The sequence below is a fragment of the Kineococcus rhizosphaerae genome (genome assembly GCF_003002055.1).
Taxonomy (GTDB): Bacteria; Actinomycetota; Actinomycetes; order Actinomycetales; family Kineococcaceae; genus Kineococcus; species Kineococcus rhizosphaerae.
On record NZ_PVZF01000003.1, the window covers coordinates 339,795 to 395,277 of the forward strand.

Below are 55,483 nucleotides of genomic sequence, written 5' to 3' on the forward strand. Positions count from 1 at the left end.
CGCGGCGGGCAGCAGCGCCGGCCGCAGGTCGGGGACGCCGAGGGCGACGAGCTCGTCGACGTGGGCCTCGGTCGCGCGCTGGGTCTGCGCGTACCCGGCGAGCACGGCCGCCCACGAGGGGCCGGGGGCCTCGCGCAACGTCGGCCCGCCGTCGGGCAGCAGGACGGTGCCGAGGTCCTCGTCGACGGCGAGGGGTTCCAGCACGTGCGGGACGGCCCACCGCGCCATCGCCCCCAGCAGGCGCACCTCGTGGCGGGTGCGCTCGGGGCAGTGCTTCAGCCAGACCGGGCCGGCCGGGGTGGGGATCCTCCAGACCGTGGACCACGGACGGTGCTTGACGAGTTCGGGCGTCCCGGCGTCGGGCACCCGTTCCAGGGCCCACGTCACCGGGTCCACGTCTCAGCGTCCGGGTTTCCAGACGACCAGCGCGGTGGACCGCTGCTGCTCGGGCCGGCGACCCATCGGGGTCGCGACGATGTCCCCGGCCATCCCGGCCGCGAAGATGCGCCGGGCCTGCTGGCGCACGTGCGCGATCTCCGTCTCGAGCTCCTCGACGCGTTGACCGAGGGCGAGGACCTGGTTCTCCAGGTCCATGATGCGTTTGATGCCCGCGAGGTTCACGCCGTCCTCCTGGGACAGCCGCTGCACCTCGCGCAGTTGCGCGATGTCGCGCGCGGAGTACCGCCGGCCGCGACCGCGGGCCCGGCTGGGCGAGACGAGACCGAGGCGGTCGTACTGCCGCAGCGTCTGCGGGTGCATCCCCGCGAGATCGGCCGCGACCGAGATCACGAACAACGCGGCGGTGTCCGCGTCGAAACCCTCGGTGTGCAACTCCCTCTCCTCTCGTCTCGTCCCACCCGGTACCCGTCTCAGCTGCGGGCGCGCTCGGCCAGACCCGCGCGCGGGTCCTGCCCGGCGGTCGCCTTCGCGAACGCCTCGACAGCCTCGCGCACGGCCCCGTCGACCCGTTGCGGGACGACGACCTCGACCGTGACGAACAGGTCCCCCCGGTCGTCGGTGGACCGCGAGCGCTTCACGCCGCGGCCCTTGAGCCGCAACGACCGTCCCGACGGCGTCCCCTCGGCGATCTTCACCTTGACGGTGGAACCGTCCAGGGTGGGGACCTCGACGGTCGCGCCGAGCACGGCCTCGTCGAAGGTCACCGGCAGGGTCATCCGCAGGTCGTCGCCGTCCCGGCGGAACACCGGGTGCGGTTCGACGTGGACGGTGACGAGCAGGTCACCCGTCCCGCCGGGCCCGCCCAGTCCCTTGCCGCGCAGACGGACCTTCTGCCCGTCGCGCACCCCCTGGGGGAGCCGGGCGTTGACCGTGCGGGCCGGGCCGCCGCGCGGGTCGGGGACCCGCAACGACACCGTCTTGCCCTCCAGGGCGTCGCGGAACGAGACCCGCGCCGAGGCGTCGAGGTCCTGCCCGCGCGAGGGCGTCTGAGCCCCCCCGAACCCGCCGGGGAAACCCCCGGACGCCGCTCCGCCCTGGTTGAACAGACCGCCGAGCAGGTCCTCGAACCCGCCACCGGCCCCGCCGGGCGTCCCGAACCGGGTGCCCCCCGGCGCCCGGCCACCCTGCCCGAACAACCCGCCGAGCAGGTCCTCGAACCCGGCCCCACCGCCGGCGGCGCCGGCTCCCCCGGAGGAGAACCGGGCGCCGCCACCGACCATGGCGCGGACGCCGTCGTACTGCTGGCGCTGCTCGGGGTCGGACAGGACCGCGTAGGCCTCGCCGACCTCCTTGAACTGCTGCTCAGCCTTGGCGTCACCCGGGTTGGCGTCCGGGTGCAACGTGCGGGCCTTCTTGCGGTAGGCCTTCTTGATCTCGGCCGCGTCGGCGTCGTGGGAGACGCCGAGGATCGCGTAGAAGTCCTTCTCGGCCCAGTCCTGCATGCTCATCGACGTCCCCCTCCCTCGAAACCGATGGGTGTACCGACGGGTGTCATCCCTGCGGGTCGGCCACCGCGACGCGGGCCGGCCGCAGGACGCGCTCGCCGAACTTGTAACCCGGCTGCAGCACCTTCACGCACGTCGCCACCTCGTACTCGTCGGAGTGGCTGTGCATGAGCGCCTCGTGCACGGCGGGGTCGAACGGCTCGCCGTCCTGGCCGTAGCGCTCGAGACCGAACCGCGCGAGCGTCGCCTCGAGCTTGTCCGCGATCGCCACGAACGGGCCGGTGAGGTCACCGTGCTCGCGGGCGAGGTGGACGTCGTCGAGGACCGGCAGCAGGGCCTCGGCCACGCCCGCGAGCGCCGTGTTCTTGGCGACGTCGCGGTCGCGGTCGACGCGCTTCTTGTAGTTCACGTACTCGGCGTTCAGCCGCTGCAGCTCGTCGAGGCGCTGGGCGGCGAGGGCGTTGGCCTCGTCGACCTCGGTGTTGCCGCTGTAGGAGTCCGCGCCGTCGTCGGGACCGCCGACGGTGGGTTGCGCGGGCGCCTGCTCGCGCACCTCACCGGTCTCGGGGTCGATGCGGCGGTTGTCCCGGACGACGGCGGGCTCGGAGAACTCCTCCGCCATCACTTGTCCTTCTCGTCGTCGACGACCTCGGCGTCCACCACGTCCTCGTCGTTCGAGGCCTTGGTGAAGTCGGGGCCGGCCGAACCGGCGTCACCGGCGGCCGCACCCTCGGACTGCTGGGCGGCGTACAGCGCCGAGCCCAGTTCCTGGGAGGCGGCGGCGACGGCGTCGGACTTGGCCTTGATCTCGGCCGCGTCGGTGCCGTTCAGGGCCGTCTTCAGCTCCGCGACGGCGGACTCCACCTTGGCCTTGCCGTCCTCGGGGAGCTTGTCGGAGTTGTCGGCGACGAACTTCTCGGTCTGGTAGACGAGCGCCTCGGCCTGGTTGCGGGCCTCGGCCTCCTCGCGACGCTGCTTGTCCTCGTTCGCGTGGGTCTCGGCGTCCTTGACCATGCGCTCGATGTCCTCCTTCGACAGCGCGCTGCCGCCGGAGATGGTCATCGACTGCTCCTTGCCCGTGCCGCGGTCCTTCGCGTTCACGTGCACGATGCCGTTGGCGTCGATGTCGAAGGTGACCTCGACCTGCGGCACGCCGCGCGGGGCGGGGGCGATGCCGGTCAGCTCGAACGTGCCGAGCGGCTTGTTGTCGCGGGCCAGTTCGCGTTCACCCTGGAAGACCTGGATGAGCACCGAGGGCTGGTTGTCGTCGGCGGTCGTGAAGACCTCCGAGCGCTTGGTCGGGATGGCCGTGTTGCGCTCGATGAGCTTGGTCATGATCCCGCCCTTGGTCTCGATGCCCAGGGACAGCGGGGTGACGTCGATGAGCAGGACGTCCTTGCGCTCGCCCTTGAGGACACCGGCCTGCAGGGCGGCGCCGATGGCGACGACCTCGTCCGGGTTGACGCCCTTGTTGGGTTCCTTGCCGCCGAGCAGCTCCTTGACGACGTTGGTCACCGCGGGCATGCGGGTGGAGCCGCCGACGAGGACGACGTGGTGGATCTCGGAGAGCTTCACGTCGGCGTCGGAGATGACGTCGTGGAACGGCTTCTTGGTGCGGTCCAGCAGGTCCTGGGTCATCTGCTCGAACTGCGCGCGGGTGAGCTGCTCGTCCAGGTGGACGGGGCCGTTCTCGGTCATCGACAGGTACTGCAGGGAGATGCCGGTGCTGGTGGCCGTCGACAGTTCCTTCTTGGCCTGCTCGGCGGACTCGCGCAGGCGCTGCATCGCGATCTTGTCCTTGGACAGGTCGATCCCGTAGGAACCCTGGACCTTCTTCAGGAGGTGGTCGACGATGCGCTGGTCCCAGTCGTCCCCACCGAGGTGGTTGTCGCCGGAGGTGGCGCGGACCTGGATGGTGGAGAAGCCGTCGTCGTCCTTGCCGACCTCGAGCAGGGAGACGTCGAAGGTGCCGCCGCCGAGGTCGAAGACGAGGATGAGCTCGTCCTCCTTGCCCTTCTCCAGGCCGTAGGCGAGGGCGGCCGCGGTGGGCTCGTTGATGATGCGCAGGACGTTCAGGCCGGCGATCTCACCGGCTTCCTTGGTGGCCTGGCGCTGGGCGTCGGAGAAGTACGCGGGCACGGTGATGACGGCGTCGGTCACGGCCTCGCCGAGGTAGCTCTCGGCGTCGCGCTTGAGCTTCTGCAGGATGCGGGCGCTGATCTCCTGCGGGGTGTACTTCTTGTCGTCGATCGACACGGTCCAGTCGGTGCCGACGTGGCGCTTGACCGACCGGATGGTGCGGTCGACGTTGGTGACGGCCTGGCGCTTGGCGATCTCGCCGACGAGCACCTCGCCGTTCTTGGCGAACGCGACGACGGACGGCGTGGTGCGGCCGCCTTCGGCGTTCGCGATGACCGTCGGTTCCCCACCCTCGAGGACGGAGACGACGGAGTTGGTGGTCCCGAGGTCGATGCCGACCGCACGTGCCATGGTGATGCCCTCCCGAGCTGACTGTTGAGCGTTCCTCACTCAAGTTCCCCGACGCCCGCCTGTGTGTCAAGCGGAAGGGGGTCGTACTTGAGTCTGATGGGCTCAACTCCCGATGGGGGGCTCTTGTTCCCGCCTCTCCGGCCTTCCCGCACCGACCTCCCGCGCAGCGCACACGTCGGACCCCGTCCGGGCGCCCCGACGGGTCCGGAGCACACCTCGGACCGCCCGCTCGGCCCGGGACGGGTCCGACGTGTGCGCTGCGCGGGAGGGCCGGGCGGGGCGTCAGGCCGCGGGGAACGCGAGGCGCAGCAGCAGCGGGACGGCCGCGACGAGGGCGCCGACGACGAGCAGCACCGTGTCGGCCCGCCGCCACGGCGCGGGCAGCGCCCAGCTGCGCCGCGCCGCCGTGGCGCCCGCGAAACCGCGCGCGTCCATCGCCACCGAGACCCGCCCCGCGCGCCGGACGGCGTCGACGAGCAGCCCGAACGACGTCGAGGCCGCCCACCGCAGCCGGCTGACCGGCCCCCGGCCGGGCCCGAACCCGCGCACGCGCCGGGCGGCGGCGACCTGCTCCCAGGAGTCGGCGAGCGAGTCCAGGCGGCCCAGGGCGACGACCGCGGCGACCACCACCCGCGCGGGCAGCCGCAGCCGCTGCGCGAGGTGGTCCCCCGCCTCCGCCGGGTCGATCCAGCCCAGCAGGAGCGAGCCCGGCAGGACGAGGACGACCAGCCGCAGGGCCGCCGCGAGCGCTGTCCACAGGGGTTCGGGGCTGTCCCCGGCCAGGACGGTCGACCACCCGACCGACAGCGCCGCGATCCCCAGCGGCAGCAGGCGGCGGGCGGCCACCCGGACGTCGGCGACCACCAGGGGCAGGCAGAGCGCCTGCACGGCAAGGGCTCCGGCGGCCTGCCACCAGGCGTCGACGGCGAACGCGCCGAGGGTGCAGAGCAGTCCCACGGCCAGCAGGGGCAGCGGGCCGCAGTGCCGCACGAGGGGCCCGGGACCCCGCGAACGCCGGGCGGCGGCGGTCTCGGGGACCGTGTCGTCCACACCTGCGGGGGTGGTACCCACAGGGCTGTCCACAGTGCTGTGCACAGAGCTGTGGACATCGCTGTGGACGGCGCCGGTCGTCGCGTCGCCCCTCACGCGGCCACCCCCTGCGCCGTCCCGGACACCAGGTGGACGCGCTCGGCGGGCTCGAGCGCGTCGAGCAACCGCGCGTCGTGGGTGCTGACGACGACCGCCGCGCCGTCGCGCGCCGCCGCCCGCAGCAACCCCGCCACGGCCGACCACGTGCCCCGGTCCTGCCCGACGCTCGGCTCGTCCGCCAGGACGAGGACGGGACCGGCGGCCAGGGCCCCGGCGAGCGCCAGCCGCCGCTGCTCGCCGCCGGAGAGCCGGAAGGGGTTGGCGTCGGCGCGGTCGGCCAGCCCGAGCAGCTCCAGCAGCGTCCGCGCGCGGGCGGGGTCGCGGCCCAGGACCCGGGCGGTGGCGGCGGCCTCGGCGGCGACGGTGGCGGCCAGGAACGTGTGCTCGGGGAACTGCGGCACCCAGCCGGTGCGCGCGGCCAGCTCGGTCGAGGTCCAGGTGTGCGGGGCCCGCCGGCCGCGGCGTCCCGCGAGCCCGGCGGCGGCGAGGAGGTCGCCGGTGGGCCGGGCCAGGCCCGCCAGGACCGCGAGCAGGCTCGACTTGCCGGCACCGCTGTCGCCCGTCAGGGCCGTGACGGCACCCGCGCGGACCGTGACGTCCACGTCGCGCAGGACCGTGGCCGCCGGCCGGGGCCGCAGCCCCCGGCGCGTGCGGACCAGTCCCAGCCCGCTGCCCCGCAACGCCGTCCCCTCGAGCGGCAGGGCGGGTTCGAGGAGGCCGACGGGGACGTCGAGGAGCTCGGGGGTGCCCGCCCCGGGGACCCACAGGCCCAGCCCGGGGGTCAGGACCCGTCCGGGCGGCCCGTCCGCGGCGACGCGGCCGTCGACGCCGAGCAGCACGACGCGGTCGACGTGCGGCGCCCACGCGGCGAGGTCGTGGTCGACGACGACGAGGCTGCGGCCCGCCGCGGCCTCCAGGACGGCCGCGCGCACGGCGTCGGCGGTGGCGGCGTCGAGCATGGCCGTCGGCTCGTCGAGCAGGAGGACGGCGGGGTCGGCCGCCAGGGTGCCCGCGAGCGCCAGCCGTTGCCGTTCCCCGCCGGACAGGGTCGCGACGAGCCGGTCGCGGCCGGCGGTGAAGCGGGCCGCGGCGTGGGCGCGCGCGACGCGCCGCCAGATCCCGGTGCGGTCCCGTCCCGCGTTCTCGGGCCCGAAGGCGGTGTCGCGCCCGGCGGTCTCGGCGACGACGGCGTCCAGCGGGTCCTGCACGAGCAGGCCGATCTCGCCGGGCACGGGCGCGCGCCCCGCCAGCCGCACGTCCCCGGTGGCCTCCACGTCGTCGTCGAGCAACCCCGCCAGGGCCCGCAGGACGGTCGACTTGCCCGCCCCGCTGGGCCCGGCGAGCAGCACCCGCTCGCCCGCGGCGACGTCGAGGTCGACGTCGCGCACGAGGGCGCGCCCCCCCGGGCCGGTGACCGTCAGACCTCGCAGCGCGAGGTCAGCCACGGTGCTCGCGGCCCGCGGCGAAGGCCGACAGGGCCCCGGTGCGGGCCAGCGCGCGCACCAGCGCCCACCCGCCGAGCCCGGCGACCACGGCGCCCGAGACCACGAAGCAGCCGACGTAGACCGCCTGGAAGGGCAGCGTCCACTCCCCCGCGTAGTAGGCGAACAGCTCGTAGACGCCCTCCAGGACGGCGGCCAGGACCCCGCCCAGGACCGCGACGCCCGGGCCGAACCGGCGCCAGGCGAACAGCGCGACCGCGATCTCCACACCCAGGCCCTGGATGGCGCCGGAGATCAGCACCGACGTGGCCCACTGGTTGCCCAGCAGCGCCTCGACGGACGCGGCCACGAGCTCGGCGAACAGCGCGGCCCCCGGCCGGCGCACCACGAGGGCGCCGACGACGGCCGGCAGCAGCCACACCCCGGCCAGGACGCTCTGCACGAACGGGACCGCGGTGAAGACGGGCGAGACGGCCGCGTACAGCACGTCCCAACCCCAGAAGACGACGCCGAAGGCGACGCCGAGGACGGCGGCGGTCACGAGGTCGACGGTGCGCCAGTGCCGGGTGCCCCGGGTGCGGCTGACGGTGGTGCTCATGGTTCCTCCTGGTCCCAGGAGGGGGACGCACGGCCACCGTGGCCCCGCGTCGAGGACGTCCCGACTCCCTACGCCGGTCTGAACCGGATCAGGTTCGAGGGTCTGCGGAAACCCGCACTCTCAGCGCCCCACGGCGCTCCCCTGTCGTGTGGCCCCGACCCTACCCCTGTCCTGCTCCCACCCCTGCGCGATCGGAGGGGGACGTGGGGGTGCGCGAGGATGGGGGCGTGCTGCGGATGATGCGAGGACCCGACGGCGGACCGTCCCGGGCGGTGAGGCTGATGACGCTGATCGTCGTGATCGCCGTCCTCGCGGGCAGCGCGGCCGCGCTCACCCCGGTCCTGGGCTGGCTCCTGGACCTGCTGTAGGGCAGGGTCGGCGCATGAGCTCGATCGTCTGGAAGTTGGTCGGCCCGGGCGCCGGCATCCTCGCGACCGCGGTCGCGAGCCGTCTCACGAAGAAGATCTGGGTCACCGCGACCGGGTCCCCGCCCCCGGACAACCCGGAGGACCCGGACGTGGCGTGGAAGGAAGCCGTCGTGTGGGCGCTCGCGTCCGGGGCGATCATCGGTCTGACCCGTCTCGTCGTCGAGCGCCAGGCCGCGGTCTGGTACCGCAAGAGCTTCGGGGAGCTGCCGCCCGGCCTCGGCCCGGGCGACGACGGGGCGGTCGAGGCGAACTCCTGATCCCCCCGCGGCCGCTCACCCCGCCGGGGTGGGCGGTCGTCCCGGGACCTTCACCAACCCCCCTCCCCGGGGAGCTGATCTCCGGGTGCGGGTCGACTGCGGCGGTGCTGCAGTGGAGGTCCGCACCGGGAACCACCCGGGGCAGGGGAAGGAGCAGGACGATGAGCGCCGCTGACAAGATCAAGAACGCCGCCGAGGACCTCGCCGGGAAGGCGAAGGAAGCCGTCGGAGGCGCCAAGGGCGACGAGGAACTGCGCCGCGAGGGTCAGAAGGACCAGGCCGCCGCCGACCTCAAGCAGCGCGGCGAGCACGTCAAGGACGCGTTCAAGGGCTGAACGCCGGCGTCAGCCGAACCGCTCCACCAGCCGGTCCTGCCAGGCGTCGACCTCCGGGTCGACGACCTGCAGGGCCGGGTTCGCGTCGTGGTGGGCGACGATCTCCCGGGCACCCTGCGCGAAGCTCGTCGTGGCCGCGAACCCCGGCACGAGGCGCTTGAGCTTGGTGTTGTCGAAGACCACCGAGTGCGCCTTGTCCCCCAGCAGCCCCGGCCCCCGGTCCGGTGCCTCCCGGGCGACGACCTCGCTCGGGACGTGCACGATGCGCGGGTCGTCCACCCCGGCCGCGCTGGCCAGCCGCCGCGCGATGCCGTCCCAGGTGAGGACCTCGTCGCTCGTCAGGTGCACGACGTCACCCGTCACGGCGGGTTCCCCGAGCAGCGGGACGAAACCCTGCGCGAAGTCCGCGTGGTGGGTGAGCACCCACGTCGAGGTGCCGTCGCCGTGCACCACGACGGGTTTGCCGCGCCGCATCCGGTCGATCGCCGTCCAGCCGTCGTCCAGCGGGACGCTCGTGCGGTCGTAGGTGTGGCTGGGCCGCACCACGAACGCCGGGAACCCGTTCTCGCGCCACTCGCGCGTGAGCAGTTCCTCGCAGGCGATCTTGTCGCGGGAGTACGACCAGAACGGGTTGCGCAGGGGCGTCGACTCCGTGATCGGCAGGTGGCCCACGGGCTTGGCGTAGGCGCTCGCGCTGGAGACGAAGACGTACTGGCCGACCGCGCCGCGGAACTGCTCGACGTCCGCGGCGACGTGCTCGGGGGTGAAGGCCACGAAGTCGACGACGACGTCGAACTCGCTGTCCCCCAGCGCCTCCCGCACGGCGGAGGGGTCGCGGACGTCGGCGGTCAGGACCTTCGCGCCGGCGGGCAGCGGACGCTTGCCGGTCCCCCGGTTGAGCACGGTCAGGTCGATCCCGCGGCGGACCGCCAGGTCGGCGCAGGCCGAGCTGATGATCCCGGTACCGCCGATGAACAGGACGCGCAACGCCACTGGTGCTCCTCCGAGTAGGACCTCGTCGTCTCGCCGCGACCCTAGACCGCCCGACGCGCGCCCGCCCGGCCGGCACCCCACAGTGGGCGGGTGAGCGAACAGAGCAGCGACCAGAGCACCGACCAGGTGGACGTGTACGACAACGCCGAGGTCCGCGCCGTGCAGGACGGCGGCAGCCGGGAGAACGCCCGCGCCTCCGACTCCGGCCCCGTGCCCAGCCCCGCCCGCGACCCGCAGGACCCGCTGGGCCTGCAGGACGACGTGGCCGACGGGACGGGTCAGGGCGACCCCACGGCGGGGGTGCGGATCTCCCCCGAGGACGCCGCGCAGGCCGTCCCGGCCGACGACGGGCCCGAGGGCACCCGCTGAGACGACCCCGACGGTGGAGGCCCCGGTCCGCTCGGACCGGGGCCTCGCTGCCGCGAGGGGCGGGCGGGGATCGGGTCGTTGACGCCTTGCGCCAAACCTATTGGCGCGAGGCGTCCACGACCCACTCCCCCCGGGTGCCCTGACCCACCCCGGGGGGGCGTCAGGCGGGCAGCACCCGCGCCCGGCGGTAGCGGTCGACGAGCCCCAGCAGCGCCCGTTCGGTGCTGACGTACCCGGTGAACCCGGCGAGCCGGCTGCGGGTCATGTCGGCGAGGACCTCGACGTCGCGGCCCAGGTCGCTGTCGCTGTGCCACCACGACGCGACCTTGGACAGGTCCGGCTCGACGAGCCCGTGCTCGTCGACCAGCCGGGCCCAGACGGGTTCGGCCTCGCGCATCTGCTCGGCCAGGGTGAGGGGTTCGTCGCCCGGCCCGGCCGGTTCGACGCCGAGGTGCCCGGCGAGGCGGGGCCACAGCCGGCGCCAGCGGACGACGTCGCCGTTGACGACGTTGAAGGCGGTGTCGGCCGCGGCGGGCGTGGTGGCGGCCCAGAGCTGGTGGTCGGCGAGCTGCCCCGCGTCGGTGAGGTCGACGACACCGTCCCACTGGGTGCGCGAGCCGGGGAACGTGAAGGGGCGGCCAGTGGCGCGCACGACGGCGGCGTAGGCCCCGAGGGTGGGCACGAGGTTCATGGCGTTGCCCACCGCGAAGCCGGTGACGGTGTGGGCCCGGTGGACCGACCAGCCGAAGCCGTGGCGGGCCGCGGCGGCGAACAGCTCGTCCTCCTGGGCGTAGTAGAAGTTCTCCACGTCCAGCCGGTCGGCGTCCTCCAGGAACGGGGTGTCGGGCAGGTTCCCCTGCCCGTACGCCTCGAAGGGCCCCAGGTAGTGCTTGAGGCCGGTGACCAGGGCGGCGTGCCGCAGCGACCCCTGCGGGCCCAGGACGGCCAGCAGGTCGCGCACCATGGCGCCGTTGACGCGGACGTTCTCGGCCTCGGTGTCCTGGCGGGCCCAGGCGGTGATGAACACGTGGGTGGGGGCCAGGCCGGCGAGCTCGGCCTGCAGGCTCTCGCGGGAGAACAGGTCGGCCCGCACGTGCTCGACGCCCTCGACGGCCGGGGGGCGCCGGGACAGCCCGGAGGTGCGCCAGCCGGCGGCGACGAGCTGCTCGGCCAGGGCGGTGCCGGTGATGCCCGTGGCGCCCACCACGAGGGCGTGGGCCCCGGGGGGCGGGGTCCGCACGGGGGTGGGGGCGCGGTCGGGCAGCGGCGACGGGGAGTCGGTCATGACCACCACGGTAGGCACGAGGTGCCGCCGATCGCTCACTGGAGTGGTCATTAGGCTGGGCGGGTGGACGACACCGGGAACGAGGGCTTCGCGGCCCGGCTCGCCCGCGAGCTGCGGGCGGCGCGCCTGCAGGCCCACCTGAGCACGGCCGCCCTCGCCGCGGCGACCGGCGTCTCGCGCGGGGCGGTGCTGAAGGTGGAGAGCGGGACGACGCAGCCGTCGGCCGCGCTGCTCGGCCGGCTCTGCGGGCCGCTGGGGCTGACGCTGTCGTCGCTGTTCGCGCGCGTCGAGGGCCCGGAGCGGCAGGACGAGCGCGTCGTGCGCGCCGCGCAGGCACCGGTGTGGACGGACCCGGCGACCGGGTACCGGCGCCGCTCCCTGTCACCGGCGGGCGAGGACCTCGAACTGACCGAGATCGAGCTGCCGGCCGGCTCGGCCGTGACCTACCCGGCGGCCGCGTACGCGCGGATCCACCAGCAGGTGTGGGTGCTCGAGGGGGTGCTCGCCCTCACCGAGGGCGCGACCGAGCACCTGCTCGGAGCCGGGGACTGCCTGGCGCTCGGCCCGGCGGCCGACTGCACCTTCCGGGGCCACGGGGACGGTCCGGCCCGCTACCTGGTGGTCACGGCCCCGGCGTAGCGCCCGGCCCGGGAACGACGGAGGCCCCGGTCCACCGGACCGGGGCCTCCACGCTGAGCGGGTGACGAGAATCGAACTCGCACTATCAGCTTGGGAAGCTGAAGTTCTACCATTGAACTACACCCGCGCGCTCCCACGATCGGGAGCGAGACCACTGTAACGGACGCGGGCCCGTGCTCGCACCGGCGGTAGCCTCACGCCGTGCTGCTCTCCGACCGCGACATCCGCGCCCAGCTCGACTCCGGTCGCGTCGCCCTCGAGCCCTTCGACCCCTCGATGGTGCAGCCGAGCAGCGTGGACGTGCGCCTGGACCGCTTCTTCCGGTTGTTCGACAACCACAAGTACTCGGTCATCGACCCGGCGCAGGAGCAGCCGGACCTGACCCGCCTGGTGGAGGTGGCGCCGGAGGAGGCGTTCATCCTGCACCCGGGCGAGTTCGTGCTGGGGTCGACCTACGAGGTCGTGACGCTGCCCGACGACGTCTCGGCGCGCCTGGAGGGCAAGAGCAGCCTGGGGCGGCTGGGGCTGCTGACCCACTCGACGGCCGGCTTCATCGACGCGGGCTTCTCCGGTCACGTGACGCTGGAGCTGTCGAACGTGGCGACGTTGCCGATCACCCTGTGGCCGGGCATGAAGATCGGTCAGCTGTGCTTCTTCCAGCTGTCCTCCCCCGCCCTGAACCCCTACGGCAGCGACGCCTCGGGGTCGCGGTACCAGGGTCAGCGCGGCCCGACGCCGAGCCGGTCGGCGCAGAACTTCCACCGCACCCGCGTCTGAGGTCGCGCCGGGTCCCCCGTTCGGCGCACGATTCGGTGCCGACGGCTTCAGGTGGGCCACCGGCGAGCCGTTGGAACGGGTGTGGACCACACGGTGACGACGAACGGGGAGGCCGACGTGCACTGGCCCTCCCCCGCGCCGTCGTCGCCGCCCGGTCCGTCCGGGTCGGGCGTCTTCGCGGCCTCCGAGGACCCCGCGGGGTCCATCGCCCCGGTCCGGGTGGGCCGGCAGGGCATCTACGACGCCGACCGGCAGCTGGTCGCCTACGAGCTGCTGTTCCGCAACCACGGCCGGGCCTCGGCCGAGCTGGCGGAGGGCTCGGAGCAGGACCACGCGACGTCGCAGGTCATCAGCGCCACGTTCGGCGACTTCGGGGTGGAGCAGATCGCCGGCGACCGCCTCCTGTTCATCAACCTGACCCGCGGCTTCTTCACGGGTGAGCTGCCGATCCCCTGCTCGCCGTCCCAGGTCGTCCTGGAGCTGCTGGAGAACGTCGACGTCGACGAGGCCGTGATGGCCGGGCTGCACCGGCTGCGCGCGCAGGGGTACCGGATCGCGGTCGACGACTTCATCGGCGAGGAGCACCGGCTGCCCGCCGTCGCGCTGGCCGACTACGTCAAGATCGACGTCGAGGCCGCGGGGGACGACTTCGAGGCGGTCCTCGCGCTGGCCCGGGCGCACAACCCGACGGCGACGATCGTGGTGGAGCGCATCGAGGACGACGCGCTGTTCGCCCGCTGCCTGGCCGCGGGCGCGCAGCTCTTCCAGGGCTACGGCCTGCAGCGGCCGGTGACCCTGGAGGCGGTGAGCCTGACGCCGTCGCAGCTCGTGTGCCTGCGCCTGGTCCGGGCGCTGACGGGTGCGGACGCGCCGCTGCGCGAGATCGAGGACCTGGTCGCCTCGGACCCCGCGCTGAGCCTGCGGGTGCTGAAGACGGTGTCGTCGGCGGCCTTCGGCACCAAGACGGGCATCACGTCGCTGCGCCAGGCGATCGTCCTGCTGGGCCGTCAGCAGCTGTGCTCGTGGGTGGTGCTGATGCTGCTGGGCGGGGTGACGAGCGTCGACACCGAGGCCCTGACGATGGTCCTGACCCGCGCCGCGGCGTGCGCGCGACTGGCGGCCGGGCACGCCGACGAGGCGTACACGGTGGGTCTGCTGTCCGGGGTGGCGACGGTGCTGGGGATGCGTGACGCCGAGCTCGTCGAGACGACGGGGGTGGCGCACTCGGTGCGCGCGGCGCTGGTCGAGCGGACGGGTCCGGCGGGCAAGGCGCTGCGTGCCGTGCTCGCCTACGAGGAGGATGAACCGTTCGTCATCACGGACGCCGGGCACGCCGTCTACGAGGTCTCCCGCGCCTACCTCGCTGCTCTCAGTGGCGCTATGGTCACCGTGAGTTCCGTTCTGGACCATCCCTGAGGCCGGACACCCCTCCGGGGTGACGTGCCCGCACCCCGGACCTACGCTGACCGCGTGACCGAGAGCCGGGACGACACCCCCACCGGGGCGACGGGCGCCGTCCCCACCGGTCCCGTCGACGAGGGTGAGGAACGCGCCCTCGAACTGGCGCACCGCGTGTTCGAGCACGCCCGCAACGGCCGCGTGCGCGAGCTGTCCGGCTACCTCGACCTCGGCGTCCCGGTGAACTCCACCGACAGCGACGGCAACTCCCTGGTGATGCTCGCCGCCTACCACGGCCACCCCCGCACCGTCCTGGCCCTCCTGGAGCGCGGCGCCGACCCCGACCGGGCCAACAGCCGCGGTCAGACCCCACTGGCCGGTGCCGTCTTCAAGGGCGAGCGCGAGGTCGTCGCCGCCCTCGTCGCCGCCGACGCCGACCCCTACCTCGGCTCCCCCAACGCCCTGGAGTCCGCGCGCTTCTTCGGCCGCGAGGACCTGCTCGAGCTCCTCGAGGTCCCCGAGGTCCCCGAGGTCCCCGAGGTCGACTGACCCGCGGGCCCGGATCGGTAGCCTGGGCCGGTCGGCGCGACCGCGGCGGCCGGGGAGCAGCAGACAGCGGCGGAGGCAGTTCGTGGTGGAGGCCAAGGCCCCCCGGAGACCGCGCGTCCTGCGCCACCCGGCCCAGGTCGTCGCCCTCGGCTTCGCCGCCGCCGTCGCCGTCGGGACCGCCCTGCTGTGGCTGCCCCCGGCCCGCCGCGGCGAAGGCTCCGCCACCTTCGTCGAAGCCCTCTTCACCGCCGTCAGCGCCCTGTGCGTCACCGGTCACGTCGTCGTCGACACCCGCGAGCACTGGTCGAGCCTCGGCCTCGTCGTCATCCTCGCCCTCGCCCAGGTCGGCGGGTTCGGGATCATGACCTCGGCCTCCCTGCTCGGCGTCTTCGCCTCCCGGCGCCTCGGGCTGCGCTCGCGGATGCTCACCGCGACCGAGTCGCGCGGGTTCGACCTCGGCGACGTGCGCACGGTCCTGCTGGGCGTCGTGCGCGTCTCCGTCGTCGTCGAGCTCGTCACCGCCGTCCTGCTGACCCTGCGCCTGCTCGTCGGGTACGACCGGCCCGTGGCCTCCGCGCTGTGGGAGGGCGTGTTCCTGGCCGTCTCCTCGTTCAACAACGCCGGCTTCGCCCTGCGCTCGGGGAGCATGACCGACTTCGTCTCCGACCCCTGGATGTGCCTGCCCGTGGTGGGCGCCTCGTTCCTCGGGGCCCTGGGTTTCCCGGTGCTGCTGGAGCTGCGCAAGCAGTTCCGGGCCCCCAAGCTGTGGTCGCTGCACACCAAGCTCACGCTGGCCACCACGATCCCGCTGCTGGTGGTCGGGACGTTCTTCCTGACCGTCAACGAGTGGCGCAACCCGGCGACCCTGGGCCACCTCGACTGGTGGGCCCGCCCCCTGGCCGGTCTCTTCCAGGCCGCCGCCACCCGCAGCTCGGGGTTCAACTCGATCGACGTCACGCAGATGAACGGCGGCTCGTGGCTCGTCATGGACGTGCTGATGTTCATCGGCGGCGGTTCCGCGTCGACCGCGGGCGGCATCAAGGTCACGACGTTCGCCCTCCTGGCGGTCGCCGTCCTCGCCGAGTTCCGCGGCGAGCCGACCGTCACGCTGTTCCACCGCAAGGTCGCCGACCGCGTGGTGCGCCAGGCCCTCACGGTCGCCCTGGCCTCCCTCGGCGTCGTCGTCGTGGCCACCACCGTCCTCGTCGAGATGACCGGCGCCCCGCTGGACCAGGTCGTCTTCGAGGTCGTGTCCTCCTTCGCGACCGTCGGGCTCAGCTCCGGCCTGCTGCTGCAGCTGCCCGACACCGGCCAGGTCGTCCTGGCGCTGCTCATGTTCCTCGGCCGCATCGGGCCGATCACGCTCGGCGCCGCCCTGGCGCTGCGCGAACGCACTCGGTTGTACGAGTACCCCGAAGGAAGGCCGATCATTGGGTAGCAGACGTTCGGCGCTCGCGAGCCCCCGCTCGGTCGTCGTCATCGGCCTCGGCCGGTTCGGGCGGTCCCTGGCCCTGGAACTCATGGAGGACGGGCAGGTCGACGTCCTCGGCATCGACAACGACCCCGCCCTCGTGGACGAGCTCGCGGGGTCGCTGACCCACGCGGTCGTGGCCGACTCCACCAAGGAGGAGGCGCTGCGGCAGTTGTCCGTGCACGAGTTCGACCGCGCCGTCGTGGGCATCGGCACGAACCTCGAGGCGAGCATCCTGACCGTCTCGGTGCTGCTGCAGTTCGGCATCCGCAACGTGTGGGCGAAGGCGATCAGCGAGTCGCACGCGCGCATCCTCACCCAGCTCGGGGCGCACAAGGTCATCCGTCCGGAGCACGAGATGGGGTTGCGCGTCGCCCACCTGGTCCGCGGGCGGATGCTGGACTACATCGAGTTCGACGACGGCTACGCCATGGTCAAGACGACCCCTCCGGCGCCCATCGTCGGCAAGAGCCTGGGCCAGGTGAAGCTGCGCAGCACCTACAAGGTCACGGTGGTCGCCCACCACCGCGCCGGGGACGGGTTCACCTACGCGACGCCCGAGACCGTCCTCGCGGCCGACGACGTGATCATCGTGTCCGGCCAGATCCGCGACGTCGAGGCGTTCAGCGCCCTGTCCTGAGGCCCCTCTTCCCGCGCATCGCACACGACGGACCCTCGAACGCGGGCGCTCGGGGGTCCGTCGTGTGCGATGCGCGGGAAGAGAGGGTCAGCGCTCCGCGTCGGCGGAGTCGTCGTTGTCGCGCCGGTCGACCCCGGGCAGCCGGCGGCGTTCGGGTTCGCCGCGCTCGACCCTGGTCAGGTCGATCGTGCTCCGCCGGTCCACGCGCCGCCGGCGCTCGTCCTCGGCGTGGTCAACCGCTGCCTCGTCACTCACAGCACAAGCTCACCACGCTGCGTGGACCCCTGTCACGTTGCCGAGCGGCACACACCGACATATAGTGTCCCTATGCAACTTGATGAGCTGGCCGAGCGGCTGCTCCTCAGCTGCTCGGTCCTGACGCGCAGCGCCACCGCGGCGGCCCCCGGCACCAGCCTGTCCCTGACCCAGGCCCGCGTCCTGGGCAACCTGGACCGCCTCGGGCCCCAGCGGATCAGCCGGCTGGCCGAGCTCGAACGCTGCGCCCAGCCGTCCATGACGAGCCTCGTCACCCGCCTCGGGGACGCCGGCCACGTGCGCCGCACGGCCGACCCCCTCGACGCGCGGGCGGTCCTCGTCGAGCTCACCGCCACCGGACGCGCCGCGCTCGTGGCCGACCGGCAGCGGCTGTGCGCCCCGGTGGCGCGGACCCTGCACGACCTGCCGGTGGACACCGGCGACCTCGAACGACTGACCGGCCTGCTCGAGGAGATCACCCACCACCTCGAAACCGGGAGGACCACCCGTGTCGCAACGCTCTGACACCGCCCCTGGCACCGCCACCAGCACCGCCCCCGATGCGAGGCCGCAGATCCTGAAGCAGCCCGTCGCCGTCTGGGCCGTCGCCTTCGCCGCCGTCGTGTCCTTCATGGGCATCGGCCTCGTCGACCCCATCCTGCCCGCCATCGCCGGCCAGCTCGGCGCGACCAAGGCCCAGACGCTCCTGCTGTTCACGTCCTACCTCGGCATCACGGGCCTGGCGATGCTGCTCACCGGCTGGGTGTCCAGCCGCGTCGGCGCCAAGAGGACGCTGATGGCCGGGCTCGTGCTCATCGTCGTGTTCGCCGCGCTCGCCGGCTCGTCGCACTCCATCGCGCAGATCGTCGGCTTCCGCGCCGGCTGGGGCCTGGGCAACTCGCTGTTCATCGCCACGGCCCTGGCGACGATCGTCGGCGCCGCCAGCGGCGGCATGGCCAACGCGATCATCCTCTACGAGGCCGCCCTCGGCCTCGGCATCGCCACCGGCCCCCTGCTCGGCGGCCTGCTCGGCGAGGTCTCCTGGCGCGGGCCGTTCTTCGGGACCGCCGTGCTCATGGCGGTCGCGTTCATCGCCATCGTGACGATGCTGCCCGCCACCCCGAAGCCCGCCGTCCGCGCCTCGATCAAGGACCCGGTCCGCGCGCTGCGCCACCCCGGCCTGCGGACCGTCGCGGCCATGGCGTTCCTCTACAACTTCGGGTTCTTCACCCTGCTGGCCTACACGCCGTTCGCGCTGGAGATCTCCTCCCCCATCAAGCTCGGGCTCGTGTTCTTCGGCTGGGGCGTCTGCCTCGCCGTCGCCTCCGTCGCCCTGGCCCCGCGGCTGCAGCGCCGGTTCGGCACGGTCCCGGTCGTCTCGGCGATGCTGGCGCTGTTCGCGCTCGTCCTGCTCGTCGAGGCCGTGTTCGTGGAGACCAAGCCGGTGCTCGTCGTCGGGACGATCGTCGCCGGGGTCTTCCTGGGCGTGAACAACACCATCGTCACCGAACTCGTCATGGAGGTCTCCCCCGTCCAGCGCTCCACGGCGTCGGCGGCGTACTCCTTCGTCCGCTTCATCGGCGGCGCCATCGCCGCGTGGGCGGCCGGGGAGCTCGGGGAGGTCTTCACCGACTGGTCGCCGTTCGTGCTCGGGGCGCTCGGCGTGCTCGTGGGGCTCCTCGTCCTGACCGCCGGCCGCCGCCACCTCGTGGTCGTGCACGGCGAACCCGCCCCGCACTCGCCCGCCGAGGCGCAGGCCGTCACCGCCGGCGACGCCTGAGCTCGCCGGGGGAACGGCACGTTGCCTCCCCGGTCCCTTTCACCGGGACCGAGGAGGCAACGTGCCGTTCCCCTGCGACCGCGGACGTGCGGCAGGATGGACGCCCGTGGCCGAACTCGTGTTCTTCTCCGGGACGATGGACTGCGGGAAGTCGACGCTCGCGCTGCAGACCGACCACAACCACCGCGTCCAGGGCCGCCGGGGACTGCTGTTCACCCGGTTCGACCGCGCCGGCGAGGCGACGATCTCCAGCCGCATCGGGCTGGCCCGTCCCGCGCTGGAGGTCGGTGAGACCACCGACCTGTGGCGGGAGGTGAGCGACCGGCACGCGGCCGACCCCATCGACTACGTCGTGTGCGACGAGGCGCAGTTCTACGCCCCCGAGCAGGTCGAGCAGCTCGCCCGGCTCGTCGACGACCTCGAGATCGACGTGTTCGCGTTCGGGATCACCTCGGACTTCCGCACCCGGTTGTTCCCGGGGTCGGCGCGCTTCGTCGAACTCGCCGACCGCGTCCAGGTCCCCCAGGTGGAGGCGCTGTGCTGGTGCGGGCGGCGCGCCACCCACAACGCCCGCACGGTCGACGGCGTCATGGTCGTGGCCGGGGAGCAGGTCGTCGTCGGCGACGTCGGTCAGCCCGAGGGGACCCTGGACGTCGGCGACGTGGGCACCGTGGAGTACGAGGTGCTGTGCCGGCGGCACCACACGCGCCGGCAGACGAAGGCGTTCCGCGCGATCGACCTGCGCGAGCGTCAGCTCTCGTAGCCCAGGGCCGTCGCCTCGGTGAGGTCGACGTCGCCGGCGGCGGCGGCGAACCGCGTGAAACCCTCGCGGACGTGGTCGCGGTCCTGCTCGTCGAGGCGCTCCAGCACCGCTTCGAACTCGGCGCGACGGCGCTCCAGCACGGCGTCGACGAGGACGCGCGCCTTGTCCGTCGGGGCGACGAGCACCTCGCGCCGGGTGTCGGGGTTGTCCTCGCGCGTGACCCACCCGGCGGCGACCAGCCGGTCGACCGCCCGCGTGAAGGTCGAGGGGTGCACGCCGATCGCCGCCGCCAGCGCCCCGCTGCGCAGCGGCCCGCGCGCGCAGATGAGCACGAGGACGCGGTACTGCTGCAGCGTGAGGGACTCCAGGGCGTCCGCGAGGGAGCGGACGGAGATGCCGACGACGGCACGGGACCCCGCGAGCACGGCCTCGACGAGGTCGTCCTCGACGTCGTCGGCCTGTTCCTCGGGTGAGATCACGCGTGGATGCTAGTAGTTCTGCAGCGGTCCGCGCGGCGAGTCGGCCGACCCCGCCCGCCCGGAGGGCACCCCCGCGTGCGGTCCACCCCGGGCACGGAGCACGATGCGGGCATGGACGAGCGCGACATCCACCACCAGATCACCGAGCTGGTCGCCACCGAGCACCGCCTGCGCGAAGCGCTGGCGGCCGGTGAGCTGACCGCCGACGAGGAGCACGCCCAGCTGCGAGCCGCCGAGGAGGCCCTGGACCAGTGCTGGGACCTGCTGCGCCAGCGCGACGCGCGGCGGGCCGCGGGCCAGGACCCCGCGGGCGCCCAGGCCCGCCCGGTGAGCGAGGTCGAGCACTACCAGCAGTAAAGGGCTTGCGGGGCCACCGGTCGCGTCGGCCAGAGTGGACGGCATGACGCGACCGGTGGTGCTCGTGACGGGGGTCGGACGACGGGTCGGCATCGGCGCCGGCCTCGCAACCCGACTGGCCCACGACGGGTGGGACGTGGCGACGAGCCACTGGACGCCCTACGACGAGCGCATGCCGTGGGGACCGCAGCCCCACGACCCCGACGACGTGCACGCCGGGCTGCGGGCCGCGGGGGCCCGCACGGTCGCCGTCCCGGCGGACCTGAGCGACCCGGCCGTCCCCGCCCGGCTCTTCGAGACCGTCGAGGCCGAGCTCGGGCCCGTGACGGCCCTGGTCCTGAGCCACGCCGAGTCGGTGGACTCCTCGATCCTGGACACGACGGTGGAGAGCTTCGACCGGCACGTCGCGGTGAACGCCCGGGCCTCGTGGCTGCTCGTCGCGGAGTTCTCCCGCCGGTTCCGGGCCGTCCCCGGCAGCGGGCGCATCGTGGCGCTGACCAGCGACCACACGGTGCACAACCTGCCCTACGGCGCGAGCAAGGGGGCGCTGGACCGGATCGTGCTGGCCGCCGCCCGGGAACTGCAGGAGCAGCGCATCACGGCGAACGTCGTCAACCCCGGTCCGGTCGACACCGGGTGGATGGACGACGACCTGCGCGCCTCCTGCCTGGAGCGCAACCCCCTGGGGCGGATGGGCACCCCCGCCGACACCGCCAACCTCGTCGCGTTCCTGCTCTCGGAGCAGGGCGGGTGGATCAACGGCCAGCTGCTGTTCTCCGACGGGGGCTGGAAGGCCTGAGGCGCGCACCCAGCGCACGGGCTCTGGCACACTGCGCCGGTGGGCGGGGTCGCGACGGTGGAGAGGACGCTCGCCGTCCTGGAGGTCGTCGCCGAGCGCGGTGGCGCCAGCGCCAGGGAGGTCTCCGACGTCCTGGGCCTGCCGCTGCCGACGACCTACCGGCTGCTGCAGGTCCTCGTGGGGCTGGACTACCTCGTCCACCTGCGCACCGAGAAGCGCTTCGAACTCGGGTACAAGCTCGACCGGCTCGGGGTCAGCCTGCACCGGCAGGTGGGGGTCCCCGCGAACGTCCGGGCGGAGGTCGGGCGGTTGCACGAGGTGGCCGGGGCCGCGGCGTACTTCGCCGTGTACCGCGGCGCGGACGTCGTGGTCGCGCACGTGGCCGACTCGGCGCGGTTCCCCCGCATCACCCCCATGAACTTCGGGTTCCACGAGGCCGCGCACGCGACCGCCTTCGGCAAGATCCTGCTCGCGGGGATGGCCGCGCCGGAGGCCGCCGAGTACCTCGACGCGCACGGCACCGCGCCGCTGACCCCCACGACGATCACCGACCGGGACGAGCTGGCCGCCCACCTGGCGGAGGTGTCCCGCCGCGGGGTCGCGTGGGAGCGCGAGGAGTTCGTGCCCGGGTTCGCCTGCGCGGCCGTCGCCGTCCACGACCCGGCGGGTTCGGTGGTCGGGGCGGTGGCCATCAGCACCCCGGACGGCACCGTCGACCGCAGGCGGGCGACGGAACTGGAGAAGGCGTTGCGGGAGAGCGCGAACCGGGTCAGCCGGTGGTTGCGCACCGGCTGACCCGGACCTCTTCAGGAGAACTGGATCCCGCCGTCGACGAGCATCGTCTGCCCGGTGACGTAGTCGGAGTCGGGCGAGGCGAGGAAACTCACCATCTTCGCCACGTCGTCGGGGACCGAGACGCGGCCGAGCAGGATCGACTGGGCGTTCTCGGCGAGCGCCTCGCCCTTCTGCTGCCCGTGCTTGGCCGCCAGCTTCTCGTCGATGAGGTCCCACATGGCCGTCCCCACGATCCCGGGGCCGTACGCGTTGACCGTGATCCCGTGCTCGGCCCACTCCATGGCCGCGGCCTGGGTGAGCCCGCGCACGGCCCACTTCGTCGCGGAGTAGGGCCCGAGCAGCGCGAAGGGGCGGAACGCGACGATGGAGGCGGCACCGACGATCTTCCCCCCGCCGCCCTGGGCGATGAACTGCTTCGCCGCGGCGCGGTAGCCGAAGAACACGCCCTTGACGTTCACGTCGAAGATCTTCTCGAAGTCGGCCGCGTCGTACTCGAGGAGTTCTTCGACCTGGGCGATGCCGGCGTTGGCGACGAAGACGTCGAGGCGGCCGCCGGCCTCGACGGCCGCGCGGACGAGGAGTTCGTTGGACTCCTCGCTGGTGACGTCGACCTCCGCCCCAGTGGCGGTGCCCCCGGCCTCCGTGATGGCCTGCACGGTCTCGTCGATGCTCCCCTTCATGACGGGCAGGTCGGCGACGACGACGTGCAGACCGTCGCGCCCGAGCCGTTCGGCGATGCCGCGGCCGATGCCGCGGGCCGCTCCGGTGACGACGGCGACGCGGGTGTCCGTGCTCATTCCAGTCCTCCTCGACCAGGTGGGGGGCTTTCCCTGCCCGCAGGGAACCCCGCTTTCCGGGACCGGGTCCACGATCGTTCTCACTTGGTGAGAAGGGGCGTGTTCGCCGGGAGGGGATCTCCTGCGGGCAGAAAGACCTTCCGCGCCGACGCGCACGGGCCGACGGTGGTCGTACCACCTCACGGAAGGAGCTCGGCGGATGTCCAGTCCCACCCTGATCGGTCCCTTCGACGACCAGTTGTCCCAGCGGTTGCTGTTCCAGCGCATCGTCGTCCTGGGCCAGGAGGTCGACGACGCGATCGCGAACCGCGTGGCGGCGCAACTCCTGCTGCTGTCGGCCGACGACCCGAGGAGCGACATCGCGCTCTACGTCAACTCCCCCGGCGGTTCGGTCACCGCGGGCCTGGCGATCTACGACACCATGCAGCTCATCCCCAACGACGTCTCGACCCTGGTCATGGGGATGGCCGCCAGCATGGGGCAGCTCCTGCTGTGCGCCGGGACGGCCGGCAAGCGCTTCGCCCTGCCGCACGCGCGGGTCATGATGCACCAGCCCTCGGGCGGGATCGGCGGCACCGCGGCCGACATCGCCATCCAGGCAGAGAACCTCGCGTACACCAAGCGGACGTTCCAGGCCCTGACCGCCCACCACACCGGGCAGGACGTCGAGACGATCGAGTTCGACTCCGAGCGCGACCGCTGGTTCACCGCCGAGCAGGCCCGCGACTACGGGCTCGTCGACCACGTCGTCACGGCGGTCTCCGACGTCCGGCTCGCCACCGACCGGAAGGTGGGGTTGTGATGAGCTACCCGATCCCCTACGTCGTGGAGTCCACCGCCCGCGGCGAGCGCACGTCGGACGTGTTCAGCCGGTTGCTGTCGGACCGCATCGTGTTCGTGCACGGGGAGATCGACGACGCCGTCGCCAACGTCGTCATCGCCCAGCTCGTGCACCTGGCCTCGGAGAGCCCGACGGCCGAGATCAACCTCTACGTGAACTCCCCCGGGGGTTCGGCGACGGCGCTCATGGCGGTCTACGACACGATGCAGTTCATCCGGCCGGACGTCGCGACGTTCTGCGTGGGGCAGGCCGCCTCCGCCGCGGCCGTGCTGCTGGCCGCCGGCGCCCCCGGGAAGCGGTCGGTGCTGGAGCACTCGCGGGTCCTGCTGCACCAGCCCTCCGGCGGCGCGCAGGGCACGGCCGCGGACCTGCAGATCCAGGCCCAGGAGGTGCTGCGGATCCGCTCGGAGATCGAGCAGGTCCTCGCCCGGCACACGGGGCACTCGGTGGAGGAGTTGCGGCGCGACCTCGACCGGGACCTGGTGCTGCCGGGCGCGGCGGCCGTCGCGTACGGCGTCGCGGACCAGGTCGTCTCCCCGGCCGCGCTCGTCGGGCGTCCTTGACCGCTGCCGGTGAGTCCTCGACCGCCGGGGTCAGGCGGCGAGGGACAGGGACACCCGAGGGGCCGCGACGACGGGGGCATCCGTGCCGCGGGCGACCAGTGATCCGGTGCGGTGCAACAGGTCGACCAGCGTCAGGTCGAGCGCGCCGCACACGGCGGCCAGCACCTCCGACGACGGTTCCTTGCGGCCGCGCTCGACCTCGGACAGGTACGGCAGCGAGACCCGGGCGCCGGCCGCGACGTCGGCCAGGGTCCGCCGCTGGGCGGTGCGCTCGGCCCGCAGCACGGCACCGACGGCCTCGCGCAGCAGCGGCGGGGGACCCGCGGGCGGACGCTCGGGTGGACGCGGCACCAGGGTCAGCTTCGGCACGGGAACCTCCAGCGGTCGGTTCCCGCCGAAGCTACGCCGGAACTGGGGCCGCCGCACCGCCGTCCGCTCTGGGCGGACGACGGTGCGGCGGGTTCGGGGGCCCGACCGGGGCGGGGTCAGTGCCGTTCGTAGGCGGTCGCCATCGCGACCTGCTCGTCGATGACCTCGGAGATGCGGGCCTGGACGACGTCGAGCTCGCGGATGATGGCGGCGGTCTCGTTGATCCCGCCCGACACCGTGGAGCTGGAGGCCTGGATCCCCGCGATCTGCTGGGCGACGCGCTGGGTGGCGTCCGCGGTCTCGCGGGCGAGGTCCTTGACCTCGCTGGCGACGACGGCGAACCCGCGGCCGAGCTCCCCGGCGCGCGCGGCCTCGATGGTGGCGTTGAGGGCCAGCAGGTTCGTCTGGTCGGCGATGCCGGAGATGATCTTGATGACCTCACCGACCGCGGCCGAGGCTCCGGTCAGAGCGTCGACCTCGTTCGTCATGGTCGAGGCCTGCCCGACGGCGGCGTCGGCGACCCGGCCCGCGTCGTTGACGGCGTCGCGCAACCGGGACACGGTGTCGAGCAGGGCGTGCGAGCGCACGGCGTCACCGTCGCTGCGGCGCAGCACGTCCAGGCGCTGCGACAGCAGCTGCTGCACGTTGCGCAGCGAGGAGGCCCGCGACTCCGACAGCTCGATGCGTTCGGTGGTGAAGAAGTCCATCGTGCCCAGGACCTGCCCGTCGGACACGATCGGGAAGCACACGCCCGACTTCACCCCGGCGCGCTGGGCGGCGGGGGCGCGGACGCAGTCGGTCATCTCGGCGAGGTCGTGGACGAAGACGAGGTCGCGCTGGCGCCAGGCGCGCCCCGACAGCCCGACGCCCTCGGCGAAGCTCGCGGCGAGGGTGACGCGGCGGAACTCCTCACCGGCCGAGCCGGACTCGACCGTGAACTTCAGGGTGTTCGTCGCGGGGTCCAGCGCCCAGTACGACCCGTAGGCCCAGCCGAAGGCGTCGCGGACGGTCTCGAGGGTCCGGCGCAGCGCGGTGTCCTCGGTGGTGGCGATGCCGAGGCCGGTCACGACGGTCGTCACGGCGTTGCGGTCGTCGAGCGTCTCCTTCAGCGCGGCGGTGTCCAGGGCCCGGCGGCGGGCGTGGGCGGCGACGCGGCCGATGGCCCGCCACTTCTCGGCCCGGCCGCCGAAGAACGGCAGCGCCTGGGCGGCGTAGTACTCGTGGAGGGCGACGACCTTGCCGTTCTCCACGATCGGCACCTGGGCCCCGCTGCGAGCGCCCGCGGTGCGCGCCGCCTCCCACCGCTTGCACGTCGAGGAGTCGGTCGTCTCGTCGCACTGCACGGGCTCGCGGGTGGTGATCGCCCGGCCCCCGCAGCCGTCCTCGGTACCGACGACGAGGGTGCGGCTGGCCGCGAGGCCGGTGGCGAGGGGGCCGACCTCACCGGCGAGGCGGAACCGCCCGTCCGGGCCCGGCAGCCAGACGCCGCCGTAGGTCAGGTCGAGGGCTCCGGCCAGGGCCGTGACGCAGGCGAGCTGCGCCTCGAGCTCGGTGGTGACCCCCGAGTCCAGGGCGGTCAGGACCGCCTCGAGCGCTTCCACGTCCCGCGGCATGGGGCCGGTGAACGCCGGACCGGCGGCGACCTTCTTGCGTCCGAACACGGCGGACCCCTTCGTCGGAGGACGGGGCTCCCGGACGACGCATCTAGAAGCCTTGTGCCCCTACCTTCGGCCGGTCCGGCGCCGTCCTTGAGGAACCGTGCCCCGTCAGCGCGACAGGGCGCGCTGCAGGGCCTTCAGCCCGCGGTGCGCGTTGCTGCGCACCGTCCCGGTCGTGACGTCGAGCAGGTCGGCGATCTGCTCGTCGGTGCAGTCCTCGAAGTGGCGCAGCACGAGGACCGTCCGCTGCTTCGTCGGCAGGGTCCGCAGGGCCCGCAGGAGCTCGTCGCGATCGGCGAGCTGCCCGGTCCCGTCCGCGCAGACGTGCTCGGGCAGCTCACCGGTGGGCCGTTCGCGGCGGGCGGCGCGACGCCAGAACGACGTGCAGGCATTGACGACCATGCGGTTGACGTAGGCGGTGGGGTCGTCCGCGGCGCTGATGCGGCCCCACGTCAGCAGGGCCTTGGCCAGGACGTCCTGGACCACGTCCTCGGCGGCGTGCGGGTCCTTCAGCAGGCCGCGGGCCAACCGCACGAGGGCGGCGCCGCGCACGGCGGCGAACTCCTCGAAGGTCACCGCAGCGACCTCCCCGCGGGCGCGGTCCGTGACGATCACCGGGCCGCACCCCCGGCCCGGGTGAACGCCGCCGCCTTCGCGAGGGCGCGGGTCGCCAGGGCCGAGGCCTGGCCGACGGCGGCCGCCGAGGTGGGCTGGTAGGTGTCGGTCGTGGCCCGGACGACGAGCTGGCCGCGGCGGGCCACGACGGTGACCCGCCACCGCGGGTCCGCCGTGTCGAGGGAGGACTGCGCGAACCCGGCGACGGTCTCGTCGGCGTCCACGCGGGGGTCGACGGGGCTCCAGGGGGCCGACTCCGGCGTCCCGGCCCGGCACGCGAGCGCGTCCTGCCGGGTGGCCGCCACGTAGTCCTGCGCGGCGTCGCCGCGGAAGACGACGACGTCGACGGCGACGGACTCGGGGAACGGGTGGCTCAGCACGTCGGTCGCGCCGCCCCAGCCCAGGGACCGGCTGTCGGCGACGGTGCGCGTCCCGTCGTAGGCCTCGTCCCGGCACAGCCCGGAGGTCACCGACGGGCTGACGTCGACCGGCGTGAGGTCGGGGACGACGGCGTCGACGTCCGCCGTGGTGAGCAGCGCGTCCGCCGTGAGCGAGGGCGCGAGGGTCGCGGTCGCCGGGGCCGACGGCGCCCGGGTGGTGTGCGGCCACTGCCAGATCCCGGCGGGCACGCCCAGGGCGAGCACCGCGACGGCACCGGCGACGCCCCGCCGGCGGCGCCGCAGGGTGCGGGCGCGCCCCCGCGCCCCCGCGAGGAGGGCGGGCACGTCGACCGGGGCGTCCGCGTGGCCCGCGCGCTGCAGCGCGCGGACGACGTCCGCCTCGTCGGCTCCCCCCCTGTGCCCGCTCATCGCGCTCCCCCTCCTGCGTGCCGCGCCGGACGTCCCGGCCCCGTGCAACAGACGCCGTGCGGGCGGCGTCCGTTGCACGTGGAGACCAGGAGATCGTTCGTGCTCGCGGCGGCCGCCGCCCTCGTGGGGGCGCTCGCGGCGTGCGGGGCCCCGCGGACCCCGGCGGCGGCCCCGCCGTCCAGCAGCACCCCGCCCGGCACCAGCCCGGCGGCCGGCGCCACCCCCGGGGTCACGGCCCCGACCCCCGCCCCGGCCGCGGCGCAGGCGCTGTCGGCCCTCGTGGCCCGCGAGGGCGCCCAGGCGTCGGCGCTGGCCCCGGCGGTCGGGCAGGACTCCCCGGACCTGGCCGTCCTGGCGCGCACGACGGACGGGGCCGGCACGCGGATCACGTTCTGGGCGTGGGACGGTGCGGCCTTCCGGCCCGCGGGGTCGGTCGAGGCCGGTGAACCCCTGCTCGCGCGGCGGGAGGGGGGAGCCGCGCAGTGGCGCTACCTGACGGGCGGGCGCTACCCCGACGCGGTCGTGCACCTGCGGGGCGGTTCGGTGAGCGGCGGGGTGCAGGCCGTCGTGGCCCAGCACCTGGACGACGGGACGTGGCGGTTCGTGCCCTTCGAGGGGCAGCACGACGGCATCGCCCCGCAGGACGACGTCTACGCCGACGACCCGCTGTTCGACGACGGGTTCCAGTTCGTGACGCGGGTCTCGGCCGGCGGGCAGGCGGTCGCGACGTACTGGCAGTACGCCGAGGACGACCGGCCGGGCCGGTTCGAGCGGATCGGCACCCCCGACCCGGGCGCGACGCGCGGCTGACGCACGGGGGAGCGGCCCCGGGAACGACGAAGGCTCCCGGTCCGTGGACCAGGAGCCTTCCGACGTAGCCCCGACGGGATTCGAACCCGCGCTACCGCCGTGAGAGGGCGGCGTGCTGGGCCGCTACACAACGGGGCCCCAGCGAGTGGTCCCGTCGCCGGGACCGCCAGGAGGAGTCTACCCGCTGTCGGGAGGTGCCCCGTCCCTCAGCGCGGTTCGTCGCGCGCGACGACGGAGAAGTCCTCGTCCCCGTGCCCGGCCCGCTGCGCGGCGAGCAGCCCCTGGGCGGCGACGGTCAGCGCGGGCAGCGGGAACCGGGACGTGCCGAGCATGAGCCCGGTGTCCTTGAGCAGCAGGTCGGTGGAGAACTGGGTGTCGCCGAACTCCCCCGTGCGCAGGTTCTGGCCCTTCATCGCGGCGATGGGCCCCAGGCCCGTGCCCTTCAGGGTCGTCAGGACCTGCTCGAGGTCGAGCCCGCCCGAGGCGCCCAGTCGCACGGCCTCCACCAGGCCCTGGAAGGAGACGGCGAGGGCGAGGTTGGCGACGAGCTTGCCGGTCGCGGCGGCGGCGGCCTCGGGCAGCACCTGGAGGCGGTCGGGGTCGGCCCACAGCGCGACGAACGGGACGGCGCGCTCGGCGCGGGGCCCACCGGCCAGGACGCCGAGGGCCCGGTTCGCGGCGGGACCGAGCGAGCCGACGACGGGGGCGTGGACGTGGTCGACGCCGCGGGCGGCGGCCCAGGTGGCGTGCTCGGCGGCGTCGGCCGGGGAGATCGTGGTGATGTCGATCCACAGCGTGCCCGCCGGCAGGTCGAGCCCGTCGAGGACGACCTCGCGGACGGCGTCGGGGCCGAAGAGGGCGGTGACGACGACCTCGGCGTCGCGGACCGCCTCGCCGGCGGTGGGCGCGGAGGTGGCGCCGGCGGCCACGAGGTCGCCGTCGCGGCCGGGGGTGCGGTTCCAGACGCGCAGGTCGTGGCCGGCCGCGAGGAGGTGGCCGGCGAGGACCCTGCCCATCCGGCCCAGCCCCAGGAAGGCGACGGACGTCGTGGTGGAGGGGGCGGGGTGCTGGTCGTCGGTCACGACGGGCTCCTGGGGATCGGGGGGGATCGGGGGACGGACTCGGCGCGGGATCGGCTACGGCTACGGCGGGATCGTACGGAGCCACCGTCTGCGACGGACGCGGGAGGCCGCGAGGGACGATCGGCGGACGACGGACGCTCAACCACCTCCCTACGCTGAGGCGGTGAACTCGGTCGCCCCTCCAGCAGACCCGTGGGTCAGCCGCTGGCGCTTCGCCCCCCGGGTGCGGGACGTCGTGGCGGTCGTGGTCGCCCTGTTCTTCGCCCTGGCCTGGTTGCACGCCGTCGTCGTGGGCCCGAGCAGCAGCTCCTCGGAGGGGCCGCCCGCACTGGCCGACGGCCTGGGCTGGCTGGCGGGCACCGGGGTCGGGGCCGCGGTCAGCGCGGCGGTGGTCGTGGCGAACAGCGTCGCGCTGTGGTGGCGACGCAGCCACCCGGTGCTGCTGTGCGTCGTCTCCCTCGCCGTCGCCTTCGTCCTGGGGTTCGACGGGGCCCTGTACTGGGCGCTGATCACGCTGGCGGTGCGCCGCCGCGACCGCCTGCTCGTCCTGACCTCGGGCGTGGCCGTCGTGGCGTCGGTGGCGTCCTCGTCGCGCACCACGGTCGACGGTCTGGCCGTGGCGATCACGACGGGGCTCATCGGGGTGGCGCTGTGCGTGTTCGTCGGCGCCTTCGTCGGGGCCCGCCGGGACCTGGTGACGTCGTTGCGCGAGCGCGCCGAACGCGCCGAGCACGAGCAGGTGCTGCGCGCGGAGCAGGCGCGGCTGGCCGAGCGGACCCGGATCGCCCGGGAGATGCACGACGTCCTCGCGCACCGGATCTCGCTGGTGGCGCTGCACGCCGGCGGGCTGGAGGTCCGGCCCGACGTGGGGGCCGACCAGGTGGAGGCGACGGCGGCGACGATCCGCGAGACGGCCCGCACGGCGCTGGAGGACCTGCGCCGCGTGCTGGGCGTCCTGCGGGCCCCGAGCACGGTGTCGGCGGCGAGCTCGGCCGCCGAACTGGCCCCCCAGCCCACGCTCGTCGACGTGCGCCGGCTCGTGGAGTCGACGCGGGAGGCCGGGGTGTCGGCCGAGTTCCGCACCGACGTCCCCGTGCACGCGGACGTGCCGGCCGAGCTGGGCCGCACCGTCTACCGGATCGTGCAGGAGGCGCTGACGAACGTGCACAAGCACGCGCCGTCGGCGGCGACGGTCGTCACGGTCTCGGGCGAGGTGGGCCGCGAGATGCTCGTCTCGGTGGTCAACGCGCGCCCGTCGGGGGTCTCGGCGGGGTTGCCGGGGGCGGGCTCGGGGCTGGTCGGGTTGTCCGAGCGCGTGGGGCTGGCCGACGGCACGCTGACGTCGGGTCCGGAGCCGGGCGGGGGTTTCGCGGTGCGGGCCCGGTTGCCGTGGGCGGCGCCCGACGGCCGGCCGCGGGCGGGCTCGGGCGCGGCGTGGACCCCGCCGGATGCGAGGATCGTGCGCACCCCGGCCGGGTCGGGGTCTTCTCAGGACGGGTGAACGTGACGGAGGGAACGGGCGTGGACGAGCGGGCGAGGCCCACGAGGGTCCTGCTGGTGGACGACGACGCCCTCGTGCGGGCCGGGTTGCGGATGATCCTGTCCAGCGCCGACGACATCGAGGTCGTGGGCGAGGCCGAGAACGGCGCGCAGGCCGTGGAGGGCGTCGCGGCGCACCGTCCCGACGTCGTCCTCATGGACGTGCGGATGCCCGTGATGGACGGCCTGACCGCGGCGAAGGCCATCACCGAGCGCCCGCAGGCGCCCAGCGTCGTGATGCTCACGACGTTCGACCTCGACGAGTACGTGTTCCAGGCCCTGCAGGCCGGGGCGACGGGGTTCCTGCTGAAGGACACCCCGCCGCGCGAACTCGTCTCGGCCGTGCGGATCGTCGCGGCGGGTGAGGCGATGCTGTCCCCGACCGTCACGCGCCGCCTCGTCGGGCACTACGCCGCCGACGCCGTGAACCCGCGGCGCCGGGAGGCCGCCGAGCGCCTGCAGACCCTGACCGACCGCGAGCGCGAGGTCCTCGGGGCCGTGGGCCGCGGGTTGTCGAACGCCGAGGTCGGCAAGGAGCTGTTCATGAGCGAGGCGACCGTCAAGACGCACGTGTCGCGCCTGCTCACCAAGCTCGGCGCCCACAACCGCGTGCAGGTCGCGATCGTCGCGCACGACGCGGGGCTGCTGGACGCCTGAGGCGGCCGGCCGGCGTGTCCAGGGAGTTCACCCTCACGCAGCTGCGCTACTTCGCGGCCGTGGCGCAGGAGCAGAGCGTGACGGTGGCGGCGGCCCGGCTGCGGATCTCGCAGTCGGCGCTGTCGTCGGCGGTCGCCCAGCTGGAGGCGGCGATGGGCACCGCCCTGTTCCGGCGCGTGCCGCGCCGCGGAGTGGAGCTCACCGAGAGCGGCCTGCGACTGCTGCACGAGAGCCTGCCCCTGCTGGAGGCGGCCGAGGAGCTGCCGGCGCGGGTGCGCCAGGACCACCAGGCCCCGGCGGGCCGGCTGGTCGTGGGCGTGTACGAGCCGATCGCCTCGCTGCGCCTGCCCGAGATCGTCGCGGCCTTCGGCCGCCGGCACCCGGCGGTCGAGGTCTCGATCGTGGAGGGCGACCAGGAGTTCGTGCGCCAGTCGGTGCTGTCGGGCGGGTGCGAGATCGCGCTGCTCTACAGCATGGGCCTGGGGGCGGGGTTGCGCACCGAGGTGCTGGAGGAGCTGCCGCCGCACGTCATCGTGGGGGAACGGCACGCGCTGGCCACCCGGACGCGGCCGGTGAGCCTGCGGGAACTGGCCGACGAGCCGCTCGTGCTGCTGGACCTGCCGCACACGCGCGAGTACCTGCTGGGCCTGTTCGACGTCGTCGGGGTGGTCCCTCGGGTGCGGCACCGGCTGACGGGGTACGAGACGGTGCGCTCGTTCGTGGCCCACGACGGGTACGCGGTGCTGAACCGGCGGCTGCCGCACGGGACCACCCACACGCGGGGGCGGGTCGTGGCGCTGGACCTGGCCGAGCGCCTGCCCCCGGTGCAGGTCGTGCTGGCGCAGGCGCCGGACGCGCGCCCCACCCGGCGGGCGGCGGCCTTCGCCGACGTGTGCCGGCAGGTCGTGCGCGTGTAACGCAGACGTTTCGTCGATGTTTCCTGAATTTGACATCGACTGAATCGATGCTTTCGTGAAAAGTCCTGTTGGACACCGGGTTTCACGCTCAACACACTGAGGTCACCTCCTGCTCCACCCGTCGGCGCCGCGGCGCCCAGCGGAAGGACCTCAGCCCCGTGAGCGCACCCGAGTCCGCCCCACCCACCCCCGCCGTCCGTCCCGCGCACTACAGCCCCCGGCTGTACAACGCCGACCTCGCCCCCCGGGGCAGCTCGGCCCCGTGGCGCACCTGGGACCTGTTCTGCTGGTGGATGTCCGCCTGGCACAGCCTGGGCAGCTACACCTTCGCCATCGGCCTGCTCGTGCTGGGCCTCACGGGCTGGCAGGTCGTGGCGGCCGTGTTCGGCGGCCTGCTCGTCCTGCTCGTCGGCTGCAACCTCATGGGGGTCGCCGGGCAGCGCGCCGGCGTCCCGTTCCCCGTCTTCGCCCGGCTCAGCTTCGGCGTCCACGGCGCCAACGTGCCGGCCCTGCTGCGCGCCGTCGTGGCCGTCGCCTGGTACGGCATCCAGACCTACCTCGCCAGCCTGGCCGTGGTGACGCTGGCCCTGAAGCTGTTCCCCGGCGCCGCCGGCCTGGCCGAGGCGCAGTTCCTCGGCATGTCGGGCCTGGGCTGGATCTGCTTCGGCGTCCTGTGGGTCGTCCAGCTCGCCGTCCTGAACCGCGGCATGGAGGCCGTCCGGAAGCTGTCCGACGTCGCCGGCCCGGTGCTGTGGATCGCGATCGCCGCCCTCGCCCTGTGGGTGCTCGGGCGCGCCGGGTGGAGCATCGACTGGAACTACCGCCAGGGCCCGGCCCTGGACGGCCCGCACACCGTCGGCGCGATCGTGTCCGGGGCGTTCCTGACGGTGGCGTTCCTGTCCGGCCCGATGCTGAACTTCGCCGACTTCTCGCGCAACTCCCCCGACGCCCGGTCCATCCGCCGGGGGAACAGCCTGGGCCTGCTCGTCAACGGCACCGCGTTCGCCCTCGTCTCGGTGGTCATCGCGCTGGCCTCGGCGAAGCTGCACGGCGTCGCCGTCACCGACCCCGTGGAACTCGTCAAGGACATCGACAGCGTCACCCTGCTGCTCGTCGCCACGGTCGCCATCGCCGGGTCGGCGGTCGGGATCAACATCATCCTCAACTTCGTCTCCCCCGCCTACGACTTCGCCAACACCGCCCCGTCGCGCATCAGCTTCCGCACCGGGGGGACCATCACCGCGGTCGTCTCCCTGCTCGTCATGCCCTGGAAGCTGTACTCCAGCCCCGTCGCGGTGAACTACTTCATCGGCGGCGTCGGCGCCCTCATCGGGCCGCTGTTCGGCATCATGGTCGTGGACTACTACCTGGTGCGCCGCGGCCACGTCGACGTCGACGCGCTGTACTCCGCCGACCCCGCCGGCCGCTACCACTACCGCCGCGGGGTCAACCCGAACGCCGTGGGCGCGCTCGTCGCCGCGGGCGCCCTGACCCTGCTCGTCGCGTTCTGGCCGGCCCTGTCCGGCCTGGCCGCCTACTCCTGGCTCGTCGGCTGCATCGCCGGCGGCGCCCTGTACCTGCTGATCGAGAAGGTCCACCCCCAGAACCGCGAGGAGACCCCGTGACCGTCGTCCGCACCGCCCTGACCCAGGTCAGCTGGCCGGGCTCGAAGGCCGAGATGCTCGACAAGCACGAGGTGCTGGCCCGCAAGGCCGTCGCCGACGGCGCCCAGGTCCTGTGCTTCCAGGAACTGTTCTACGGCCCCTACTTCGGCATCACCCAGGACCCGAAGTACTACCGGTACGCCGAACCCGCCGACGGCCCCGTCGTGCAGCGTTTCGCCGCGCTGGCCAAGGAGCTCGGCGTCGTCAGCGTGCTGCCGATCTACGAGGAGCAGCAGCCCGGTGTGTACTACAACACCGCCGTGGTCGTCGACGCCGACGGGACCGTCCTCGGCTCCTACCGCAAGAACCACATCCCGCACGTCGACCGCTTCTGGGAGAAGTTCTACTTCCGTCCCGGCAACCTCGGCTGGCCGGTGTTCGAGACCGCCGTCGGCCGCGTCGGCGTCACCATCTGCTACGACCGGCACTTCCCCGAGGGCTGGCGGGCGCTCGGCCTGAACGGCGCCGAGATCGTCTTCAACCCCAACGCCTCCAAACCCGGCCTGTCGAACCGGTTGTGGGAGCTGGAGCAGCCCACCGCCGCCGCGGCGAACGGCTACTTCGTCTGCGTCCCCAACCGGGTGGGCCGCGAGGACAACGAGTACGGCGACCAGGCGGTCGACTTCTACGGCACCAGCTACGTCGTCGACCCCCGCGGGAACTACGTCGGCGAGCGCGCCAGCTCCACCGACGAGGAACTGCTCGTCCGCGACCTGGACCTGTCCCTGGTCCGCGAGGCGCGCGACGAGTGGCAGTTCTACCGCGACCGCCGCCCCGACGCCTACGGCCCGCTGGTCGCGCCGTGAGCCGCGTCCTCGTCCACGGCGGGGAGGTCGTCTCCACCACGGGGACGACGCCCACCGACGTCCTCGTCGAGGACGAGCGGATCGTCGCCCTGCTCGCCCCGGGCACCGCGGACCTCTTCACCGTCGACGAACGCATCGACGCCGCCGGGTGCTACGTCCTGCCCGGCGGGGTCGACGTCCACACCCACATGGAGATGCCGTTCGGCGGGACGCAGGCCTCGGACACGTTCGAGACCGGCACCCGGGCCGCGGCCTTCGGCGGGACGACGACGATCGTGGACTTCGCCGTGCAGCGCACCGGGGAGGACGTCGAGGAGTCCCTCGCCGCCTGGCACGCCAAGGCCGAGGGGAACTGCGCCGTCGACTACGGGTTCCACGTGATCCTCGGCGGCGTGGACGAGGCGTCCCTCAAGGCCATGGACACCCTCGTCGCCCACGAGGGGATCAGCAGCTTCAAGCTGTTCATGGCCTACCCGGGCGTGTTCAAGTCCGACGACGGGCAGATCCTGCGGGCCATGCAGCGCGCCACGGACAACGGCGCGACGATCATGATGCACGCCGAGAACGGCACTGCCATCGACGTGCTCGTCCAGCAGGCCCTCGCGGCGGGGAACACCGACCCCGTCTGGCACGGGCTGACCCGGCCCGCCGCGCTGGAGGGGGAGGCCACGAACCGGGCCATCGCCCTGGCCGAGGTGGCCGGCGGCACTCCCCTCTACATCGTGCACGTCTCGGCCTCCCAGGCCCTCGAACGCATCGCCGCCGCCCGCGGCGAGGGCCGCAACGTGTTCGCCGAGACGTGCCCGCAGTACCTCTACCTGACGCTGGAGGACCACCTCGGGGCGCCGGGGTTCGAGGGGGCCAAGTACGCCTGCTCGACCCCGCTGCGCTCCAAGCACGAACCGCACGCGCGGGACCTGTGGCGGGGGCTGCGCACCGACGACCTCGCGGTCGTCTCCACCGACCACTGCCCGTTCTGCTTCAACGACCAGAAGACCCTGGGCCGCGGGGACTTCTCGAAGATCCCCAACGGGCTCGGCCTCGTCGAGCACCGCGTGGACCTCGTCCACCAGGGCGTCGTCGACGGGAACCTGTCCCTGCAGCGCTGGGTGGAGACGTGCGCCACCACCCCGGCGCGGATGTTCGGGATGTACCCGAAGAAGGGCGTCGTCGCCCCGGGCTCGGACGCCGACCTCGTGGTGTACGACCCGCGGGCCACGACGACCGTCAGCGCGACGACCCACCACATGAACCTCGACCACTCCGCGTTCGAGGGCGCGGTCCTGCAGGGGCAGGTCCGCACCGTCCTGTCGCGCGGCCGCACCGTCGTCGACCGCGGGCAGTACCTCGGCGCGAAGGGGCACGGCCGCTACGTGCGCCGCGGCCTGTCCCAGTACCTGCGCTGATCCGCGCACCCTGCACGAGAACACGAGAAGGAGAGCACCGTGGACCTCGGGGTCGTCCTGCAGAACACCGCACCCGCTGCGCGCGTCGTCGAACTCGCCCGGCAGGCCGAGACGCTCGGCTTCACGCACGCGTGGACGTTCGACTCGCACCTGCTGTGGGAGGAACCGTACGTCGTCTACTCCGCGATCCTGCAGGCGACGCGGAACATCGTCGTCGGCCCCATGGTCACCAACCCCCTCACCCGGGACTGGACGGTCACCGCCTCCAGCTACGCCACGCTCAACGAGATGTACGGGCCCCGCACGATCTGCGGCATCGGGCGCGGCGACTCCGCGGTCCGCACCCTCGCCGGCAAGCCCAGCACGCTGGCGACGCTGCGCGAGTCCGTCCACGTCATCCGGGAACTGGCCAACGGCCGCGCCGTCGAGCACAACGGGCAGACCATCCGGTTCCCGTGGGCCCGCGCGACGAACGAGGCGAACCGCACCCAGGTATGGGTCGCGGCGTACGGGCCGAAGGCGCTGCAGCTGACCGGGGAGGTCGCCGACGGGTTCATCCTGCAGCTGGCCGACCCCGACATCGCCGCCTGGACGATCAAGGCGGTCAAGGAGGCCGCCGAGCGCGCGGGCCGCGACCCCGACGCCGTGAAGATCTGCGTCGCGGCCCCGGCCTACGTCACCGACGGCGGCGACGCCGGGCTGGAGCACGCGCGCGCCCAGTGCCGGTGGTTCGGCGGGATGGTCGGCAACCACGTCGCCGACCTCGTCGGGCGCTACGGCACGGACGGCGGGGTGCCCGCCGCCCTCACCGACTACATCGCCGGCCGCCAGGGGTACGACTACAACCAGCACGGCCGGGCCGGCAACACCCACGCCGACTTCGTCCCCGACGAGATCGTCGACCGCTTCTGCGTCCTCGGTCCCCCCGCCGAGCACCTGCAGCGCCTGCGGGAGCTGCAGGAGCTCGGCGTCGACCAGTTCGCGCTGTACCTGCAGCACGACGCCAAGGAGACGACGATGCGCGCCTACGCCGACTCCGTCATGCCGTACCTGAACGACGCGGGCGCCGCCGTCGTGACCGGAGCCTGAGGGGCTCGAGCGTCAGCGCCCCGCGGCCTCCAGGGTCGCGAACTCGTCGTCGCCGAGCTCCACGTCGGCGGCGGCGAGGTTCTCCTCCAGGTGCGCCACGGTCGAGGTCCCCGGGATGGGGACGATGACCGGCGAGCGGCGCAGCAGCCAGGCGAGGGCGAGCTGGGAGGTCGTCGCGTCGTGGTGCGCGGCGATCTCCTCCAGCGGCCCACCGGGGCGGGCGAGGGTCCCCGCGTCGACCGGGGCCCACGGGATGAAGGCGATCCCCTGCTCCTCGCAGAACGTCAGCAGGTCCTCGGCCCGGCGGTCGCCGAGGTTGTAGCGGTTCTGCACCGAGGCGATCTGAAGGCCCGCGGCCTGCGCCTCCTTCACGTCGTCGACCCCGACCTCGGACAACCCGACCTGGTGGACCAGACCCTCGTCGACGAACTCCTTGACCACCCCGAACTGGTCGGCGCGGGGGGTCTTGGCGTCGATGCGGTGCAACTGCCACAGGTCGATGCGTTCCAGACCCAGTCGGCGCAGCGACATGAGCACGCACTGGCGCAGGTACTCGGGACGGCCCAGCGGCGGCCAGACGTCCGGGCCCGAGCGCGTGAGCCCGCCCTTCGTCGCGACGACGACGTCGCCGTACCCCGTCCCGTCGTGCAGGGCCTCGCGGATGAGGTCCTCGGAGACGTAGGGGCCGTAGGAGTCGGCCGTGTCGATGAAGGTGACCCCGAGCTCCACGGCCCGGCGCAGGACGCGGACCGCCTCGTCGTGGTCCTGCGGCGGGCCCCAGATGCCGGGACCGGTGATGCGCATGGCGCCGTAGCCGAGCCGGTGGACGGTCTTGCCACCGAGGTCGATGGTTCCGCTGGCGGACACGGGCACGAGTTCCTCCTGGGGTTCTCCGGCGGGTTCTCCGGTGGGTTCTCCGGTGCTGTCCCGCGCACGCTAACCCCGGCCGCGGGGTCCCACGACCCCGGGCCCCGCCGCGTGCACGACGGCCGCGGTCAGCGGCGGTGGAAGGCGGTGAGCGTCCGCGCCAGGTCGGCGTCCGGGACGCCGTGCCACACCCCGGCGAGCGCGACGTGCTCGCCGCGGGGCAGGGCGGCGACGGCGGCGGCCGTCCACCGCGCCACCCGCCCGCCGGTCGTGGTCGACTCCACGACGAGCGCGGGGACCTGCACGCCGCGCAGGAGGTCCGGCGTCAGCGCCGAGGTGAGGACGCAGTCGTAGACCACCGTCGGGGCGTGCGGCGCGAACGCGGGACCGCCGGCGAGCGCGAGCTCCTCGGGAACCCCCACGGCCCGCTGGAAGGTCGTGACGACGTCCGCCCGGCGGCCCTGGTCGAGCAGGTGCGTCAGCCGCCCGACGAACCCCGCACCCACCGTGGCGCACGCCCCGAACGGCGGCTCGACCAGGGACACCGACCGCACGGGCAGTCCCGCGCCGACGGCGTGCAGCGCGAGCAGCCCTCCGGTCGAGGCCCCGTGCAGGGCCACGTCCCGGGCCCCGTCCAGGACGGCCTCCAGGAGGCTGCGCAGGTCGTCGAGCTCACGCTCCACCGCGTACCCGCGCACGTCACCCGTCGCGTCGGTGCTCTCCCCCCGCCCGCGCCGGTCGTAGGTGACGACGGTGAACGCGGTCGCGAGGTGCACGGCCAGCGGGCGCATCGGCCCGGTCCGCCGTTCGCTGAGCACCCCGTCGACGAGCACGAGCACGGGGCCCGCGCCGCGCCGGTCGAAGGCGATGCGGGTGCCGTCCCCGGACAGCACGTGCTCGGTCTCCACGTCGGCCACGCAGGGGTGACCCGGCCGGGCCCGGCGACTCATCGGAGCGCCCACGGGCGGGTCGGGGGCGGCTCGGGGAGCGGGTCGGGGAGGCGGGTCAGGGGACGGTGCGCAGACCGGCGAGCGCCGCGCCGAGGTGGAACTCGCGGTCCTGCGGCCGGCCGCCGCCGAGCCGCACGGCGTGCTCGACGCCGCAGACGAGGTGCTGCAGGCGGGCCGGGGTCAGGTCGTCGCGGACGACCCCGGCGGCGACGGCGCGGCGCACGACGGTGGCCGTCGCGGCGACGAGCTCGTCCTTGATCGCGGTGACGGCGGGGCTGGCGTCCCGGGGGGCGAGGAACACCGCCTGCAGGCCACCGTCGGCCAGTTGCAGGGCCAGGCCCTCGCGCACGAGGAGTTCGAGACCGGCCAGCGGGTCGGGGTCGGACGCGGCGCGGCGGGCGAACTCGGAGTAGCGCGCGAGGTCGGTCTCGGCCAGGGCCTCGACGAGGGCGTGGACGGTCGGGAAATGCCGGTAGACGGTGGCCACCCCGACGCCGGCGCGGCGGGCGACGTCGTTGAGCCGCAGGTCGTCCGGCGGCAGGTCGCGGGCGGCGTCGAGGATGCGCTCGCGGCTGCGGGCCGCGTCCGGTCGGGGGCTCACCCGAGGAGCGTACCAAGCTACGGATACTCCATCCGTTTCATGCTAGCGTCCTTGACGGATACTTCATCCGCTCTACGTCCCCCGGAGGAACCCGTGTCCTGGAACCCCACCGACCTGCCCGGCCAGCACGGGCGCACGTTCGCCGTCACCGGCTCCACCGCCGGCATCGGCTACTTCGCCGCCGAGCAGCTCGCCACCACCGGCGCGCGCGTGGTGCTCGCCTCCCGCTCCCCCGGCAGGCTCGAGCGCGCCGCCGCCTCGATCCGCCGCGAGGTCCCCGGCGCCGACGTCACCACCGTCGTCCTCGACCTGGCCTCGCTGGCCTCGGTGCGCCGCGCCGCCGCGGAACTGCTCGCCCTGGACCGCCTCGACGGGATCCTGCTCAACGGCGGCTCGATGAGCACCCGGCGGCACGCCACCACGCAGGACGGGTTCAGCGAGCTCCTGGGGACGCACGTCGTCGCGAACGTCGCGCTGACCACCGCGCTCCTGCCCGCCCTGGGCGGCCCCGCCCCGCGGGTCGTGCACACCACGACGGGTTTCGTCGGCCGCTGGAAGGCCCGCGTCGAGGACGTCACGACGCCCCAGCGCGGGTTCCTTCGCAGCTACACCTGGGCCAAGACCGTGACCGAGCTCTACGCCTACGAGCTGCACCGGCGGCTGCGCGCGGCGGGCCACCCCGTGCAGTCGGTCCTCACGTTCCCCGGCGTCGGGGTCGACGCGCGGACCCCGGCCCGCGACGGCGTCTTCGACCCCCGGACCCAGACGCGCCGCAACCCGTTCTCGCCGTGGGCGCAGGGCAAGGACGCCGCGGCGTGGGCCGGTGTCCGCGGGCTGCTCGACCCGGCGCTGGGCGGCGGGGAACTCCTCGGCCCGGCCGACGGCCGGCGTGGGCTCCCCGAGGTCGCCGGACCCCGGCCGCACACCGCGCACCCCGACCCCGCGCTCCTCGCCCGGGTCTGGGAGCAGCTCCACGAACTCAGCGGGACACCCGCGCCGGGGTTCGACCGGGCGGCGTGAGCCCCCGGCGGCGCACCCGTCCCCGCCCGCGGCATCGCCGTCGGAGGTCCCCGGCACACTGGCCCGGTGGTGGACGTGCGGGCCGAGCTCAGGACGCTGGGACGCGTCCCCGACCTCGGCCTGGTGGTCGTGCCGGGCGGCGTGGGCCTGGCCGTCCCCGGCCGGCGCTGGGCGGTCCCCACCGACGAGCCCGCCCGGGTGGTCGCCGACCTGGAGGCGGAGTTCTCCCCGCGCTGGACGTGGTGGTCGGCCGCCTCGGCCGTGGGCGGGATCGCCCCCGTGCACCTGGCGCGCTGCCACGACGTGGCCGCCGTGCACCGCGTCGTCGAGGGCGGCTGGCGCGAGGACCCCGCCGCCGCCTGGGCCGCGGCCCACGGGCGCCCCGCTCCCCCGCCCCCGTCGCGGCGCCCCGCGGCCGCCCACGGCACGGGGCTGCTCGACCTCGACGGGGCCGCCTCGGCCGACGACCCCGTCACCGACGGGCAGCTGTCCGCCACCTGGGCCGACGGCCGCGCCTTCGACGTGGACCCGCCCGAACGGCTCGAGCGCGCCGCGCGCTGGGCCGAGCTCGCCCTCGAGGTCGCCGCCGCCCAGTCCCGCCGCCTCGCCGCCCTGCCGGACCGGCGGGTCACCCCCGCGGGGCCGCCGCTGCCGGTGCAGACGGGGTACGCGGAGTCGGCCGCCACGCTGCTGGCGCTCGAGCTGTCCCGCACGGGGCTACCCCTGGACCGCGCGACGGCCGAGCGGATCGTCGGCGCCGCCGTCGGCCCGCGCCCGCGCACGCCCGCCGAGGAGGCGCGGGCCCGGGCCGAGCGCGACGAACCCGTCCGCCGCCACCTGGGGACGGTCGACCTGCGCAACCCCGCCCAGGTGCTGGCGGCGTTGCGGGGCCTGGGTTTCGACGTGCCCGACACCCGCGCGCACCGCCTGGAGGGTTTCCGCGACGCCCACCCGGGGGTCGCCGCGCTGCTGCAGTGGCGCAAGGCCGAACGGCTCGCGACGACGTACGGCTACCCGTGGCTCGACGAGCACGTGGGCCGCGACGGCCGGCTGCGCGGGGCGTGGTCGGCGGCGGACGCCGCCGCCGGGCGGATGACGGCCCAGGCCGGGCTGCACAACCTGCCCGCCGAACTGCGCCCCGCCGTCGCCGCCGAACCCGGTTTCGCCCTCGTGCGGGCCGACCTCGGCCAGGTCGAGCCCCGGGTGCTCGCCGCGGTCTCGCAGGACCCCGGGCTCGTCGCCGCCACCCACGACGACGACCTCTACGCCCCCGTGGCGGCCGCCCTGGCCGCGGACCGGCCGACGGCCAAGGTCGCCGTGCTCGCCGCCATGTACGGCCAGACGTCCGGGGCGGCCGGGGAGGCGCTGCGGCGCATGGAACGCGCCTACCCGCGGGCGCTGACCTACCTGCGCGCGGCCGAGGAGGCCGGCCGCGAGGGCCGCGACGTGCGGACGTACGGCGGCCGACTCGTGCGGATCTCCGACCTGCCCCCCGCCGAGGAGGGGACGGCGCTGACGGCCCGCGGCCGGTTCGCGCGCAACGCCGTCGTGCAGGGCGCCGCGGCGGAACTGTTCAAGGCCTGGGCCGCGACCGTGCGCGCGGGTCTGGCGGGCACCGCGGGCCGGATCGTGCTGTGCCTGCACGACGAGCTCCTGCTGCACGTGCCGGTCGCGGAGGCCGACCGCGCGGCGGGGCTCCTCGAGGTCGCGCTCGCGCAGACGGCGGGGCGGTGGGCGTCGGGTTCGGGGGTCCGGTTCGTCGCCGACGTCAGGGTCGTGCAGCGCTGGTCCGAGGCGAAGTGACCTCTTGCACTCCACGCAGGAGAGTGCTAGATCAGTGGGTGGGCACCGGCCCGGTCCGGTCGCCCGATTGGAGCGCATCCTCTCTCGCACAACGGAGGTGGTGGCCATGTTGATGCGCACTGATCCCTTCCGGGAACTCGATCGACTGACCCAGCAGGTGCTGGGGACCTCTGCCCGGCCGGCCGTCATGGCGATGGACGCCTGGCGCACCGGGGACGAGTTCGTCGTCGAGTTCGACCTCCCGGGCGTCGACCCCGACAGCGTGGAACTGGACGTCGAGCGCAACGTCCTGACCGTCCGGGCGCAGCGCCCCGTCCACGAGGGGACCGCCGAGATGATCGCCGCCGAACGCCCGCGCGGGGTGTTCAGCCGCCAGCTCATCCTCGGCGACAACCTCGACACCGAGAAGATCACCGCCGGGTACCGCAGCGGGGTCCTGACGTTGCGGGTCCCCGTGGCCGAGAAGGCCAAACCCCGTCGCATCGCGGTGCAGGACCACGAGAAGAGGCACGAGTCGCCGCAGGCCATCGGTTCCTGACGGGGGCTGCCGTGGAACTCGTCCTGACCGACCGGGGCGAGGACGTGGTCGAGGAGCGGTTCTGGGCGATCGTGGCCGATCTCCTCGCGGTCGGCACGACGACCACGAAGACCGCACCGCCGCGTCCGCAGCCCCGCCCCGTCGGCGACGTCGCCGTCCTGCTCTCCGCGGACGTCGTGCGCCGGCCGACGGGCCGGGAGCGTTCACCGCCCTGAGCACGAGCGGGGTGGCCCGGGACCTCCCCGGGCCACCCCGCTCGTCACGTCGTGCGGGTCACTGCCCGCCGAAGGCCGTGACCTGCTCCCCCGTGAACTCCCCGAACGACCAGGGCTGACCGGTCGCCTCCAGCACCGACCACCACAGGTCCCCGTGCGGGTCGACCTGGTTGCGCGCCGAGACGGCCAGCGAGATCGGGATGTGCACGAAGCGGCGGCGCCAGCGGCCCACGACCATGTTCGTCCGCCCCGCCATCGCCGCGTGGACGGCCGCGTGCGCCAGCCGGATGCAGTACACGGCGTCGTACGGGTTCGCCGGGACGCTGCGGATGACGTAGCTGGGGTCGATGTAGCGCATGTTCAGCTCGAGGTCGTGCGCGGCGAAGTCCTCCGCGATGAGCTGGCGCAGCAGGATGCCGACGTCCTGGAGCTTCTTGTTGCCCGAGGCGTCCTGCAGCCCGTTGTCCTCGAACAGTTCCTGCCCGGCCCCCTCGGCGGCCACGACGAGGGCGTGGCCCTGCGTGGCGACCTTCTCGCGCAGGCGTTCCAGGAAACCCCCCGGGCCCTCCAGCGTGAACGGCACCTCGGGGATCAGGACGAAGTCCGCGTCGTTCTGCGCCAGGGCGGCGTAGCAGGCGATGAACCCCGAGTGCCGGCCCATGAGCTTGACGACGCTGACGCCGTTGGGCGCGGTGCGCGCCTCCACCTTCGCCGACCGGATGGAGCGCGACGCCTCGCTGAACGCGGACTGGAAGCCGAAGCTCTGGTCGATGAACGGGATGTCGTTGTCGATGGTCTTGGGGATCCCGACGACCGCGATCTTCAGATCGCGCCGCTTGATCTCGGCGGAGATCTTCTCCGCACCGCGCATCGTGCCGTCGCCGCCGATGACGAACAGGATCGAGATGCCCATCCGCTCCAGGCAGTCGACGACCTCGACGAAGTCCTGCTGACCGCGCGAGGTCCCCAGGATCGTGCCGCCCTCGCCGTCGATGTTCTCGACGACCTCGGGCGTGAGGTCGATGACGTCGTGGCCGTAGCGCGGGATGAAACCCTGGTAGCCGTTCTTGAAGCCGTAGATCCGGCGGACGCCGTAGTGGGTCGTCAGCTCCGAGACCAGCCCGCGGATGACGTTGTTGATCCCCGGGCACAGCCCGCCGCACGTCACGATCCCGACGCGCGTCTTGGACGGGTCGAAGAAGATCTTCTTGCGCGGCCCGGTCGGTTCGAGGCTGGGCAGGTCCTCGAGGTCGCCCTCGCGCCGCGACACCTTGGACAGGGTGTCGTCGAACAGGACCCGGTCGGACTCGTCGATGGAGTGGTGCGTGGTGCGGCGGGCCTGCAACCGGGGCGCCAGGGGGGACTCGACCGTGCACGGCCCCAGCGTCTGGACCGTGAAGTCGATCCACTCACGGCTCGCGGGACGGTCGGTGGGCTCGGCCATGAGCGCGCGGGTCCTTTCCAGGGGAGGGCGGCGAGCTCCCATCATCCGACACCGGCGTGACGCGGATCACCCGGGGGTCCGCCACGGCGGTCGGCGCGCGGACCCGCCGGACAGTGCCTAGCGTCGGGGCATGGCCGACGACCTGTACACCGCGACCGTCACCGTCCAGGACGGGACCGCGACCTCCGACGACGGGGCGCTGTCCGTCGCGTTCAACGAACCGTCCGTGCTGCAGGGCTCCGGGGAGGGCACCAACCCCGAGCAGCTCATGGCGGCCGCGCTCGGCTCCTGCCTGCTGGAGTCCCTGCGCATCGCCGCCACGAGCGCCGGCGGCAGCACCGAGGGCGCGGGCGTGGACTCCCGCGTCACCCTGAGCAGCGCCGACGGCCCGGGCTACACGGCCCGGTACGCGCTGCGCGTGACGCTGCCCGACGCGGGCGGCGACGCGTCGTCGGTGCTGCAGCAGGCCCTGTCCATCTGCCCGTTCACCAAGACCATCGACGCCGCGGCCCTGGACGTGCAGCTGGCCTGAGCGGCTCAGGCCCGGGGCCCGTCCCGGTCCGCGAGCCGCTGCAGCATGGCGTTGTACTCGGCGAGGTCCGCGTCGCCGTCGCGCGCCGCCTTGCGGTCGCGGCGCTTGTTCTCGCGGTCGTCCGAGCGCGCCCAGCCGATGGCGACGCCGAGGACGAGGACGAGCGTGGGGACCTCCCCGATGCCCCAGGCGATGTCGCCGCCCTCCTGCTGGTTCGCCAGCAGCCGGGCGGCGGGGGTGAAGTACGAGAACCAGTCCGCCGCGAGCAGCTGCTTGCCCTGCATGAGGGCGACGCCGAAGAAGGCGTGGAAGGCCATCGTCGCCAGCAGCAGGATGAGCCGCAGCGGGTAGGGGGGCCGCTGGCCGCCGGGGTCGACGCCGATGAGCACCGACGAGAACAGGTACCCGGTGCCCAGGAAGTGGACCATCATCAGCTCGTGCCCGACGTGGGTGCGCAGCGCGAGCTCGAACAGCGGCGAGTAGTAGAAGACGATGAGCGAGCCGGCGAACAGCACGGCCGCCACGACCGGGTGCCCGACGACGGCCAGGTAGCGCGAGTGGACGACCTCCAGCAGCCACTCGCGCGGGCCGCGGGAGTGGTCCCGGCGGGCGGGCAGCACCCGCAGCGCGAGCGTGACCGGCGCCCCGAGGACGAGCATCGGCGGGATCGCCATCGTCAGCAGCATGTGCTGGAGCATGTGCATGCTGAAGGTGAGGCGCCCGTAGGCCGCCGGTCCCCCGCTGGTGACGAACAGCAGGGCCAGGCAGCCCACGACCCACCACAGCGTGCGCCCGACGGGCCAGCGGTCCCCGCGGGCGTGCAGCCGGCGGACGGCGAGGAGGTAGCCGACGAGCAGCAGCCCGCCGACGGTGATCCACAGCAGGTCCGGGCTCAGCTCGGTGAACCAGCGCGCCACGGACAGCTTCGGCGGCAGCGCCTCCCCCAGCCGGGCCTCGGCGACGCTGGAGGAGGGGTCGTCGTCGGGCACCGGCGTGGGGCTGCGCGACAGCGCCACGCCCAGACCCGTCGCCGCACCCATGAGGACGAGCTCGCCGGCGGCGATGCGCGCGAACGCGAGCGGCCGGGAGGCCAGCAGCGGGATGGTCCGGCGGCGGTGCCAGACGCCGAAGGCGCCCAGCGCCACGAGGGCGACGACCTTGCCGACCACGAGGGCGCCGTAGGCCGAGGCCAGGCCCGACCAGCCGCCGAGGCGCACGGAGGCGTTGAGCGTGCCGGAGACGGCGACGGCGACGAAGCACCACAGGGCGACGCTGGAGTAGCGGGTCGCGAGGACGGTGAGGTCGACGGGGCGCCGGCCCTTGGCCGTGCCCGGCGAGCGGCCGGTGAGGGGCGCCACGAGCAGCACGGCGGCGAGGCCGCCGATCCAGACGGTGACCCCGACCAGGTGCATCGCCAGCGAACTGACGGCCGTCTGGTGCGAGGCCGACCCCGACGCGTGACCGGACAGGGACAGCGGCAGCAGGGCCAGCACGCCGACGGCCAGGCCCCACGCGGCCCCGGTCGGCGACGTCGCCGCGGCCCCGACGGTGGCGACGACGGCGGCCAGCACGGTCGTGACGAGCAGGGCCCGGCCCAGGTCGATGGACTGGGCGAACTGGGCGAACTGGGCCCCGAAGTCGGGCGAGCCGGGGGCGACGCCGATGACGTCCATGGCCGTCAGGACGAGGACGAGCAGCGCGGCGACGGCCCACACCCCCGCGGCGACGCCCGCGACGCGGACCGCGCGGTTCCACGCGTCGCTGGGGTGCGGCAGGAGGAAGGTGGCCACCGCGAACCCGCCGACGGCGAGCGCCGCGGACAGGTCGTGGACGGTCCGGGCGATCGGCAGGCCGTAGCGCACGAGGCGCCCGGGGTCTCCGATGGCGGGTGGGACGAGTCCGCCGGCGAGGGCGAGGGCGGTGAGCAGGACCGCGAGCGCGGCGAGGAGGACGGCCGACGAGGTCAGCAGGACGCCCGTGGGCTGGGTCGTCGGTCCGGGTGCGCTGCGGGCCGGGCGGGAGGGTGCGGCCACCCCTCCAGGGTAGGTCGCCCACCTGGACGCGCCGTCCACGCCGGTCTCGGGCGGTGGGCGCGCTGGGTCAGGCGCTGGCGCGGACGGCGGAGCGGACGGGACCGCAGGCGGTGGCGACGTCGAACCAGACGGTCTTGCCGAGGGTGCCGACGTCGACGCCGTGGGCGTCGGAGAGGGCTTCGACCAGGGCCATGCCGCGGCCGTCGAGGGCGTCGGGGTCGGACTCGCGGCGCAGGGGCAGGCGGGTGTTCTCGTCGCCGACGCTGACGCGGACGCGGGAGCCGACGCGGCCGACGCGCAGGAGGACGTCGCTGCGCCCGTGCAGGACGGCGTTGGTGACGACCTCGGCGGTCAGCAGGAGGAGGGTGTCGACGACGTCGCCGATGACGCCCTCGGCGATGCACCAGTCGGCGACGAAGTGGCGGGCGGCCCGCGAGGACAGGGGGACAGGCGCCAGCGTCGTCTCGCTCGACCGTTCACTCAACGACACTGCGTGACTCTCCCGTGACGTAGGGTTACCAGCCACCGTAGCGCAGCGCAGCCCGGACGGCGCAGCGCGCAGCGACGACTCCCGGGACGACGGCCGTCGCCCCCGCTCCACCCGCTCGATCGCCACGTTCCAACCCCCCGACACGCGCCTGCTGCTGGTAACTTCGTCCTTGTTCGTTGCATGTAGCACTCATCGTTCTCGCCTCAGGTCTGACGCCCCCGGGCCGATGTCCCGGGAGGTACTTCGCCGGAGCCCCGGTCACCGTTACACCACGCGACGGGTTCCCGGCCCCCGACGCACCGCAACCACCCGTGGAGCACCTGCATGACCGCTCGTACGGCCCCCACCCCGGGCCACCGACAGGGGGTCGACGCCTCGTGACGAGCGTCGTCGACTCCAGCGACCTGACCACCCCGCTGCACGCCGGGAGCGAGCACGAGCGGCGCGTGGCCGCCATGGCCGACCAGGTCACCCGGCAGCTGCGGGCCCTGCACTCGTTCAAGGCCCAGATCGCCCGCGGCCAGACCGAGGTCGAGCGCGCCATGCACGTCGTGCTCTACGTGCTGGCCGACTGCGGTCCCCTGCGGGTCAGCGCACTGGCCGAGCGCCTGGGCACCGACCCCTCGACCACGAGCCGGCAGACCGGTGAGCTCGTCAAGCGGGAGCTGCTGCGCAAGCTGCCCGACCCCGACGACCGGCGGGCCAGCCTGCTGGACGTCACCGAGGCCGGCCACGCCGTGGTCGCCTCCATGAAGCAACGGCGCTACGAGCACCTCGCCCGCGCCGTCGAGGACTTCGGCGAGGACGACCTCGACGTCTTCACCGGTCTGCTGTCGCGCTTCGCCGACGGGCTGGAGCACGCCCGCACCGAGAGCCTCCGCACCGCCCAGTCCCCTCAGGAGATCGCATGAGCACCACGACCGCCGGTTCGACACCGGCCACCCCGGAGACGCCGGTCTTCACCCACCGGCAGATCATGGCGATCCTCTCGGGCCTGCTGCTGGGGATGTTCCTCGGTGCCCTGGACCAGACGATCGTCTCCACCGCGATCCGCACCATCGCCGACGACCTCGACGGCTTCTCCCTGCAGGCGTGGGCGACGACGGCGTTCCTCATCACGTCGACGATCTCCACGCCGCTGTACGGCAAGTTGTCCGACATGTACGGGCGGCGGAAGTTCTTCATCGCCGCCATCGTCATCTTCCTCGTGGGCTCGACGCTGTGCGGCTTCGCCGGGTCGATGTACCAGCTCGCGGCCTTCCGCGCCCTGCAGGGCCTGGGCGCCGGCGGCCTCATGTCGCTGGCGCTGACGATCATCGGCGACATCGTCCCGCCGCGTGAACGGGCCAAGTACCAGGCCTACTTCATGATGGTGTTCGGCACCTCCAGCGTGCTCGGTCCCGTCGCCGGCGGGTTCTTCTCGGGCCTGGACTCCGTGGCGGGCTTCGCCGGGTGGCGCCTGATCTTCTGGCTCAACGTCCCCATCGGGATCTTCGCCCTCATCGTGGTGACGCGGAACCTGCACCTGCCCAAGCGCTCCAGCCACCACCGGATCGACTGGCCGGGCGCGCTGACGCTCATCACGACCCTCGTCCCGCTGCTCATCGTGGCCGAGCAGGGCCGCGAGTGGGGCTGGGGCACCGGGAAGTCGATCGCCTGCTACGTCATCGGCGCCGTCGGCCTGGTCCTGTTCCTCCTCGCCGAACGTGCCTACGGCGACGAGGCCCTGCTGCCGCTGCGCATGTTCAAGGGCCGCACGTTCGTCATCGGCTCGCTCGGCTCGTTCATCCTCGGCATGGGGATGTTCGGGGTCTTCGCGATCCTGCCGCAGTACCTGCAGGTCGTGAAGGACCTGAGCCCGACGAAGGGCGGGCTCGCGATGCTCCCCGTCGTCGTCGGCATCATGTCCGGCAGCATGTTCTCGGGCCGCTTCATCGCCCGCACGGGCAAGTACAAGGTCCTGCCCGTCGTCGGCAACGGCCTCATGGTCGTCGCGCTGTTCCTGTTCTCCCGCGTGAACGCCGACACCCCGATCTGGCAGACCATGATCATCATGCTGCTCATGGGCTGGGGCCTGGGCGGGAACATGCAGCCGGTCATCCTGGCCGTGCAGAACGCCGCCAAGCGCTCCGAGCTCGGCGTCGCGACGAGCTCGGTGACGTTCTTCCGCCAGATGGGCGGCACGCTCGGCACCGCGGTCTTCCTGTCGATCCTGTTCTCCACCCTGGGCGACAAGATCTCCTCCTCCTACGGCGCGGCGAGCCGGACCCCGGAGTTCGGCCAGGCGATCCGCAGCTGGGGCGGGGACCTGCAGGCGACGCTGGCCAAGGCCACCGACGACACGTCGGTCCTCAAGCAGCTGCCCGCCGTCCTGGCCCACCCGTTCAAGGTCGGGTTCACCGAGTCGACGAGCCTGATCTACCTCGTGGCGACGTTCGTCATGGTCGCCGGGTTCGTCACGGTGCTGTTCCTGCCGTCGCTGCCCCTGAAGGGTGCGGGCCCCGCGCCCGCCGAGGCACCGGCCCAGGCGGACGCCGCGGCCGGCACCGCCGAGACCGCCGTGCAGGCCGCCGCCGCCCCGGCCGAGGCGGCCGGTTCCCCGGTCGAGACCGGGACGACGACCGGCACCACGACCGGGACCACGACCGGGACCACGGACGCTGCGGCGGGCACGGTCCCCACGGCGAACGGGGCGATGGCCCCGGGCGAGCTGGCCGAGCGGCTGCGCAGCGGCGTCCAGCAGGCCAAGGCCGCCCAGCAGGCCATGCTCGACCTGGCCGCCGAGGCCGCCCGCCGCGAGGCCGCGTACGACGCGGCGGTGGAGAACCTGCGCGACCTCGGCCTGGACGAGGCCTCCATCCAGGCCGCGCTCGGCGAGGACGCCCCCACCCCGCGCACCGGCCGGCACGCCGGGCACGGGGACGCGGCGGGGACCGCGGACGGCGCGCGCGAGGAGCTCGGCGCGCAGAACTGACCCGAGCACGACGACGAAGGCCCCGCGGCGCACCGCCGCGGGGCCTTCGTCGTCCCCGGCACCTCTGCGGCGCAACCGGTCCGGTGAGCCTCACCTCCGGAAACCAAGCCTCACCTTCTTTTGACAGAGTCCAAAGAAGGAGTACTGTCGTGGTCATGAGCCCGCTGGACCGCACCGCCACGGAGGAGCTGCTGCACCACGCCGGCCTGCGCAGCACCGCTCCGCGCCGGTCGATCCTGCAGCTGCTGGAGGACCACCCGCACGAGACCGCCGCGGGCCTGGCCGACCTCCTCGCCGACGCCGGGAACCCCGTGTCCCGGCAGAGCCTGTACAACGTGCTGGAGGACCTGACGCGCACCGGCGTCGTGCGCAGCATCCAGCCCGCCGGCTCGGCACCGCGCTACGAGACGAAGGTCGACGACAACCACCACCACGTCGTCTGCCGGTCTTGCGGGACCGTCGTCGACGTGCCCTGCGCCGTCGGCCGGACCGCCTGCCTGACCCCGGCGTCGATCCCGGGCTTCTCCGTGGTCGACCACGCCGACGTCACCTGGTGGGGCCTGTGCACCCGGTGCACCGACCCCACCCCCACGCCCCACGACCCGTCGAACCCCAGGAGGAACTCGTGACCACGCTCGAAGACGTCAAGACCGCCGGTCTCACCCAGGTGGAGGTCGCGGGCTTCGACGCCAGCTCGCGCCTCACCAGCGGCCTGCAGGAGGTCCTCGTGGACCTCACCGCGCTGCACCTGCAGGGCAAGCAGGCCCACTGGAACATCGTGGGCGCGAACTTCCGCGACCTGCACCTGCAGCTCGACGAGCTCATCGACGCCGCCCGCACGTACGCCGACGACGCGGCCGAGCGCATGCGCGCCGTCGGCGGCGTCCCCGACGCCCGCCCGGCGACCGTCGCGGCGACCACGACCATCGGCGACTTCGGTGCCGACGAGATCGAGACGTCGGCCGCCGTCGAGGCCGTCGTGGCGATGACGCGCCGCACCGTCGACACCATCCGCCGCGTGCACGACCCCATCGACGCCGAGGACCCCTCGACCGCCGACCTGCTGCACGGGTTCGTCCTCGGCCTGGAGAAGCAGGCCTGGCTGATCGGCTCGGAGAACCGCGCGCCGCGGCGCCGCTGACGTCCGCCGCGGGGCGCGGCGCCCCGGTGCGGCAGGATGCGGTGCATGCCGACCCTGCTGATCACCGGGGCCGCCGTGGCCACCGTCGCCCCCTCCGGCACCGAGCACCGGAGGGGTTTCGTCGTCGTGGACGACGGTGTCGTCACCGCCGTGGGTGAGGGCGAACCGCCCGCGGGCACGACGGCGGACCGGGTCGTCGACGGCACCGGGCACCTGCTGACCCCCGGGTTCGTCAACACCCACCACCACCTCTACCAGTGGGCCACCCGGGGGTTCGCCGTCGACGCGGGCCTGTTCGAGTGGCTCACGACGCTCTACCCGGTCTGGGCCCGCCTCGACGCCGTCGACGTGGAGGCCGCCGCCCGCGCCGGCCTGGCCCGTCTCGCGCTCACGGGCTGCACCACCACGAGCGACCACCACTACCTGCACCCGCACGACGGGGGCGACCAGCTCGCCGCGACGATCGCGGCCGCGCGCACCGTGGGCCTGCGCTTCTCCCCCACCCGCGGGTCGATGGACCTCGGGACGTCCGCCGGCGGGCTGCCCCCGGACTCGGTGGTCGAGACGATCGACACGGTCCTGGCCGCCACCGACGACGCCGTGCGCCGCCACCACGACACCTCCCCCGGGTCGATGGTGCGCATCGGCGCCGCCCCCTGCTCGCCGTTCTCGGTGACGCCGGACCTGTTGCGGCAGACGGCCGCGCAGGCCGCCGAGCTCAGGATCCGCCGCCACACCCACCTCGCCGAGACCGCCGACGAGGAGGAGTTCTGCGCCCGCACGTTCGGCCGCCGGCCCGTGGAGGTCCTCGAGGACCTCGGCTGGCTCGGCCCCGACGTCTGGCTCGCGCACTGCGTCCACCTGTCCGACTCCGACATCGCCGCGCTGGCCCGCACCGGCAGTTCGGTCGCGCACTGCCCCAGCTCCAACGCGCGCCTGGGCGCCGGGATGGCCCGTGCCCACGACCTGCTGGCCGCCGGGGTGAGCGTCGGCCTGGGCGTCGACGGCGCCGCCTCCAGCGAGCAGGGCAGCCTGGCCGACGAACTGCGGCAGATGGTCTACACGGCGCGGCTGCGCGGCGGCCCGGACACCATGAGCGCCCGCGACGCGTTGCGGGCCGCCACGATCGGCGGGGCCGGCGCGCTCGGCCGCGCCGCGGAGATCGGCTCGATCGAGGTCGGCAAGCGCGCCGACCTGGCCCTGTGGGACCTGCGGGGCCTGGGCCACGCCGACCTCGACGACCCCGTCGTGGCCCTCGTCATCGGGCCCACCCCCCCGCTGCGGTTGTCCACCGTCGAGGGCCGGGTCGTCGTCGAGGACGGGGAACTGCGGACCACGTCGGAGCAGCAGGCGGTCGCCGACCTGGTCGCCGCGCGCCGGCGCGTCCTCAGCCGCCCGTGACGGCCGGCCGCCGGTTCGCGCGCACCGCGAGGCCGGCGGCCACCGCTCCGAGCGCCAGCGCGGCCCCGCTGACGACCACCGAGGTCTGGACCCCCACGACGGCCCCGAGCAGCCCGATCGAGAAACCGCTGCCGACCTTCAGCCCGCCCGAGGCCATCGAGTAGACCCCGACGGTGCGGCCGCGTTCGGCGGGTTCGGCCTTGAGCTGCACGATCGTCTGGGTCACCGACACCGACACGAGGTTCGCGACCCCGCCGAGCACGAGGACGACGACGGCCAGGACGAGGGAACCGCTGAGCGCGAAGGCGGCGATGAACCCCCCGAACAGGAACGTCGACACGACCGCGGCGGTCAGGTTCGGCCGGACCCACCCGGTGGCCTCCAGCACGATCCCCCCGACGACCCCGCCCAGCCCGTTGGCGAACAGCAGGACCCCGTACGCCGAACTCGACGCGTCCCCGAAGCCCTCCGCGAACTCGGGCATGACGGTCTGCAGCGCCGATCCGACGAACAACGACGTCAGCCCGGCGACGACGATCGCTCCGGCGATCTCCGGGTTCCGCATCACCGTCCGCGCGGCGCGCACCGCCCCGAGCGCGCCGACGCGTTCACGGGCCACCACCCCCGACCGCGTGTGCCCGGTGAACTTCGTGCGCAGCAGGAAGACGGTCAGCGGCAGGTAGACGAGGGCGTTGGCGAAGATGCCGAGCTCGGCCCCGAGACCGATCAGCAACGCCGACCCCACCACGGGCCCCAGCAGGACCCCGAGCCCCTGGAACGTGGAGTTCAGCCGGACGGCGCTGGGCAGGTCCTCACGTCCGACGAAGTCCTGCAGCATCATCTGCTCCGCCGGGCGCCACAACGCCCCCGCCGTCCCGTGCAGGACGAGCAGCACGCAGGCCGCGGGGATGCTGAGGGAACCGGTGAGGAACAGCACGCCCCACGCGAGCGAGACGGCCAGGAACAGCAGCTGGGCGGCCTGGACGACGCGCCGGCAGTCGTACCGGTCGGCGAGCCCGCCGAACCAGACGGACAGCAGCAGGAACGGCGTCCAGTGGCTGATGACCTGGAAACCCGTCAGGGCCGGGGAGTGGAACTGCTGCCACAGCACCCAGTAGGTGATGACGTGCTCGACGTTGTCGGCCATCATCGACAGCATCCCGCCGACCAGGTAGGGCCCGCAGTTCCGGTCGCGCAGAGCCGCGAAGCGCCGGGGGGCGGGGGCGTCGGGGACGTGGGTGGGAGTTCCGCAACCGGCGCACACGGGGACGGTCCTTTCTCGCGGCAGGTCGTTGCCCGGCGACGCTACCACTGTTTCGAGGCACGGTGTCTCGGTATGCTCGGGCCATGTCCACCACGCCCGTCGGCCGGCCGCGCAGCGAGAGCGCCCGGCGCGCCGTCCTGCAGGCCGTCGACGACCTGCTCGCCGAGGTCGGCTACGCGGGCGTGACGATGAAGGGCATCGCCGACCGGGCCGGCGTCGGACGCCAGACCGTCTACCGCTGGTGGTCCACGACGGCCGAGATCCTCCTCGAGGCCTGCGTGGCCGACGCCCGCGACGAGCTGCGCACCGTCCCCCAGCCCGACGCCCGCCGCGACGTCCTCGGGTACCTGCGCCTGCTGGAGGCCTTCCTGCTGCACTCCCACGCCGGCCTCTGCTACCGGGTGCTGCTGGGCGAGACCCAGCACGACGGCGCCGTGCGCGAACTCGTCGCGCGCGCCGACATCCTGGCCCCCAGCGCCCGCGCCTGCCTGCGCCGGGTCGGTCCGCGCCTGCAGCAGGACCTGGACCACGACCTGCACGTCGCCGAACTCGTCGGCCCCGTCGTCTACGCGGTCCTGACGACGGGCGGGGCGCCCGACCTGGAGGCCCTGACCGACCACCTCCTCGCGGGCTGGA

61 protein-coding genes, 2 tRNA genes and 1 riboswitch (2 of these 64 only partly in view) are annotated in these 55,483 nt (G+C 73.9%); of the genes, 36 read left to right on the forward strand and 27 right to left on the reverse strand.

Features of this window, described 5'->3' with window-relative positions; genetic code table 11:
- The 8 genes from CLV37_RS08740 to CLV37_RS08775 form a co-directional block, all read right to left on the reverse strand.
- Window positions 1-387 carry the 5' portion of a phosphotransferase family protein gene (locus tag CLV37_RS08740; RefSeq protein ID WP_170127126.1) on the reverse strand. The gene continues 441 nt to the left of window position 1, outside the view, so 387 of the gene's 828 nt are visible here — the first part of the coding sequence; its start codon is at window positions 385-387; its stop codon lies off the left edge, out of view.
- A gap of 12 nt (window positions 388-399) precedes the next feature.
- A complete protein-coding gene (locus tag CLV37_RS28825; protein WP_425433614.1) occupies window positions 400-759 on the reverse strand; it encodes a heat shock protein transcriptional repressor HspR in 360 nt (119 codons plus the stop codon).
- Between the two features lie 110 nt (window positions 760-869).
- A complete protein-coding gene (locus CLV37_RS08750; RefSeq protein WP_106209224.1) occupies window positions 870-1,907 on the reverse strand; it encodes a DnaJ C-terminal domain-containing protein in 1,038 nt (345 codons plus the stop codon).
- Between the two features lie 43 nt (window positions 1,908-1,950).
- On the reverse strand, window positions 1,951-2,526 hold the full coding sequence (gene grpE, locus CLV37_RS08755) for a nucleotide exchange factor GrpE (RefSeq protein WP_106209226.1): 576 nt from the start codon (window positions 2,524-2,526) through the stop codon (window positions 1,951-1,953).
- Window positions 2,526-4,394, reverse strand: coding sequence for a molecular chaperone DnaK (gene dnaK, locus CLV37_RS08760; protein ID WP_106209228.1), 1,869 nt, complete (start codon window positions 4,392-4,394; stop codon window positions 2,526-2,528). Before dnaK ends, grpE begins: the two co-directional genes overlap by 1 nt.
- Before the next feature lie 282 nt (window positions 4,395-4,676).
- On the reverse strand, window positions 4,677-5,444 hold the full coding sequence (locus CLV37_RS08765) for an energy-coupling factor transporter transmembrane component T family protein (protein WP_170127127.1): 768 nt from the start codon (window positions 5,442-5,444) through the stop codon (window positions 4,677-4,679).
- A gap of 92 nt (window positions 5,445-5,536) precedes the next feature.
- Window positions 5,537-6,988, reverse strand: a complete 1,452-nt coding sequence (locus CLV37_RS08770) for an ATP-binding cassette domain-containing protein (RefSeq protein WP_106209232.1) — start codon at window positions 6,986-6,988, stop codon at window positions 5,537-5,539.
- Window positions 6,981-7,583 carry an ECF transporter S component gene (locus CLV37_RS08775; RefSeq protein WP_106209234.1) on the reverse strand — a complete coding sequence of 201 codons (603 nt, stop codon included), beginning with the start codon at window positions 7,581-7,583 and terminating at the stop codon, window positions 6,981-6,983. The genes CLV37_RS08770 and CLV37_RS08775 overlap by 8 nt, the downstream gene beginning before the upstream one ends.
- 48 nt (window positions 7,584-7,631) lie before the next feature.
- Window positions 7,632-7,736, reverse strand: a riboswitch (TPP riboswitch).
- Between the two features lie 229 nt (window positions 7,737-7,965).
- On the opposite strand from CLV37_RS08775, the gene CLV37_RS08780 reads away from it, so the two are divergent.
- Window positions 7,966-8,268: a DUF4235 domain-containing protein gene (locus CLV37_RS08780; RefSeq protein ID WP_106209236.1), complete on the forward strand. Its 303-nt coding sequence runs from the start codon at window positions 7,966-7,968 to the stop codon at window positions 8,266-8,268.
- 161 nt (window positions 8,269-8,429) lie between these two features.
- Window positions 8,430-8,603 carry a CsbD family protein gene (locus tag CLV37_RS08785; protein ID WP_106209238.1) on the forward strand — a complete coding sequence of 58 codons (174 nt, stop codon included), beginning with the start codon at window positions 8,430-8,432 and terminating at the stop codon, window positions 8,601-8,603.
- Between the two features lie 9 nt (window positions 8,604-8,612).
- On the opposite strand, the gene CLV37_RS08790 is transcribed toward CLV37_RS08785, so the two are convergent.
- The gene (locus tag CLV37_RS08790; RefSeq protein ID WP_106209240.1) at window positions 8,613-9,596 is read right to left on the reverse strand and encodes an NAD-dependent epimerase/dehydratase family protein; all 984 of its coding nucleotides are present in this window, start codon (window positions 9,594-9,596) and stop codon (window positions 8,613-8,615) included.
- Window positions 9,597-9,686: 90 nt separating this feature from the next.
- Between CLV37_RS08790 and CLV37_RS08795 the strand changes: the two genes are divergently transcribed.
- A complete protein-coding gene (locus CLV37_RS08795; RefSeq protein WP_106209242.1) occupies window positions 9,687-9,965 on the forward strand; it encodes a hypothetical protein in 279 nt (92 codons plus the stop codon).
- A 160-nt stretch (window positions 9,966-10,125) separates the two neighbouring features.
- Here the strand turns inward: CLV37_RS08795 and CLV37_RS08800 are convergent, their stop codons facing one another.
- Entirely contained in the window at window positions 10,126-11,250 is a 1,125-nt protein-coding gene (locus CLV37_RS08800) for an SDR family oxidoreductase (RefSeq protein ID WP_106209457.1), read from the reverse strand.
- A 63-nt stretch (window positions 11,251-11,313) separates the two neighbouring features.
- Between CLV37_RS08800 and CLV37_RS08805 the strand changes: the two genes are divergently transcribed.
- Window positions 11,314-11,889, forward strand: a complete 576-nt coding sequence (locus tag CLV37_RS08805) for a helix-turn-helix domain-containing protein (RefSeq protein ID WP_106209244.1) — start codon at window positions 11,314-11,316, stop codon at window positions 11,887-11,889.
- Between the two features lie 56 nt (window positions 11,890-11,945).
- On the opposite strand, the gene CLV37_RS08810 is transcribed toward CLV37_RS08805, so the two are convergent.
- Window positions 11,946-12,016 (reverse strand) — tRNA-Gly (locus tag CLV37_RS08810).
- Between the two features lie 74 nt (window positions 12,017-12,090).
- Between CLV37_RS08810 and dcd the strand changes: the two genes are divergently transcribed.
- The 5 genes from dcd (at window position 12,091) to CLV37_RS08835 (ending at window position 16,724) form a co-directional block, all read left to right on the forward strand.
- Window positions 12,091-12,666, forward strand: coding sequence for a dCTP deaminase (gene dcd, locus CLV37_RS08815; RefSeq protein ID WP_106209246.1), 576 nt, complete (start codon window positions 12,091-12,093; stop codon window positions 12,664-12,666).
- A gap of 93 nt (window positions 12,667-12,759) precedes the next feature.
- Window positions 12,760-14,082, forward strand: coding sequence for an EAL and HDOD domain-containing protein (locus CLV37_RS08820; protein WP_170127128.1), 1,323 nt, complete (start codon window positions 12,760-12,762; stop codon window positions 14,080-14,082).
- 144 nt (window positions 14,083-14,226) lie between these two features.
- Window positions 14,227-14,613, forward strand: coding sequence for an ankyrin repeat domain-containing protein (locus CLV37_RS08825; protein WP_342762255.1), 387 nt, complete (start codon window positions 14,227-14,229; stop codon window positions 14,611-14,613).
- A gap of 85 nt (window positions 14,614-14,698) precedes the next feature.
- Window positions 14,699-16,051: a TrkH family potassium uptake protein gene (locus tag CLV37_RS08830; protein ID WP_106209252.1), complete on the forward strand. Its 1,353-nt coding sequence runs from the start codon at window positions 14,699-14,701 to the stop codon at window positions 16,049-16,051.
- Window positions 16,044-16,724, forward strand: coding sequence for a potassium channel family protein (locus tag CLV37_RS08835; RefSeq protein ID WP_106209254.1), 681 nt, complete (start codon window positions 16,044-16,046; stop codon window positions 16,722-16,724). The genes CLV37_RS08830 and CLV37_RS08835 overlap by 8 nt, the downstream gene beginning before the upstream one ends.
- Window positions 16,725-16,811: 87 nt before the next feature.
- Here the strand turns inward: CLV37_RS08835 and CLV37_RS27465 are convergent, their stop codons facing one another.
- A complete protein-coding gene (locus CLV37_RS27465; protein ID WP_170127129.1) occupies window positions 16,812-16,979 on the reverse strand; it encodes a hypothetical protein in 168 nt (55 codons plus the stop codon).
- Window positions 16,980-17,051: 72 nt separating this feature from the next.
- Between CLV37_RS27465 and CLV37_RS08840 the strand changes: the two genes are divergently transcribed.
- The 3 genes from CLV37_RS08840 (at window position 17,052) to CLV37_RS08850 (ending at window position 19,522) form a co-directional block, all read left to right on the forward strand.
- Window positions 17,052-17,504, forward strand: a complete 453-nt coding sequence (locus CLV37_RS08840) for a MarR family winged helix-turn-helix transcriptional regulator (RefSeq protein WP_106209256.1) — start codon at window positions 17,052-17,054, stop codon at window positions 17,502-17,504.
- Window positions 17,488-18,759 (forward strand): MFS transporter, encoded by a 1,272-nt coding sequence (locus tag CLV37_RS08845; RefSeq protein ID WP_106209258.1) that lies wholly within the window; start codon window positions 17,488-17,490, stop codon window positions 18,757-18,759. Before CLV37_RS08840 ends, CLV37_RS08845 begins: the two co-directional genes overlap by 17 nt.
- A 106-nt stretch (window positions 18,760-18,865) precedes the next feature.
- Window positions 18,866-19,522, forward strand: a complete 657-nt coding sequence (locus CLV37_RS08850) for a thymidine kinase (protein ID WP_106209260.1) — start codon at window positions 18,866-18,868, stop codon at window positions 19,520-19,522.
- Here CLV37_RS08850 and CLV37_RS08855 read toward each other — a convergent pair.
- Window positions 19,510-20,001, reverse strand: coding sequence for a MarR family winged helix-turn-helix transcriptional regulator (locus CLV37_RS08855; protein WP_106209262.1), 492 nt, complete (start codon window positions 19,999-20,001; stop codon window positions 19,510-19,512). The genes CLV37_RS08850 and CLV37_RS08855 overlap by 13 nt on opposite strands.
- A gap of 111 nt (window positions 20,002-20,112) precedes the next feature.
- Here CLV37_RS08855 and CLV37_RS08860 point away from each other — a divergent pair, with 111 nt between their 5' ends.
- Genes CLV37_RS08860 through CLV37_RS08870 form a run of 3 tightly spaced genes read left to right on the forward strand, consistent with a single transcriptional unit; the run spans window position 20,113 to window position 21,952 of the window.
- Entirely contained in the window at window positions 20,113-20,358 is a 246-nt protein-coding gene (locus CLV37_RS08860; RefSeq protein ID WP_106209264.1) for a DUF2630 family protein, read from the forward strand.
- Between the two features lie 43 nt (window positions 20,359-20,401).
- Window positions 20,402-21,157 carry an SDR family oxidoreductase gene (locus CLV37_RS08865; RefSeq protein ID WP_106209266.1) on the forward strand — a complete coding sequence of 252 codons (756 nt, stop codon included), beginning with the start codon at window positions 20,402-20,404 and terminating at the stop codon, window positions 21,155-21,157.
- Window positions 21,158-21,196: 39 nt separating this feature from the next.
- Window positions 21,197-21,952, forward strand: coding sequence for an IclR family transcriptional regulator (locus tag CLV37_RS08870; protein WP_106209268.1), 756 nt, complete (start codon window positions 21,197-21,199; stop codon window positions 21,950-21,952).
- A gap of 11 nt (window positions 21,953-21,963) precedes the next feature.
- On the opposite strand, the gene CLV37_RS08875 is transcribed toward CLV37_RS08870, so the two are convergent.
- On the reverse strand, window positions 21,964-22,749 hold the full coding sequence (locus tag CLV37_RS08875; protein ID WP_106209270.1) for an acetoin reductase: 786 nt from the start codon (window positions 22,747-22,749) through the stop codon (window positions 21,964-21,966).
- 199 nt (window positions 22,750-22,948) lie between these two features.
- Here CLV37_RS08875 and CLV37_RS08880 point away from each other — a divergent pair, with 199 nt between their 5' ends.
- Window positions 22,949-23,551 carry a ClpP family protease gene (locus CLV37_RS08880; RefSeq protein ID WP_106209272.1) on the forward strand — a complete coding sequence of 201 codons (603 nt, stop codon included), beginning with the start codon at window positions 22,949-22,951 and terminating at the stop codon, window positions 23,549-23,551.
- Window positions 23,548-24,153, forward strand: a complete 606-nt coding sequence (locus tag CLV37_RS08885) for an ATP-dependent Clp protease proteolytic subunit (RefSeq protein WP_170127130.1) — start codon at window positions 23,548-23,550, stop codon at window positions 24,151-24,153. Before CLV37_RS08880 ends, CLV37_RS08885 begins: the two co-directional genes overlap by 4 nt.
- A 30-nt stretch (window positions 24,154-24,183) precedes the next feature.
- Here CLV37_RS08885 and CLV37_RS28830 read toward each other — a convergent pair whose 3' ends face one another.
- From CLV37_RS28830 to CLV37_RS08905, 4 genes are all read right to left on the reverse strand, one after another.
- A complete protein-coding gene (locus CLV37_RS28830) occupies window positions 24,184-24,522 on the reverse strand; it encodes a helix-turn-helix domain-containing protein (RefSeq protein WP_106209274.1) in 339 nt (112 codons plus the stop codon).
- Window positions 24,523-24,638: 116 nt separating this feature from the next.
- Entirely contained in the window at window positions 24,639-26,183 is a 1,545-nt protein-coding gene (locus CLV37_RS08895) for a methyl-accepting chemotaxis protein (protein ID WP_281260520.1), read from the reverse strand.
- A 105-nt stretch (window positions 26,184-26,288) separates the two neighbouring features.
- Entirely contained in the window at window positions 26,289-26,795 is a 507-nt protein-coding gene (locus tag CLV37_RS08900) for a SigE family RNA polymerase sigma factor (protein WP_245885320.1), read from the reverse strand.
- Window positions 26,792-27,604 carry a hypothetical protein gene (locus CLV37_RS08905; RefSeq protein WP_106209276.1) on the reverse strand — a complete coding sequence of 271 codons (813 nt, stop codon included), beginning with the start codon at window positions 27,602-27,604 and terminating at the stop codon, window positions 26,792-26,794. Before CLV37_RS08905 ends, CLV37_RS08900 begins: the two co-directional genes overlap by 4 nt.
- A gap of 99 nt (window positions 27,605-27,703) precedes the next feature.
- On the opposite strand from CLV37_RS08905, the gene CLV37_RS08910 reads away from it, so the two are divergent.
- Window positions 27,704-28,414: a hypothetical protein gene (locus CLV37_RS08910; protein WP_106209278.1), complete on the forward strand. Its 711-nt coding sequence runs from the start codon at window positions 27,704-27,706 to the stop codon at window positions 28,412-28,414.
- Window positions 28,415-28,479: 65 nt separating this feature from the next.
- On the opposite strand, the gene CLV37_RS08915 is transcribed toward CLV37_RS08910, so the two are convergent.
- Window positions 28,480-28,552, reverse strand: a tRNA-Glu gene (locus CLV37_RS08915).
- Window positions 28,553-28,620: 68 nt separating this feature from the next.
- Window positions 28,621-29,496 (reverse strand): NAD(P)-dependent oxidoreductase, encoded by an 876-nt coding sequence (locus CLV37_RS08920; protein WP_211298497.1) that lies wholly within the window; start codon window positions 29,494-29,496, stop codon window positions 28,621-28,623.
- Between the two features lie 163 nt (window positions 29,497-29,659).
- Here CLV37_RS08920 and CLV37_RS08925 point away from each other — a divergent pair, with 163 nt between their 5' ends.
- The 7 genes from CLV37_RS08925 to CLV37_RS08955 all read left to right on the forward strand — a co-directional run bounded on the left by CLV37_RS08925 (window position 29,660) and on the right by CLV37_RS08955 (window position 37,574).
- Window positions 29,660-30,997 (forward strand): sensor histidine kinase, encoded by a 1,338-nt coding sequence (locus CLV37_RS08925; RefSeq protein WP_106209280.1) that lies wholly within the window; start codon window positions 29,660-29,662, stop codon window positions 30,995-30,997.
- A gap of 20 nt (window positions 30,998-31,017) precedes the next feature.
- Window positions 31,018-31,692, forward strand: a complete 675-nt coding sequence (locus CLV37_RS08930) for a response regulator (protein WP_281260521.1) — start codon at window positions 31,018-31,020, stop codon at window positions 31,690-31,692.
- A 14-nt stretch (window positions 31,693-31,706) separates the two neighbouring features.
- Window positions 31,707-32,609, forward strand: a complete 903-nt coding sequence (locus tag CLV37_RS08935; RefSeq protein ID WP_106209282.1) for a LysR substrate-binding domain-containing protein — start codon at window positions 31,707-31,709, stop codon at window positions 32,607-32,609.
- Between the two features lie 158 nt (window positions 32,610-32,767).
- On the forward strand, window positions 32,768-34,234 hold the full coding sequence (locus tag CLV37_RS08940; protein ID WP_106209284.1) for an NCS1 family nucleobase:cation symporter-1: 1,467 nt from the start codon (window positions 32,768-32,770) through the stop codon (window positions 34,232-34,234).
- Window positions 34,231-35,079: a nitrilase-related carbon-nitrogen hydrolase gene (locus tag CLV37_RS08945; protein ID WP_106209286.1), complete on the forward strand. Its 849-nt coding sequence runs from the start codon at window positions 34,231-34,233 to the stop codon at window positions 35,077-35,079. The genes CLV37_RS08940 and CLV37_RS08945 overlap by 4 nt, the downstream gene beginning before the upstream one ends.
- Window positions 35,076-36,485 (forward strand): dihydropyrimidinase, encoded by a 1,410-nt coding sequence (gene hydA / locus CLV37_RS08950; protein ID WP_106209288.1) that lies wholly within the window; start codon window positions 35,076-35,078, stop codon window positions 36,483-36,485. Before CLV37_RS08945 ends, hydA begins: the two co-directional genes overlap by 4 nt.
- Before the next feature lie 39 nt (window positions 36,486-36,524).
- Entirely contained in the window at window positions 36,525-37,574 is a 1,050-nt protein-coding gene (locus tag CLV37_RS08955) for a TIGR03842 family LLM class F420-dependent oxidoreductase (RefSeq protein ID WP_106209290.1), read from the forward strand.
- 12 nt (window positions 37,575-37,586) lie between these two features.
- Here CLV37_RS08955 and CLV37_RS08960 read toward each other — a convergent pair whose 3' ends face one another.
- The 3 genes from CLV37_RS08960 to CLV37_RS08970 form a co-directional block, all read right to left on the reverse strand.
- Window positions 37,587-38,447 carry an aldo/keto reductase gene (locus CLV37_RS08960; protein ID WP_106209292.1) on the reverse strand — a complete coding sequence of 287 codons (861 nt, stop codon included), beginning with the start codon at window positions 38,445-38,447 and terminating at the stop codon, window positions 37,587-37,589.
- Window positions 38,448-38,569: 122 nt separating this feature from the next.
- A complete protein-coding gene (locus CLV37_RS08965) occupies window positions 38,570-39,358 on the reverse strand; it encodes an alpha/beta fold hydrolase (RefSeq protein WP_211298498.1) in 789 nt (262 codons plus the stop codon).
- 88 nt (window positions 39,359-39,446) lie between these two features.
- Window positions 39,447-39,992, reverse strand: a complete 546-nt coding sequence (locus tag CLV37_RS08970) for a TetR/AcrR family transcriptional regulator (protein WP_106209294.1) — start codon at window positions 39,990-39,992, stop codon at window positions 39,447-39,449.
- 93 nt (window positions 39,993-40,085) lie between these two features.
- Between CLV37_RS08970 and CLV37_RS08975 the strand changes: the two genes are divergently transcribed.
- The 4 genes from CLV37_RS08975 to CLV37_RS08990 all read left to right on the forward strand — a co-directional run bounded on the left by CLV37_RS08975 (window position 40,086) and on the right by CLV37_RS08990 (window position 43,568).
- Window positions 40,086-41,012 (forward strand): SDR family NAD(P)-dependent oxidoreductase, encoded by a 927-nt coding sequence (locus tag CLV37_RS08975; protein ID WP_170127131.1) that lies wholly within the window; start codon window positions 40,086-40,088, stop codon window positions 41,010-41,012.
- Between the two features lie 66 nt (window positions 41,013-41,078).
- Window positions 41,079-42,815, forward strand: coding sequence for a DNA polymerase (locus CLV37_RS08980; protein WP_245885321.1), 1,737 nt, complete (start codon window positions 41,079-41,081; stop codon window positions 42,813-42,815).
- 106 nt (window positions 42,816-42,921) lie between these two features.
- Window positions 42,922-43,353, forward strand: coding sequence for an Hsp20/alpha crystallin family protein (locus tag CLV37_RS08985; protein ID WP_106209301.1), 432 nt, complete (start codon window positions 42,922-42,924; stop codon window positions 43,351-43,353).
- A gap of 11 nt (window positions 43,354-43,364) precedes the next feature.
- Complete coding sequence (locus CLV37_RS08990) at window positions 43,365-43,568, forward strand: hypothetical protein (RefSeq protein WP_106209303.1); 204 nt, start codon at window positions 43,365-43,367, stop codon at window positions 43,566-43,568.
- 58 nt (window positions 43,569-43,626) lie between these two features.
- On the opposite strand, the gene CLV37_RS08995 is transcribed toward CLV37_RS08990, so the two are convergent.
- Window positions 43,627-45,012 carry an ATP-dependent 6-phosphofructokinase gene (locus tag CLV37_RS08995; RefSeq protein ID WP_106209305.1) on the reverse strand — a complete coding sequence of 462 codons (1,386 nt, stop codon included), beginning with the start codon at window positions 45,010-45,012 and terminating at the stop codon, window positions 43,627-43,629.
- A gap of 130 nt (window positions 45,013-45,142) precedes the next feature.
- Here CLV37_RS08995 and CLV37_RS09000 point away from each other — a divergent pair, with 130 nt between their 5' ends.
- Window positions 45,143-45,544 (forward strand): OsmC family protein, encoded by a 402-nt coding sequence (locus CLV37_RS09000; RefSeq protein ID WP_106209307.1) that lies wholly within the window; start codon window positions 45,143-45,145, stop codon window positions 45,542-45,544.
- A gap of 5 nt (window positions 45,545-45,549) precedes the next feature.
- On the opposite strand, the gene CLV37_RS09005 is transcribed toward CLV37_RS09000, so the two are convergent.
- Together CLV37_RS09005 and CLV37_RS09010 are read right to left on the reverse strand one after the other, a co-directional pair.
- Window positions 45,550-47,577 (reverse strand): bifunctional copper resistance protein CopD/cytochrome c oxidase assembly protein, encoded by a 2,028-nt coding sequence (locus CLV37_RS09005; RefSeq protein WP_106209309.1) that lies wholly within the window; start codon window positions 47,575-47,577, stop codon window positions 45,550-45,552.
- Between the two features lie 67 nt (window positions 47,578-47,644).
- Window positions 47,645-48,061, reverse strand: coding sequence for an ATP-binding protein (locus CLV37_RS09010; protein ID WP_170127132.1), 417 nt, complete (start codon window positions 48,059-48,061; stop codon window positions 47,645-47,647).
- A 383-nt stretch (window positions 48,062-48,444) separates the two neighbouring features.
- On the opposite strand from CLV37_RS09010, the gene CLV37_RS09015 reads away from it, so the two are divergent.
- The 5 genes from CLV37_RS09015 (at window position 48,445) to CLV37_RS09035 (ending at window position 53,583) form a co-directional block, all read left to right on the forward strand.
- Window positions 48,445-48,978 carry a MarR family winged helix-turn-helix transcriptional regulator gene (locus tag CLV37_RS09015; RefSeq protein WP_106209313.1) on the forward strand — a complete coding sequence of 178 codons (534 nt, stop codon included), beginning with the start codon at window positions 48,445-48,447 and terminating at the stop codon, window positions 48,976-48,978.
- On the forward strand, window positions 48,975-51,041 hold the full coding sequence (locus tag CLV37_RS09020) for an MDR family MFS transporter (protein ID WP_106209315.1): 2,067 nt from the start codon (window positions 48,975-48,977) through the stop codon (window positions 51,039-51,041). The genes CLV37_RS09015 and CLV37_RS09020 overlap by 4 nt, the downstream gene beginning before the upstream one ends.
- 155 nt (window positions 51,042-51,196) lie before the next feature.
- Window positions 51,197-51,670 (forward strand): Fur family transcriptional regulator, encoded by a 474-nt coding sequence (locus CLV37_RS09025; RefSeq protein WP_106209472.1) that lies wholly within the window; start codon window positions 51,197-51,199, stop codon window positions 51,668-51,670.
- Window positions 51,667-52,182, forward strand: coding sequence for a Dps family protein (locus tag CLV37_RS09030; RefSeq protein WP_106209317.1), 516 nt, complete (start codon window positions 51,667-51,669; stop codon window positions 52,180-52,182). Before CLV37_RS09025 ends, CLV37_RS09030 begins: the two co-directional genes overlap by 4 nt.
- A 45-nt stretch (window positions 52,183-52,227) precedes the next feature.
- Window positions 52,228-53,583: an 8-oxoguanine deaminase gene (locus CLV37_RS09035; RefSeq protein ID WP_106209319.1), complete on the forward strand. Its 1,356-nt coding sequence runs from the start codon at window positions 52,228-52,230 to the stop codon at window positions 53,581-53,583.
- On the opposite strand, the gene CLV37_RS09040 is transcribed toward CLV37_RS09035, so the two are convergent.
- Window positions 53,570-54,847, reverse strand: a complete 1,278-nt coding sequence (locus tag CLV37_RS09040; protein ID WP_211298499.1) for an MFS transporter — start codon at window positions 54,845-54,847, stop codon at window positions 53,570-53,572. The two genes, CLV37_RS09035 and CLV37_RS09040, sit on opposite strands and share 14 nt — an antisense overlap.
- Before the next feature lie 83 nt (window positions 54,848-54,930).
- Between CLV37_RS09040 and CLV37_RS09045 the strand changes: the two genes are divergently transcribed.
- Window positions 54,931-55,483 carry the 5' portion of a TetR/AcrR family transcriptional regulator gene (locus CLV37_RS09045; protein WP_106209321.1) on the forward strand. It continues 26 nt past the right edge of the window, so the window shows 553 of its 579 coding nt (coding positions 1-553); its start codon is at window positions 54,931-54,933; the stop codon falls past the right edge of the window.

Bases quoted from the DNA above. Each gene is read 5' to 3' on its own strand.
- CLV37_RS28825 (WP_425433614.1), bottom strand. From the start codon at position 759: ATGCACCCGCAGACGCTGCGGCAGTACGACCGCCTCGGTCTCGTCTCG.
- CLV37_RS08750 (WP_106209224.1), bottom strand. From the start codon at position 1,907: ATGAGCATGCAGGACTGGGCCGAGAAGGACTTCTACGCGATCCTCGGC.
- grpE (WP_106209226.1), bottom strand. From the start codon at position 2,526: ATGGCGGAGGAGTTCTCCGAGCCCGCCGTCGTCCGGGACAACCGCCGC.
- dnaK (WP_106209228.1), bottom strand. From the start codon at position 4,394: ATGGCACGTGCGGTCGGCATCGACCTCGGGACCACCAACTCCGTCGTC.
- CLV37_RS08775 (WP_106209234.1), bottom strand. From the start codon at position 7,583: ATGAGCACCACCGTCAGCCGCACCCGGGGCACCCGGCACTGGCGCACC.
- CLV37_RS08780 (WP_106209236.1), top strand. From the start codon at position 7,966: ATGAGCTCGATCGTCTGGAAGTTGGTCGGCCCGGGCGCCGGCATCCTC.
- CLV37_RS08785 (WP_106209238.1), top strand. From the start codon at position 8,430: ATGAGCGCCGCTGACAAGATCAAGAACGCCGCCGAGGACCTCGCCGGG.
- CLV37_RS08800 (WP_106209457.1), bottom strand. From the start codon at position 11,250: ATGACCGACTCCCCGTCGCCGCTGCCCGACCGCGCCCCCACCCCCGTG.
- CLV37_RS08840 (WP_106209256.1), top strand. From the start codon at position 17,052: ATGCAACTTGATGAGCTGGCCGAGCGGCTGCTCCTCAGCTGCTCGGTC.
- CLV37_RS08860 (WP_106209264.1), top strand. From the start codon at position 20,113: ATGGACGAGCGCGACATCCACCACCAGATCACCGAGCTGGTCGCCACC.
- CLV37_RS08865 (WP_106209266.1), top strand. From the start codon at position 20,402: ATGACGCGACCGGTGGTGCTCGTGACGGGGGTCGGACGACGGGTCGGC.
- CLV37_RS08875 (WP_106209270.1), bottom strand. From the start codon at position 22,749: ATGAGCACGGACACCCGCGTCGCCGTCGTCACCGGAGCGGCCCGCGGC.
- CLV37_RS08880 (WP_106209272.1), top strand. From the start codon at position 22,949: ATGTCCAGTCCCACCCTGATCGGTCCCTTCGACGACCAGTTGTCCCAG.
- CLV37_RS08905 (WP_106209276.1), bottom strand. From the start codon at position 27,604: ATGAGCGGGCACAGGGGGGGAGCCGACGAGGCGGACGTCGTCCGCGCG.
- CLV37_RS08985 (WP_106209301.1), top strand. From the start codon at position 42,922: ATGTTGATGCGCACTGATCCCTTCCGGGAACTCGATCGACTGACCCAG.
- CLV37_RS08995 (WP_106209305.1), bottom strand. From the start codon at position 45,012: ATGGCCGAGCCCACCGACCGTCCCGCGAGCCGTGAGTGGATCGACTTC.
- CLV37_RS09000 (WP_106209307.1), top strand. From the start codon at position 45,143: ATGGCCGACGACCTGTACACCGCGACCGTCACCGTCCAGGACGGGACC.
- CLV37_RS09020 (WP_106209315.1), top strand. From the start codon at position 48,975: ATGAGCACCACGACCGCCGGTTCGACACCGGCCACCCCGGAGACGCCG.
- CLV37_RS09025 (WP_106209472.1), top strand. From the start codon at position 51,197: ATGAGCCCGCTGGACCGCACCGCCACGGAGGAGCTGCTGCACCACGCC.
- CLV37_RS09035 (WP_106209319.1), top strand. From the start codon at position 52,228: ATGCCGACCCTGCTGATCACCGGGGCCGCCGTGGCCACCGTCGCCCCC.